This window comes from Leptothermofonsia sp. ETS-13 (genome assembly GCF_049200465.1).
In the GTDB taxonomy this organism is placed as follows: Bacteria; Cyanobacteriota; Cyanobacteriia; order Leptolyngbyales; family Leptolyngbyaceae; genus Leptothermofonsia.
Genome location: NZ_CP120836.1, coordinates 978,931 through 1,036,601, shown reverse-complemented (window position 1 = coordinate 1,036,601; position 57,671 = coordinate 978,931). Strand labels below are relative to the sequence as shown.

Genomic DNA, 57,671 nt, shown 5'->3' with positions numbered 1-57,671 from the left:
TGAGGAACCTAACAGTGTGGCAGAAGCAATGCTCCAGGTATGTAGATTGTCTGATGCGGAATGGCGTACTATGTCTGATGCTGCCTATTCGACTGCAACGCATTACACCTGGGATGATGCTACAGATCTATTTGAAGGTGCTTTGTATACCGCAATAGAACGCTCTCAGCGGGGTGATTGGAAACATTCCTTGGTTTCTGCTCAACCCTAACTTGAAGTCAAGCCGGGAACTATTTGTTCAGATAGCTTTTCTTATAGAAATAGAAATACCGGGACTGTGTGATCGCTAACCTCCTTTAAAATCAAACCCCATTCAAGTATTTGTTGAGTAATCCCCATGCCCCAGGCGAACGCATTTGCGAATGTTATCCTCCTGCTCTGGTTGCCCACAGTAATCTATATCTTTTCGCGGTTTCCTGCCCAACGGGCACTTATCATTAGTTTTTTGGGTGCCTGGCTATTTTTACCAATGGCAAGTATGAAATTTCCAGGCATTCCGGACTATGAAAAGATGTCGGCTACAAGCTATGGGATCCTGTTGTCAACGATTATTTTTGACGTTGGGCGCTTCAGTTCCTTCAAATACAGCTGGATTGATGTACCAATGACAATTTGGTGCATTTGTCCCTTCTTCTCCTCGATAACTAATGGGCTGGGGCCCTACGATGGGTTCTCAGCAACTTTTAGTCAGGTCGTTACCTGGGGAATACCTTATTTCTTAGGAAGAATTTATCTGAATAATCTGGCTGGCTTGAGAAGTCTGGCAATCTGGACCTTCATCGGGGGCTTACTTTATGTCCCTTTCTGTCTGTTTGAAAGTCGCATGATGACCAGTGTTCATGAATTGCTTTATGGCTTTAACCCCAGTGGTTTTCACATGTCGCTGCGCCTGGGCGGTTACAGACCCACGGTTTTTATGAATCATGGTTTGATGGTGGGCGTCTGGATGATGTCTGCCTCTTTGATGGGGGTTGTACTCTGGCGAACTGGCGTTATTAAAAAAATTTGGGATATCCCCGTTGGGTGGTGGGTTGGGCTTTTGCTAGTTGCCTTTGTCTTAACCCGATCTACTGGCGCCTATCTGTTATTTGGCCTTGCGCTGGTAATTCTTGTGGTAGCTAGGTATTTTCGCAATACATGGCCAATCTGGGGCATCGTGATTGGAATGTGTATCTATCTAAATTTAGGCGCGACAGGAGAATTTCCACGAGCCGAGGTCACAAGTACTCTGGCCCAAATTTTTCCCGCAGAACGTGTGCAGTCAGTCGATTTTAGATTTGAAAATGAGCAGATCCTTTCAGCAAGGGCACGGCTAAAGCCAGTATTTGGTTGGGGAGGTTTCGGCAGAAACCGGGTATTTGATGAGTATGGTTCTGATATTTCGGTCACTGATAGTTTGTGGATTATTGCTTTTGGTATCTTTGGGACAGTTGGATTAGTCAGTATTTTCACAGCCCTGCTACTACCCGTAGTGGCCTTCTGTGTACGCTACCCGACTCGACTTTGGACCCATCCTGCGGTGGCACCAGCGGCAGTTCTGGCGGTTGCCTTAGTGATGTATGCGCTGGACTGTGTCTTAAATGCGATGGTTAATCCCGTTTTTGCGTTGACCTGTGGTGGTCTGGCGGGAGTTGCGGTTGCCCGTGCGAGGGAAACTTCTACTTCTAGAGCAAAAACCCTGGCTGGCAAACTTACTTAAGCTGTGCAGTTTAGTGGGTTTATTGGAGCAAAAGTGGGGTTATTGGAGCGAAGCGATTAGCTCTAAGGTGTTTTAGAAATATCGAATACCTCTGTAGAGGGGTTCCAGAATGTCTCTACAGAGGCTCAACTATCAGGTTTAGCACAGCAGCACTGTAGTATGTTTAGGCTGAAGCTACGTTGGTTCGGCTGACATAGACTGGCGAGGCTTCTACACGAACTGGTTGTTGGTCATTCCAGAACTGTTCATTGGAGATGGATTGTGCCAGCAAGCGGCGGTAGAGGTCGCTTAATCGAGCCGCTACGCCCATCCAGCTAAAGTTTTGCTGGACTCGAATAGGTGCTTGCCGTCTCACTTTCCTTGCCCACAGTTCGTCTGAGAGGATGCGATCGATTGCTTGAGCAAAGCCATTTTCATCAAGTGGAGGTACCAGCAATCCGGTTTCCTCTGGCACAACTGTGAATTTCAGTCCTCCTACAGCTGATGCAACAACGGGTGTACCACAGGCCATTGCCTCAATCGCGACCAGCCCAAAAGGTTCGTAATGGCTAGGAATGACACAGACATCCGCAGCAGTGTAATAGAGTGGCAGTAAATCGTGGCCAACTTGACCGACAAAGAGCGTCTGATCGGCCAATCCTAACTCTTTGACAATCTTTTCTATCCGCTCGCGCTCCTGGCCATCGGCTTGATCGGGGTCGCTGCCGCCAACGATGACCAGTCGCAGGGAGGGATGGGGGGTAGCAGAGGGGAGGGAGCATCCATTGGATTGAAGCGTCTCCTGGTTGAGTTGCTCAGTTTTGGCCTTTAGCTGAGCGCATGCCCGTACAAGTGTTTCAATGCCTTTGCGTGGATCAAATCGGCCTACGTAAAGAACAATTTCTTCATTTAGTTTAAATCCTAATTTTGTCCTGGCTTCGACCTTCGGCATAGTGTGAAAGTTTTCGATGTCGGTACCACAGGGGATGACCTCAATCTGCCCCTGCTGCGAAACCAGGGTGCGAAGGGCTTCTTCTTCCTGCGGGCTAGTTGCTACAACACAATTTGCCTGCTCTAAGATTTGTTTCTCGATCGCCAGCCGGGTATCGGCGATCGCGGGGCGAACTTTTACAGTCTGATACTTAACCGCACCCAAGGAATGATAGGTATGAACCAGTTGAATATTGCTGTGTTCTTTCAATTGCAAGCCGACCCAGGCCGACATCCAGTAGTTGGTATGTACGAGCGGATAGTTTGCCCCTTCCTTGCTCTGAAACTTCTGGAAGGCTGCGACAAACTCTGGCATGTAGTTGAATAATTGATCTCGAGGAATAAATTTCTGGGGCCCGGCCACCAGGCGAATTGTACGACAGTGAGGCGAGTGCTGGACGATCACCGGGTCTTCTGGACGTGTCTTGCGGGTAAACATATCTACCTGCCAGCCCAATCTGGCAAGAGCCTCACCCACCCGGCGCACGTAGACATTTTGTCCACCAGCCTCTTCTTTGCCAATTTCGGCGGCTGGGTCGGCGTGATCAGAAATGAGCGCGATCGCCTGCCGATTAGGAACTGCCCGGCGGGGAGAGACATAAGGGGATTTTGCCGAAGGTGAAACAGATGCTACTGATTTTGTGCTGTTAAAGTTTGTCATTTCCTTACCTCATAAAAAAGGTGGATACCCATGAAAAAGGTGGATACCCATGGCTCCACCTGTTTACCAATCGCATTTAATAGATGAACCCACCAACTTGTGAGCCTGCCCATTTCGGTTAAACCGTTCTGCAAGGATTTGCTGGTAAACCGCTTCGTAGCCATCCACCATTCGCTTGACACTGAAGTTTTGGATGATGTGTTCCCGACAAACAAGGCGATCAATTTTGTCAACTTTCGCGATCGCATCTACACACTCTTCAACGCTGTGGCAAAGAAATCCAGTTTTACCATGAACGATAATTTCAGACGTAGAGCCCAATTCCATCGCAATTACCGGGGTTCCAGTTGCCATCGACTCGATCATCACCAAACCAAATGGCTCGCGCCAGGTAATTGGAAATAGAGTAGCTACTGCATTTCCCATCAACTCACTCTTTTGCTGATGGTTCGCCTCGCCCAGGTACACTATTTGCTTGCCATCGATATGAGGCTTAATTTCTTGTTCAAAATATTCCCGATCAACTACGTCAATTTTTCCAGCCAATTTCAAACGCCAACCTGCCCGCTTCGCGATTTCAATTGCCAGATGCGGTCCTTTCTCTGGCGACAACCGACCTAAAAAGGCCAGGTAAGGCGGGTCACTGGGCTGAGGATAAAATGGATAGCTAGAAGGATTGATTCCGTTGTAGACTGTCGCCACATAATTGAGCTTCAAATCTGGCTCGCGTTGAGCATCGGAAATGCTGACGAAAGCCTGTTTGTTTGCATGGGCGTACATGTTTTTGTTATCGTCAGTAAAGACGCCATGCAGGGTATGGACTGTGGGTGTTTTAACTAAAGCAGCAAAGGGTAGAGCGGAACAACCTACATGGGAATGAATAATGTCAAACTCTTCCGCCCGTTCGTAGGCTTTAGAAAGCTCCAGCATTTCATAAATACTGTACTCCTTCACCGTAGGGTCTAGTCGAATAGCACGAGGATAAACCGATTCAAGTCTGGCAAGAGTGATGGAGTCTCCTGATGCAAACAGCGTCACATCATGCCCCCGGCGTACAAGCTCGTCGGTAAGAAGCCCGACCACTAATTCAATACCACCGTATGCGGGAGGCGGAACACGCTCCCACAATGGGGCAATCTGAGCAATTCGCATAATAAACCTCCTAGATGCGAGACACCAGTAGAGTAATACCTCCTAGCCCAGAATACGCTCCTCGAAGCCCGTACAAAAACCTGTATAACTTGAGCAGCGTATTGTATCAGATGTTGAATCATAGTCAAGAATTTAAGGGAAAGCTTACACTTTAGCAAAGGTGGAAACTTCTCCCCTAAGAGGTAGGGTTAACCGAACCTGTTAATTTTGCTTTTATGAGTAGATTAAAGGATTGCTTTACAGTCCAGTAACTTTAGTATTAGAAAATACATCTCAAAAATTGCTTTTCTTTTCTTGCAACGGTCTTTGTAGGGAATTGTAGGGAATTTGAATCGATTGTAAGATGATGATGATTTATCAGTAAGCTCCCTGGGAAAGTCCTTCACATCTTGTATTCTGATAGTTAGAGAAATACGTAAATACCCATAAACTTTTATTTCTTTAGTCACCAATGCAAAAAGATGTGCTAGTAGATTTTTATCGTGCCTGGATGATCCAGGTTGTTCAGGTTGAAGCAGGTTTTCAAGGGATATGCCAGTCTCCGAGGGGAGAACGGATGAGTGATAACATCCTTTACTTGCACAAGCAGACGGCCTGGCAAGCCGCGATCGATTTGATTGATCACTACTATGCCTGTTATGAGATCAAACAATTTCTGCGCGAGGGCTATGAGTCAGGTTGGCTGGGTTTTGATGAATGGCAACAGTTGAATCAAGCGCTCGATAGCGATTTACCGTTAAAGTTGCGCAGGGTAAGTTAGCGATCGCCCTCAGGCAAAGATCTTTCCTAAACGGTTACAATCTCCCCAATACCCTGTCTGGAGAAATCTCTTTGCATGTGCCGTTTGATGGGCTATTTGGGGCCGCCTGTCCAGCTTGACCGCCTGCTGACCAAACCTGAACACTCGCTCACTGTTCAGAGCTACCAACCTCGTGAAATGACCTCTGGGCTGCTGAATGCGGATGGGTTTGGCGTCGGTTGGTACCATCCTCAGGCGACGACGGAACCTTTCACCTATAAAAATACCCTGCCCATCTGGAATGATGTGAACCTGCCCAGCCTCAGCCGCTTTATAGAATCGGGCTGTGTACTGGCTAATGTGCGGAGTGCCACATCGGGGCAACCGGTGGATTTGAGCAATTGTCAGCCTTTTCAGAATCGTCTCATCTTAGGCATCCATAATGGCTTTATTGCCAATTTTCGCCAGACGCTGTATCGCCCAATTCGCGATCGCTTGAGCGACATAGCCTACCAGGCGATCGGCGGTAGCACCGATTCGGAGCATATCTTTGCCCTGGTTATTCATGAACTGGAGGCTTCGCCCGAAATCCCTTTAGTTGAAGCTCTGCACCGTGCCCTGACCACTCTCCGTACCCTTGCGAACGAACAGGGGGTTAGCTTTTCTGCCAACCTCATTTTCAGCGATGGTAGCCAGCTTGTTGCCTCGCGGTTTGCGGAGCGATCGGCAGTTCCCTCCCTTTATTGGCTGCGGGACGATCCCCTTTTTCCCAAATCTGTCCTGATTGCCTCTGAACCTCTATTTGCTGGTAACTGGATTTCTTGCCCTGAACACAACCTTCTTACCGTTGATCATGACCTTAATACCGAGATCTACCCAATCTGAGCAAATAAGCGTCACTTCTAGTAGTCAGAAGTCAGGAGCCAGGAGCCAGGAGCCAGAAGGGGAAAGGCGAAAGGAATGGGGCAATCGCGAGCAGGGTTCCCGTCATAACCTGTCTATCTCACGCCAACAGTTACGAGCGTGGATGCAGCGGTGCCGCAAGTTGACCCTTGACCTGTTTGAGGGCATTGACTACGATACGTTCAGTCGCCAGGCCCATCCCGACTTCAGCCCGATTGGTTGGCATTTGGGGCACATAGCCTATACAGAATCGCTCTGGCTCTTAGAGCACTGCGCTGGACAACCCTGTCAGTTTCCCCAATATCGCCGCCTGTTTGCTGCCGATGGCCTGCCTAAATCCGAACGGGTCAACCTTCCCACATTGGCAGAAATTCAGCAGTACTTGAATACTATCAGGGAAGAGGTTTTTTGATTATTTAGAAATTGCTCTAATTGAGGAACAGGAGCGGCTATGGTGTTTTTTGTTGCAGCACGAAAGCCAGCATGCGGAGACGATCGCACTGGTGCTTGAGTTAATTCGGCAACAGGAGCCAGGAGCCAGGAGCCGGGAGCCAGGAGTCAGGAGTGGGGAAGGGGGAGTAGGGAGGGGGGAAATGGAAACTCAGAACTCAGAACTCAGAACTCGGAACTCAAAACTCAAGACCCTCCATTTCCTGGAATTACCTTCGGCTTCTGAAATGGTTTGCATCCCTGCGGGGGATTTTGTTTGTGGCAATGATTCGATTGATGCGCTGGATAATGAGCGTCCAGCCCATTCCGTTTACCTGGAGACTTACTGGATTGATCGCTATCCGGTCACTTGTGGGCAGTTTCGGCTTTTTATGGAAGCGGGGAGGGTATCAGGATTGCCGCTGGTGGTCACCAGAAGGATGGGCATGGCTTCAATTGGCTCAGATCGGGCAGCCGCTTTATTGGCATACTGAGCCTCAGTGGGATGACCATCCGGTTTGCGGTGTCAGTTGGTATGAGGCGGATGCCTACGCCCGCTTTGTTGGGAAACGGCTCCCTACGGAACTGGAATGGGAAAAGGCTGCTTGTTGGAATCCGGCGACTGAGCGAAGCCAAACCTATCCGTGGGGAGAGGGGGAAAGGGAAGAGGGAAAAGGGGATCCTTTGCAGGGATGGGCGATCGCGGATGAAGCCGCACCCTGCAATCACAACCACCAGGTGGGGCACACCACGCCAGTTACCCAATATATCGATGGCAAAAGCCCTTCTGGTTGTTATGACATGTTGGGTAATGTTTGGGAATGGACGGCTTCCACGTTTGATTGCTACAAGGGTTTTGCGTATTTTCCCTACCGGGGTTATTCTCAAGCTTACTTTGATGGAAAACATCGGGTTTTAAGAGGGGGCAGTTGGGCTACTCGCCCCTGGGTACTGCGCTGTTCCTTTCGGAACTGGTATCACCCTCATGTGCGAGAGATTCTGGCAGGGTTCCGGTGTGCAATTTCTTAGACTGCAATTTCTGGCAGCACCTAAGATAGAGTCGGAGAAGAAACAGCTTCTTCAGACTCCAGCATCGCCCTTGCATGTGTGAAAATTAAGTGCATCGCTGAGTACATGCTTAAAATGCGCCAATTTCCTTTTCTGCAATGACCCCGTGGATATTGAAAGATCGCGATCGCCTGTTGCATTGGCTGACTCCATACTTTTTCCTGCTGCCTGCTCTAGTTCTTCTGGGGTTGACGGTTTTCTATCCGGCGATTCAGGCATTTTTTCTTAGCTTTACCCGGTACGAATATGATTTGACCCAACCCCCTTTGTGGATCGGGTTCAAGAATTTTCAACGACTGCTGGCAGATCTGGTGTTCTGGCAGACCTTTCGGAATACGTTGCTGTATCTGGTCTGTGTGGTTCCGATTCTGGTGGCGCTACCATTGGGATTGGCTATTTTGGTAAATCAGAAGTTACGGGGCATCCACTGGTTTCGGGTAGCCTACTACATCCCGGTGGTCATTTCAATGGTGGTCGCGGGCATTGCCTGGAAATGGCTCTATGCCGAAAATGGATTACTGAACCAATTGTTGAAATTAACGGGTATCTCGCAGGAGGGCATTCCCTGGTTGACCAGCCCTCAATTGGCCATTTTTAGTGTTATGGCCGTAACGATATGGAAAGGGTTGGGATATTACATGGTGATTTACCTAGCGGGGCTACAGGCGATTCCATTGGATTTGTATGAGGCAGCGGCGATCGATGGTTCCGATGGGATCAAGAAACATTGGGACATTACCGTGCCCCTGATGCGCCCTTATCTACTGCTGGTTGCTGTAATTTCAGCTATTTCTGCAACCAAAGTTTTTGAAGAAGTCTATATTATGACCCAGGGCGGACCGCGGAATAGCTCCAAAACTCTCGTTTATTACGTCTATGAACAGGCATTTCAAAACCTGGAAATGAGTTATGCTTGCACGATTGGGCTGGTGATGTTTCTGATCATTCTGGGACTTTCAGTGCTGCGATTAACGCTAGAACGCGTCACTGTGAAACCAGAAGGACATGAGATTGAAATAGGGGGATGATGAAGACGATGAACCATATAGACAAAAACACCTGTCACCCGCTATATGTCTCAAGCTCCTAACTTGATTAGCCAATCTGTCTGTTTTGGCGGCACCGTTAACTTCTACAGCCATTTCTCCACAGCCTGCAATAGCGAAATGAAGTTCGCTGTATATTTGCCACCCCAGGCAAAGTCGCGTCTAGTACCCGTGCTGTATTTCCTTTCTGGGTTGACCTGTACAGAAGAAAATTTTATGACAAAGGCAGGAGCCCAACAGTTTGCGGCCAGGTATGGAGTTGCGTTGGTTGTTCCTGATACCAGTCCCCGTAACACGGCTACTTCTGGAGAGGATGAAGACCGGGATTTGGGCACTGGGGCAGGATTTTATGTCGATGCCACTCAAGAACCGTGGAGCCGACATTACCAGATGTACCGCTACGTCGTTCAGGAATTGCCCGCGCTGATTGCCGAACATTTTCCAATCCAACCGGAGCGACAGGGCATTTTTGGGCATTCTATGGGGGGGCATGGTGCACTAATCTGTGCGCTCAAGAATCCACATCAGTACCGCTCAGTTTCTGCCTTTGCTCCGATCGCCGCTCCCATGAAGTGCCCCTGGGGACAAAAGGCATTTACCCATTACCTGGGCTCCGACTTAGAATCCTGGCGAACCTATGACGCCAGCGAACTCATCCTGACTCACCCATTTCAGCGGCCTATTCTGATCGATCAGGGAACTGCGGATCAATTTCTTGAAACCCAATTGATGCCAGAAATTTTTGAGCAAGCCTGCGCTAAAGTGGGTCAATCACTCATCCTACGCATGCAGGAGGGGTATGACCATAGCTACTACTTCATCGCCACGTTTGTAGAAGACCACATTCGGCATCATGTGGAAATGCTTACCTGACCTGCAAGTAAGGAGTAGGGAATGGGAAGGGCGGGAGGGATACACTCTACGCCCCACTTCTCCTGATTAGGTTCTGACTAGGACTTATTGATCTGAAATTGATCTGAAAATGCTGTAACTCTGGGGCGTTCTTATGTTAGAAGCCTTGCAAAACTTTTTTAACGCCAGTGGATTTATTCCCCACGGGCACTGTTACCTTTGGAAGCCTGAACTGGTATGGCTGCATGTGACTGCGGATGCACTGATTGCGATCGCCTACTACTCAATTCCCCTCACCCTTCTGTATTTCGTGCAAAATCGCAAGGATTTACCTTTTGGCGGGATTTTTCTGCTATTTAGCGCCTTTATTGTCGCTTGCGGCACTACCCACCTGATGGAGATCTGGACCCTCTGGCATCCGGTCTATTGGCTGTCGGGGGCTGTAAAAGTTACAACAGCTTCGGTCTCACTTTATACAGCTATTTTGTTGGTGCCACTGGTCCCCAGGGCGCTCTCTCTCCCCAGCCCAGCCCAACTAGAAGTAGCAAACCGAAAGTTGGAACACGAAATTGCTGAGCGTAAACAAATTGAAAAAACATTGCGGGAAAGTGAAGCCCGTTACCGGGCTGTTGTGGAAGATCAGACCGAAATGATTTGCGGTTTTTTACCTGATGGCACCCTCACCTTTGTAAACCAGGCTTACTGCCGTTACTTCGGACGTACTCAGGAAGAACTGATTGGGCATAGCTACGTTCCCGTCATTGTTCCAGAAGATATGCAACAAGTCGAGAAGCAGCTGAAGTCGCTAAGCGCAGAAAACCCTGTCACCGTGATCACCAACCGAATTGTCCATCCCAGTGGTGAAATTCGCACGACCCAATGGAATAATCGAGCCATTCTTGATTTTCAGGGTAACTTTATTGAGTTTCAGGCAGTAGGGCGAGACATTACAGAGCTTCAGCAAACGCAACAGCTTCAAGCAGCATTGAACGAAAAAGAGGTTTTGCTAAAAGAAATTCACCACCGGGTTAAAAATAATCTGCAAATTATTTACAGTCTACTTCGCCTACAGAGCCGGAATATCAAGGATCAGCAGGCAGCCGAAGTTTTGATAGATAGTCAGAACCGGGTCAAGTCTATTTCGCTGATTCATGAGAAACTCTATCGTTCTGCTGATCTAGCGCAAATCGATCTGAAGCAGTACATTCCTAACCTGGTGGCCAGTCTGTTCAGTTCCTACAAAGCCAATTCAAATTCCATCAAACTGTATACGAATGTGGATGATGTTTCTCTCGATATTGATGCTGCGATTCCCTGTGGCTTAATTATTAATGAACTGATTACCAATTCTCTCAAATACGCTTTTCCCGATGGGAAGGAAGGTGAAATTCGACTTGAACTTTATTTAGAGAATGACAATGATGTGACGTTATCCATCAGTGATAACGGAGTTGGGATTCCCGAATGTTATCGTTTTGCTAAAACTGAAAAGTTAGGATTGAGTCTGGTTCGAGATCTGGTTGCTCAATTGAAAGGAACGATTGAGGTTAGTGCTTGCAAGGGCACTTTATTTAAGATCAGGTTTCCACGGAGTAAAGCTCAATGACTGGAACAACATCCCAGCTATCCCAGCTAAAAACTCAAATTTTGGTGGTTGAGGATGAAGTGGTGATCGCCAGAGATATTGAAGACTGTCTGGAAAACCTGGGTTATTCTGTGGCTGCGATCGCCCATTCGGGGGTAGAAGCGATCGCCAAAACCGCACAATTGCGCCCCAACTTAGTACTGATGGATATCCGGTTGGAAGGCGAAATGGATGGGATTCAGGCAGCCGAGCAGATCTGGGGAAACTACAAAATTCCGGTTGTCTATGTAACAGGCTTTTCTGATAGAAATACCCTAGAGAGAGCAAAGCTCACCCGTCCTTTTGGTTACATCCTGAAACCCGTCGAAGAGCGAGAACTTTACGTCGCCATCGAAACAGCTCTACAGCAATATCGAGCCACTCAGGAAATCCAGAACCGTGAGCAATGGTTGACAACTATCCTCAGAGACATTGGCGACGGTGTCATTGTGGTGGACAGACAAGGGCGAGTCAAATTTCTGAACCTGATTGCAACCGCGTTAACCGGCTGGACGCAGGAAGAAGCTGTAGGTAGGGATTTGATTGAGATTTTTCCCCTGATTCATGAGCAGACCCGCACCCAGATTGAGAACCCTGCGATCGCAACCCTCCAGAGTGGCAGGCTCCTCTATCTACCGGACCAAACCCTGCTGGTTTCCCGTACGGGAAACCTCCTGCCAGTTGCAGATAGCATTGCGCCCCTACGAAATAACAGCGGCGACATCACGGGTGCTGTCGTAGTTTTTCGTGATATTACCCAACGCCGCCTATCGGAAGAGCACGATCTGGCTTTGCAAAGAGCCAGACAGCTAGAGCAGCAAATGCAGGAACTGCAAAGGCTGGATCAACTCAGAGATGAGTTTATCAGTACCGTTTCCCACGAACTGCGAACTCCTCTCGCCAACATGAAAATGGCCATTCATATGCTGGAGATTTATTTGGATCAGCAGGGGGTGTTGCGATCGCACAATGACTCAGAAACTAACCGCATTACTCGCTACTTTGAAATTCTCCGTAGCCAATGCCATCAAGAACTAGATCTCGTCAACAACCTGTTGAACCTGCAACATCTCAATACCAACACCTACTCCCTGATACCCATCAGCATTCCGTTGCAAAACTGGGTTCCGGTTTTAGTAGAAAACTTTTCCCAGCGTTTTCAAATAAACCAGCAAGAACTGGTAATTGATATTCCTGCTGACCTGCCAACCCTGATCTCCGACGAGCCTAGTCTGTTTCGCATCCTGTCAGAACTATTGAATAATGCCTGCAAATATACCCCCGCAGGAGAGAGAATTGTGGTGTCAGTCAAGATAGTACAGGAAGCAGGAAATACCGAAGAAGCCAGAGAAACAAGAGAAGCCGAAATCACACAAAGCCCTCCTCACTCCTTATTTGAAATCATAGTCGCGAATACAGGCGTTGAAATTTCTGCCGAGGAACTTCCTCGCATTTTTGAAGAGTTTTACCGCGTCCCCCGCCTCGATGTCCGCAAGCAATCAGGAACCGGGCTTGGGTTGGCATTAGTGAAAAAATTAGTGCGTTATCTAGGCGGAACCATTCGGGTTGAAAGCGGCTCTGGAGAAACACGCTTTATCGTTCATCTGCCACCCCAGTTACCAGAACAAACCGAGTGTGCTGATAGCCGCGGTAGCCGCAATGAATGACATTGGATGAGAATGCGCTGTTAATTGTTGGCTACTACCCCCTCGGCCCCTAGCCCCTCTCCCACCGCACTCCCTCCTCGATGGAGAGTACCCTGCTGGGGAATGCAGGCTGATATTTCCTGTTGACAAGATAGAGGTGTCCTTGTTTGAGGTGATAACCCATGAATACCGAAACCGAAACCTACAACAAAGAGGAATACAGCCACGAGGCTTATGACAAGTACTACAAACGTGCTTGTGAGGTGTGCGTCCCGATCATCCTGAAAGTACCTGTCTACGTTGCTCCCATCGTTATCGAAAAAGAGCCTAAGTGCGTAGAAAAGAACGGATACTAAAAACCTATCCCAGCACCCTTAATGTAGGGTGGGCATTGTCTACCCTACTACTACAGGTTCTCTACCACCTATTAGAGCTCTACGCGGGTGCGTTAGGACATTGGAATTAGAGAGGGAGTGGGGGCTTGGCCCCCAGCCAGGGGTGGAACCCCTGCACCCCGTCTTAACCATAATGAATACCGCTATACTTTTTGTCGACTACCTATTACCTGCCTGCTGTATAGTGCTCCATAGCGACTCCAACAGTCGTTAGTAAAGCTAGTAAGCCCATTAGCTCATATGGAGTAAGCGTCAGCCTGTGAATCCTGCCACCTATTCTCAAACTCAGCCTCCATTAAAATTCCAAATTATTCCCGTAACCACTGCCGCCGAGCAGGAAATGTTTTTAGATGTTCCGGTGGTTGTTTATGCCAGTGATCCCAACTGGGTTGCCCCCCTTCGCAGCGATGTGGCTAAACAATTTGAGCCAACTAACCCATTCTTTCAATACGGGAAGTTACAGTCGTTCATTGCAGTAAAGCAAGAAGAAAGTGGGCAACAGCGCGGTTCTACCTCATCCAATAGAAACAGCAAAGGTAAACTTTCTCCACTTTTGGGTCGCATTGTTGCAGCCGTTAACCACCGCTTGATTGAGAAAGAAGGTCAGAAGGTGGGATTGTTTGGGTTCTTTGAGAGTGTTGAAGACTTTGCGGTTGCCCAGGCATTATTTAACGCTGCCTGCAAATGGTTGCGAGAGCAGGGAATGACCACGGTGCGCGGACCCATCGACCTCTCTACCCATAACAACTGTCTGTTTCTGGTTGATGGCTTTGACTTGCCGCCGATGGTGATGATGCCTTATAATCCGCCTTACTATCCCCAATTTATGGAGCGGGATGGTTGGCAGAAAGCAAAAGATGCCTACGCTTATGACTTTCCCCTCGACAAGCCCTTACCCCAAGAATTTGAGAAAGCCTATCGAATCGCCTGCAAATCGGGTGTAACCTTCCGCCCCATTCGGACTAAGGGAGAGGGGTTTGAACAGGATTGCATCAGCCTTTATCACTTGTTTACAATGGCGTTTGCAAATAATTGGAGTTCTACCCCCCGCACTCAGGAAGAATTTTTGGAAGAAGCCAGGTCTTTGCAGAGTTTGGTCGATCCCGATGTCTTTCCCATTGCCGAGTACAACGGAGAAATGGTGGGCTTTTGGATGGGCCTGCCGGACTATAATATTCCTCTCAAACGGGTCAATGGAAAGCTGGATTTATGGGGGATACTAAAGTTCCTCTGGTTTCGCCGCCAGATTGATCAGGGCAGAGTTATTGCCATCTGCTCTCTCCCAGAATATCGCCGCAAGATGGTGCCCCTGGCACTGATTTATCTGGGTATGATGGGCGGTATCAAGAAAGGCAAGCCCTACAAGCGGGCAGAGCTTTCCTGGGTTTATGAAGATAACTTCCCCTCCCGTAAGTTAATCGAAGCATCGGGTGGCAAGATTTATAAGACCTACCGGATCTATGAGAAAGCGCTTCAGGTTTAAGAGAGTTAATCCAGAAAGAATAAGTAGCTAGGCGCAATTAAATTAAGGATAATTTCGGGGGTGGAGTGGGTGAAACCCCCTGCTGGGGGCGCAGCCCCCACTACCCTCTTTACCAATTAATGATGACTACCTACTTAGTGGGAGTTAGATAGTTTTAAGTTTTGAGTTTTGAATTTTGAGTTGTGCAGCTTGGTCTTGGCACTGGGTTGTTAATGGAAGCTGTTTGGTGAAAGGCCCAAAAATGGCAGTTCATATAGCGATAACCACCAGGCTGAGGACGGGGTGCAGGTGGAACCTCTGGCTGGAGGCTTCGCCCCCACTTCCTCTTAAAACCAATGTCCTAAGCAACCTGGCGACAGCTATATCTACAAAAAACTGGCAATCATTCGTTCGTTACAAGTCTACCACCGGGGAATATGAAAGCATTAGTGACTGGAGCAAGCGGGTTTACAGGTTCTCATCTGGTTAGGCTGCTGGAGCAGCGGGGGAAGGAGGTGGTTGGGCTGGTGCGACAGTCCAGTAATCTCTCGCGGTTGGCAGGATGTAAAGTCGAGCTGGTTTATGGGGATATTTGCGATCGCACCGCCCTCAAAACAGCCATGATTGGCGTGGATACAGTCTTCCATACCGCTGCCTATGTAGAACTGGGGTTGGTCAACGAAGCCGAAATGGAACGGGTGAATGTACAAGGAACCCGCACGGTACTGGAGGTGGCACGGGCAGCAGGGGTTTCCAAAATGGTGTATTGCAGCACGATTGGCGTCCTGGGAGACACTCAGAGACGGGTAGTGGATGAAACCTTTCAGCGCCAGCAAAAGGATTTTTCCTCGGCTTACGATCGCACGAAATACAAAGCCCAAACTCTTATCGATCAGGCAGCAGCAGAGGGATTTCCTGTAGTTAGCGTTTTGCCTTCCGGCATCTTTGGGCCAGATGACCCTCACTTTGGCCCGGTTTTGAAGCAGTTTTTGAAAGGGAGGCTGAAGCTATGGGCTGGAGGAAACCGGATCACGGGCATTGTTCATGTGGATGACCTGGCTATGGCGATGATCCTGGCGGCAGAGAAGGGTAAGCCGGGAGAATGCTACATCATCTCAGCAGGAGAAATGACCACTCGCGAAATGTTTGAACTGCTGGGTCAGGAGTTGGGGATTCCCGCACCGGGAGAGGCTCCAGAATTTCTGGTACGTTTGCTGGGCAACATCCTTGACCCGATTGGTCGTTTATTTTCCTGGCAACCACCCCTCAGTCGCGAACGGGTACATTACATCTACGATCGCTGCGTTCGAGTAAATGCCAGCAAAGCCCGCCGGGAGTTAGGTTGGGAGCCGCGATCGGCGGAAACCGTCATTCAGGAGTTGGGAGGGAATCGTAGTTGTTAGTTGTTGGCTGTTAGTTGTTAGTCTTGTGAGGGGTGAGGTGAGGGGCAGCACTTCTCTGAAAGCCAGGGGCGAAAAAGAAGTAATGGGGTCGAAGGGTGGGAGGGTGGAGGGGCGAAGGAGTTCCATCTACCTCCTAAAACTCCCTCTCCCCATCACTTCATTACCCTCTCGCCCCCTCACCTACATTACACGGCATTGCTGAATCGGGGGATGAAATAGATGCCGTATGGTTGAAACTTCGTTTCAAATTCATACTGCTTTTCAGCAACGCCACATTACACAGCCACCAATCAGGTACCCGAAGTCCAGGAGTTGATGTACTCAACCTGCTCAGGGGTAAGGGAATCAATTTGAACGCCCATGGCTTGAAGCTTCAGACGAGCAATTTCCTTATCGACTTCTGTGGGGATGGAGTGAATACCTGGTTGCAGTTTGCCCTTGTTCTTCACAAGATACTCCGCGGCGAGAGCCTGGTTTGCAAAGCTCATGTCCATTACTGCGCTGGGGTGCCCCTCAGCTGCTGCCAGATTCACCAGGCGACCCTCACCCAAAACAATGATCGATTTGCCACTCTTGAGGCGGTATTGCTCGGTAAACCCGCGTACTTCTTTGATCTCCGTTGCCTCAGCGCCTAGAGCCTTCAGGTCAATCTCAATATCAAAGTGACCAGAGTTGCAAACAATGGCCCCATCTTTCATCACTGCAAAGTGTTCACCACGGATGACGTGTTTGTTCCCCGTCACAGTGACAAAAATGTCGCCTAGGGGAGCAGCCTCTGCCATGGGCATGACCCGGAAGCCATCCATCACCGCTTCGATCGCCTTTACCGGATCAATCTCGGTCACGATCACATTGGCACCCATACCGCGTGCCCGCAGAGCCGTTCCTTTACCGCACCAACCATAACCCGCTACCACCAGAGTCTTGCCAGCCAGCAGAATATTGGTGGCACGAATAATTCCATCCAGGGTGGACTGACCTGTTCCGTAGCGGTTGTCAAAGAAGTGCTTAGTTTCCGCATCGTTTACATTCATGGCGGGGAAGGTAAGTACCCCGGCCTTAAACATGGCTTGCAGGCGAACGATGCCAGTGGTGGTTTCTTCGGTAGTACCGATCAAATCCGCCAGTTGAGGCTGGCGCTCCTTGACTAGGGTTGCTACCACATCGCAACCATCATCAATGATAATGTTGGGGCGATGATCCAGGGCAATTTGCACATGCCGATGGTAAGTTTCGTTGTCCTCTCCTTTTTGGGCAAAGACTGGAATACCATAGTCGGCCACCAGACTGGCAGCAACATCATCCTGGGTCGAAAGTGGGTTGCTGGCAATCAGTAGAGAATCTGCCCCTCCATTTCTGAGGGCGATCGCCAGGTGAGCGGTTTCTGTAGTTACGTGGCAACAAGCCACCAACCGAATTCCTGCCAGGGGCTTTTCTGCCGCAAAGCGATCTTGAATCTGACGCAGGACCGGCATTTCCCGCCCAGCCCATTCAATCCGCTGCTTGCCCTTTGGAGCAAGGGACAGATCCTTCACTTCATATTTCAGTTCTTTTGGACGAACGGGAGTTACAGTCATGAACTTGATACCTCAAGAATGGTTATCTGAACTTAAAGACTACGAAGAGTCATACCGGAATCGAGTAGGAGAGCCACTAAAAAGCCCGCAAATGCCTATGGAGAAATGAATTGCAAATTTTGATCTTCTCCTCTATAAAGGCACAGAAACGAGAGCATCTAGACTAGGGTGTATCGGTTTAACGAATTAAGTCAAGAGATTAACTCATTTCAACTTCAGTATTTTTACTTAATCTCTAGAAAACTTAAAATAACCGATAAGTTTTTATAAAATTCTTGCTACTTGAAAAAAACTTGCTATTTGAAAAAACTACTTGTGAAAAAAATTAAATAGCGATCGCCCATTCCCAGTATTCAAACCAATTTACCATAGCAAACTTTGATGGGGAGCAGTTAGGAGTCGGGGCCAGGGGCCAGAGATCAGGTATTGGGGGACAACTCAAACCTCAAACCTCCTTAACTCACCTAACCCATCTACCCATTTTGACGAAGCATCTGCAGAAAGTAGGAGTATCATGGGGCGCAACAGGTGATTCTGGAAAACTGGATGTCTCCAGCAGAATCACTCGATTTATCTTTGGAGATAGCGAACCATGGCTTGCGGTAACTCCCCCAAATTCTTGATTGGCTCAATTTTGCTAGTAGCGAATCTGCATGGGTTGGGGTTACAGGCATTTGTTACAGCCAGTTCGGGGGCTTCCTTTCCATCCCCTGAGATTCTGGCTCAAGCTCCCGCTCCGAATCAAACCACTCCACTCTATTTACCAAAGGCTCCACCACCTCGAGTTTCGCCCCTACCCAACCAGCGACAGCAGATAGAGGAACGGTCAATCACCTCGGATTACCGCATCAGCAGCTTGCAACCAGATAGTCGCGGAGGGCTTTGGGTTGGTTCCTGGCAGGGACTGGCCCGTATTAATCCTAAAACAGGGCACATTCTTTCTCGAATTAGTCTGCCCAATGCTACTGTTGGCGCACTGGCTCAAGACCGGGTGGGTCGTATCTGGGTTGGTACCTATGAAGGGTTGGTTCGGGTAGACCCCCGCACGGGTGCAATCACGGCTCAGAATTTTTCCCTGCCCTCCAATCGCGTTTTGTCGCTGTTAATCGACAAACGAGGTTATCTCTGGGTTGGCACTGACAACGGCCTGGTTATGATTAGTCCAGATCAGGGGCTGATCATGACCACGGTGAAAAACCTGCCAGGTGTTAGTGCCAACGCTCTCAGCATTGATGGAAAAGGCAATCTCTGGGTTGGCACCCTTGATGGACTGGTACAAATTAACACAGCCAGTGCTATGGTAATGCGTCGAGTTACTGACTTGCCAGGAACGACCGTTCAGGCATTGACTTCGCGATCAGAAGCAATTCCTCAAGTTGCCCCGCCAGTTATTGCTCAGACACCCGCAGCAAAACCTGCTCCTCGTTCAACTTCGCAACGCACCCGTGGTGGCTCCTCCAATGCTGCCAGCCGCCGCAAGCCTGCCAAGCCTGTAAAACCAAAGCCGCTTCCTCCCATTATTAAAAGTTACCTTTGGGTTGGTACTCCGAGTGGGTTAATCGAAGTGGATGCTGGTACTGGGCAGATTTTGCAAACCATCGATGCCTTGAATGGACGCAGCGTTACGGCTCTCCGGTTCGACCGAACGGATCGGCTCTGGGTTGGAACAGTCAATGGTTTACTACGACTAAATCCAACCAGTGGGCAGGTGGATGGGCGAATCGCAACAAATTTGCCCTCCAGCCACATTGTTGCCCTTTTCCCAGACGTGGGTGGCAAACTGTGGGTAGGAACCAGTCAGGGCCTGGCATGGGTTAGTATGCAAACCTTCCAAACGGGCATTCACAATACCTTTAGCCGCCGTTGAGTCGGCTCTTCTGGAAGTAGGGAAGAACTCCTGGCTGGGGCACCGCCCCCACACCCCTTTAAGCCCAATGTCCTAACGCGTTTGTGTAGAGCTGTAGCAAGCCGGGAAAACCAGTGAGCTGGGGTGGGCAGGGAATGGGGGGGAGGGTGTAGGGTGGAGGTAGAAACTGCTCATCCGCTTAAGTCCAATGACGATTACAACTCATCAACTTACCCACTGGAAACAACAGGGCCGAATGATTGTGGCTCTAACGGCCTGGGACTTTGCGATCGCCCAAATTCTGGATCAGGCTGGAGTCGATTTGATCCTGGTGGGGGATTCTCTGGCCATGGTTGCATTGGGGCATCAAACAACCCTACCGGTCACGCTGGATGAAATGCTGCACCACGCCAGGGCCGTGCGGCGGGGGGTACAGCGAGCCCTGTTGGTCTGTGATTTACCGTTTTTGAGCTATCAGGAAAATTCTCAGCAGGCAATGCATTCCGCTGGGCGGGCGCTGAAGGAAGCTGGAATGCAGGCAGTGAAGCTGGAGGGGGGGCATCCAGCCGTGGTTGAAACGGTTGCTCAATTGGTGCAGGCAGGAATTCCCGTAATGGGGCATGTCGGGCTGACGCCCCAATCTGTACACCGCCTGGGCTATCGACAACAGGGCAATTCACCGGAAGCGGGAGAACGCATTTTGCAGCAGGCGATCGCCCTTGAACAGGCAGGCGCTTTCTCGATTGTGCTGGAACATATTCCCAGTGACTTGGCCTGTCAAATCACTCAGAAACTTTCCATTCCAACTATCGGCATTGGAGCAGGTCCCCATTGTGATGGGCAGGTGCTGGTAACGGCTGATTTGCTAGGGCTTTCTAATCGCCAGCCTCCCTTTGCCAAGGTGTACACAAACTTGCGTGAGACTATCGCCCAGGCTGTACAGATGTATGGAACAGAAGTGCGGGAGGGAAAATTCCCGGAAATGTAATGAGCCACAATGTACTAACGAATTTTGGCCTCAAACGATTGGCAAAAGTTTTGGATGCCTGCTTTGACCACATAAATTGCAACCGGAGTGGCCAATTTAAGCGGTAGGGTAGTGTGTTCTGTCAATGACAGGAGAATATCGCCTGTTAGCCCTTCTTTCAGTTTCTCTTTCATTGCGGTCTGACAAATTACATAGCGCCAACGCTTTGCCAATCCCTCAATCCAGCGATCGCTGGTATCTGGTTCCTGCCCTACCTGAATCCCTAAGTTAATGGCAGCATCTTCCAGATCTCCGTCACAGACTTCAATCTCATCCAAGGCAACCAGTGCATCAGGATAATTTACCAGAATTGCCCGAAACTGCTCAATTTCCTTTAAGGTGACGGTGATGGACATGACTGCCAAATCCATGTGAGTAAGGCAATCCTAACATTACTTTTGCGATCGCTTGTTACGCTGTAAGCAAGCTCCTTCGCCCATTCTCCCAGTCATAAGTAATCTTAGAAGAAATCACCGACAGCCAGTTTCAATAGTGGAATGGACGCTGCTCACCAGCCTTAATCTTTACACTCCACTCTGCCATGAAGCGTTAATCGCTTTCAGACGAGGGTTGCGCTAAAGGAGGCACTGGGTCATAGCCCCCCCGATTGAAAGGATGGCAGCGACAGATGCGACCAGCCGCTAACCAGCTCCCCTTCAACACCCCGAATCGATCGATCGCTTCCATGGCATATTGAGAACACGTTGGCTGAAAGCGACAACTAGGGGGCAACAGAGGTGAAATCAACATCCGATAACTTTGAATTAGCCCAATGAATAGAACTTTCATAGTTGCCCTGAATTACTCAAACCCTAAGGACTATAAATAAGTCGCTAGTGGACGATGGCATAAGTCCAGCAACTATTGGGTTTAGGAGTGGGGAGCATTAGGGAGCCAGAATGGTATCCGTATTCCCGCTGTGCTGTACCAGGCGCAATTAAATTAAGGATTATTTCGGGGATGAAGGGGGTGAAACCCCTACCTGGAGGCGCAGCCCCCACTCCCCCATTTACAATTAATGATGGCTACCTGCTCAGGGCTACCTGAGAAATACCCCTCTCCTAGTCTAATGTCTGGAGACCGTCCCTTTTGAGAAAAGAAATTGAGAGTTCCTCTTTAAAGAGGAACCTTCTTCATCCTATAATGGAGATTCTGGCTAAAATTATTGAGGAAATTCAGAGGAACTTGTAATGTCGCGTTATCGAGGTCCACGCCTCCGGGTTGTGCGTCGTCTAGGAGATCTTCCCGGACTGACCCGCAAAGCTCCCAGAAGGGCATACCCACCCGGTCAGCATGGTCAGGAACGAAAAAAACGTTCCGAGTATGCCGTCCGCTTGGAGGAAAAACAAAAACTCCGCTTCAATTATGGTCTGACTGAGCGGCAGTTGTTGCGCTATGTGCGCAAAGCTCGACGAGCTTCCGGTTCTACTGGTCAAGCTCTGCTGCAACTGCTAGAAATGCGTCTGGATAATACTGTTTTCCGGTTAGGTATGGCTCCCACAATCCCTGGTGCCCGTCAGCTGGTTAATCACGGGCACGTAACGGTCAACGGTCAAGTAGTTGATATTCCTAGCTATCAGTGCCGTCCAGGTGATGTGATCGGTGTCAGAGATCGCGATCGCTCCCGTCAGATGGTAGAAACCAACCTGCAATATCCCGGTCTGGCCAACCTGCCTAGCCATCTGGAGTTTGACAAAAACAAGCTGGAAGGCAAGGTGAATGGCATTGTAGAGCGCGAGTGGGTAGCGCTTCAAATCAATGAACTGTTGGTGGTTGAGTACTACTCCCGTCAGGCCTAGTGCTCAAAGGTTTTTTGCAACAAATTCTCCCGCGGCATTCATTCTTTAAACCCTCCTGGAACCGTCAGCCAGGAGGGTTTTTGTTAGATGGCATCGGACTTGACTGCAAAGGTCAGCACAGTTTCATCGACACCCTTGAGTTTGAGGGGACTATGTTTAACAATCTCATCTTCCTCTAAATAATCCGCTACTGCGGCAGAAACCAGAATGGAATCCGGATCTGCCGCTTCCTGGATTCGGGAGGCAATGTTGACGCTGGGACCAATCGCGGTATAGTCTGCCCGCTCCGCACTGCCAAACATCCCCACAACAGCCGTTCCCTGATGGATACCACAACGGAACTGCACCTGTTCAATCCCCTGCTCTTTCCATCGCTGGTTCAGGGTTTGGAGCGATCGCCGCATTTGCCGCGCAGAGGCCACTGCCCGTCGCACCTGCTCATTGGGCGTCAGCTCTTCTGGTGCCCCAAACACGGCCAGAATCGCATCTCCCATAAATTTATCGATAGTGCCGCCGTTATCAAAAATGGCACGGGTCATTTCTGCCAGATATTCGTTCAGAAGTTCGGCAACCTTACGCGATCGCAACGTATTGGAAAGCTGAGTGAAGCCCACGATATCACTAAACAACACCGTCACCATACGCGGTTCTGGACGCAGATCCAGGACCAGCTCGCCCTTTGCTGCCCGTTGCACCAAAGATGCGGGCAAAAATCGCTTCAGGACAGATTCAGTCAGGTAGGTATTGAGTTCGGCAACCCGACGTTCGTTTTCTTTCAATGCCAGCAAATTACGAACTTCTGCCAGCAGTTCGCGATCGCTAAAGGGCTTAGACAGGTAGGCGTCTGCTCCCTGCTCAACCCCTTCGATACGAGTATCTTCATCCGCCTTGGCTGTCAGCAAAATGACCGGAGTACCCTTCAGTTCCCCTTCCTCTCGAATCATTCGAATCATGTCCAGCCCCGACACCCGTGGCATCATCAAATCAGTAATGATGAGATGGGGGCGGAAAGTCTGGGCTGCTTTGAACCCTTCAGATCCATTGCGGGCTGTCCAGACCTGGTAACCCTGATCCCGCAGAATACCGGACACATAGGTCCGCAGATCAGGATTATCATCCACAATTAACACGCGTGACCGCTCAGAATCCACCATTGTTGGGGTAGCAGAATCATTTTCGCGGATACCCTCCTCCGGCGACTCCATTTCCACATCTGCCAGCTCAATCGCCGCCCGGCTCGGTTGAATTTCTGCCTGCACCTCAATTATCTGATCAGCAGGCAAATGGGCTGTTCCAGTCTGAAGCCAGACGGTAAATGTGGTTCCCTCGCCATAGTTTGACTCGACTGAAATTTGCCCCCCATGAAGTTCAACCAATTCCTTCACCAGAGCCAGTCCCAAACCACTCCCCTCATAGCTCCGGTTGGCAGACCCCTCCGCCTGTCTAAACCGCTCAAACAGATGTGGGATCTGGTCGGGACGAATGCCGATTCCTGTGTCAATCACTCTCAACAAACAATGATCTCCTGCGGGTTGCAGGGTCACGGTAATGCTGCCTCCTGCTGGAGTAAATTTCATCGCATTGGACAGCAGATTGTAGAGAACCTTGTCAAATTTTTCCAGATCCAGATATATCTGAGGGCAGTCTTCCAACTGGGTTTTTAGAGCAATCTCTTTTTTCTGGCAGTAGGAACGGAAGGAATCTACAGTTTGGCTGACAAACTCCACCAGGTCGCAGGGTCGGAAGCTGGGCTGCATCCGTCCGGCATCCAGGCGCTGCAAGTCAAGTAGCTGGTTGACCAGGCGCAGCAGACGGCGAGAGTTGCGCAGGGCGATCGCCGCCTGTTCGTAGGAGAGTCCCTGTTTCTGAGCCACAGCAGACTCTAGCGGACCAATGGTTAAGGTCAGCGGGGTGCGAAATTCGTGGGAAATGTTCTGGAAGAACTCGGTTTTCTGACGATCCAATTCCAGTAGCTGCTCTGCCTGCTGGCGGGTTTTTTGGTAAAGGCGTGCCTGGTGGACGGCGATCGCTGCCTGGGCTGCCACCGCCTGCGCCAGTTCAATTTCGGCAGGTTGCCAGCGTCGTGGCTGGTGGTTCTGTCGCAACGAAATACTGCCAATAATCTCCCCATCCAGGATCAGCGGTACGACCAGCAGCGCCCGCGCCGGATTGCGGATCGGCAACTCCGGCACATTCATCTCTGGATATTTTTCCAGGTCATTCAAAACTACGGGCTGCTGAGTCAGCATCAGTTGCCGCAGTACGGGATTGTTCTCAATCGGGACCGTGGATTGGGGCAAAGGACGGGGCACCATCTCTTCCTCATTCAGGAAAGAGTGGGTCGCAGAGATATGTCCATTGCTGGAATGGAGGAGATCCCCTCCTTTTTCATCAGGGCTAAGGGGTGAACCTGGATAAGCTGCGTCGTGCAGCCCAACGCAATGGACGAACTCGTCTTCTCGTGTCCAAAGAGACAGAGCGCACCCATCAACATGGAGTGCCTGCCCAAGTTGATGGGTGATCGCTGCGAAAATTTCCTGAGGTTCAAGGCTAGAGCGAATAGCAGATGTAATCGTGTTAATCAGGACTTCTCGTTTCGCCAGTGCCCGCACCTGTTCATAGGCGCGTGCCTGGGACAGGGCCAGGGCGGCCTGGTCAGCCACCATCATCATCAATTGCACTTCGTCATCCTGCCAGGTACGCAGTTCTCCACACTGGTGCAGGGCCAGAACAGCAACCAGTTCTTGCTGACAGGTGAGCGGCACAATCAGGCTGGAGCGGATGTTGGCTCTGGCATAGATCTGCTGACGATGTTGGGCGATCGCATCCTCTCCCTGAAGTCGCTCGTCTGTCTCCGCATCCTGAATAATCTGAACTCCGTGAGTTTCCCAAACCGTTTCTGCCAGAAGTGCTTTGAAGGCTTCGCGGGATTCTTCTTTGTGGAGTTGCCACAGGCAGGTTGAGGCGGCACCCGTAGCACTGACCGGGTCCGAAGTTGGACTGGCGCTAGCGGCTACGGCTTCCCGGTAACCGAGCCGCTCCTCATCGACGTAAACAAACCACTCATCATCCAGATGCCCATCGTGAAAAGGGCGCACGACACAACTGCTGGCTTCCAGCATCTGGCCCACAGTTTCACCGATGGTTTGAATGATCTGACGATAGCTGAGCGCACTCCGAATGGTATTGGTCACAGCGTTGAGGAGAGATTCCTGCCGTAGCGATCGCCTCAATTCCCGAGTTCGTGCCTTTAAGACATTGTGAGTGTCAACAGCCTGCCGCACCACCGCCTTAAGCTCATCATCATCCCACGGCTTCGTTACGTACTTAAACACTTTACCGGAGTTAATTGCTTCCACCAGGTCTTCCACATCGGTGTAACCAGTCAAAATAATCCGGATGATGTCAGGATATTGAGTGGCCGTCAGGCTCAAGAATTCGGTACCACTCATTAAGGGCATCCGCTGATCGGAAATGATCACCGCCACATCCCCTTCGTTAGCCAAAATGTCCAGGGCTGTGGGGCCATTTTCTGCCCGTAGCACCCTAAATTCTCGATGAAAGGTCCGGTACAACAAATCAAGGTTGTCTGGCTCGTCATCCACAACCAGGAGCTTTGGCTTATTGTTCTGTTGGACTTTCATGCACCGCTCTCCTGCTGCAAAGGCAGTTGGATGAACCATTGGTTGAGTTCACAGAACGTTCTTAGAGGAGATGCAACATTTTCCTGACAGAATATCAATGGGTATAACAATGCTGAGGAATCGGTTGCGTCGCGTCTGATGGTTACCGGGCTACTTAGTCTGCATTCCAGGGGGGAAGTCCTGGTGACCTGCGATACGCACTTGGTCCTCCAATTTTGAAGGTGAGTATCGAAGTTGCTGTGCATCAGTTTCAGTGACGACTTCAGTAACGACAAATTGCGAGAAAACGACTGAAAAGGCTAGCGGGTTAACTTAACCCCAAGCGGTCAATGAACCAGATGATGACAGGAGGAAAACCGCTAATCAGCGGAATAGTTGAACTCAAGACTGGCTTAAACCGCTTTCCTCTATCCATGTTGCCCCGGGTAGGGTTTTCTCTAACGCTCAGGCAGCAATCTTCCTTTGATGATTGTTTTTCGATGATTGTTGAGCGTAATAAGTAGATATATAGCTATAGCCACCAGGCTTAGGACGGGGTGCAGGGGAGGCCCCCTGGCTGGCGGCTTCGCCCCCACTCTCACCTTTACAAATTAATTATGACTACTTACCTTAGGAGCATGGATTAAATAACATCTGATTTTTCCACATCCTTAACCCTTCCCCCCTCCCCTCTCCGAGCCGAAGAGAGGAGCCGAGGGCGGGGTGAGGTTACAGAGATTATTTAGTTTTCGTTCCTTAGCAACTTAGCTAAATGTTGAGTGCAATGGGCAAAATTAGCAAATATCTCGATTTCCTTCAGGGAAGGGTGGAACAGCTAGCAGAGAATTGTAAATCGTAACAAACCCGTTTTAAATTTTTAAGCAATTCTACTTATCTAGAAGAAAATTAATAAAAGAAATTAGTCATAATCATCGATACTGATTAATGTAAAAGCAGACATCATATCGATCTTTTGCTCAAACTCCAAACCTTACAGACTTGATGTCTCTGAGGGGTGGGGTTTTTCAGTCAAATTGCCCCATTGATGGTACAACATTAGCCGTTTATCTGCTTTGGAGCTTTTTCCATCATGCGCTGCCCCTTCTGCCAATACACTGAAAACCGTGTTCTTGAGTCGCGCTCGGCGGAGGGAGGGCAAAGTGTGCGGCGGAGGCGGGAATGTCTCAGGTGTAAGCGCCGTTTTACAACTTACGAGCGAATTGAATTTGTTCCCATTACAGTGATTAAGCGGAATGGCGATCGCGAATCCTTTGACCGCTCCAAACTTTTGCGCGGCATCATCCGGGCCTGTGAAAAAACAGACATCTCTGCCCCACAACTGGAAGCAATGGTGGATGAAATTGAAGCCGAGCTGCAACAGCGAGCTGTGCGTGAGGTAAGCAGTTCTGAAATCGGTGAACTAGTGCTACAAAATCTGTGCGATTTAAGTGAAGTTGCTTACATTCGATTTGCCTCTGTTTATCGCAAATTTCAGGGTATCCGAGATTTTGTAGATGCCCTGAATCATCTTCAAAGTACTAGTAGCCGTTCCTCCAGCAAAGAAACTCTGGCTCAAGAAGAATCTCCAGTTGGCTCGGATAGGACCATTCTGCCCCATTCCCAGCCTGCTTCCCATGCTGAAGTGTAACCATTGAGAACTTGTGAGAACTTGCTAACACTTCTGTTTTCTTAAAGATTTGTTAATCCTTGCAAACAAAAACTTTGCTCTGCTAGCAGAGTCCCTGCCTTTTTGGTCAGCTCCTTCCTGGTTTGGAAGAAAATATCCTTATGGAAAAATATGCTGGGCAGTCCTCGTTAGGTTATCATGGTTCTTCTGAGCCCCCAATCTCATCGTTTGAAATCTCCTAGAATAGATAGGAGGGATGTAGGTGTAGTCAGCATTGCTTTAGCGTGCCTATACATCGACAGGAGGCAATTTTAGAAGGAGAGTAATTATTAGGACATGATTCGCATGGTCAATCAGGAAACGACAGACATTGACGTTGGCTTTACCCACGAAGATTTCGCAGCCCTGCTCGACAAGTACGACTACCACTTCAGTCCTGGCGATGTGGTTGCCGGAACGGTATTCAGTCTTGAGCCACGGGGTGCTCTGATTGACATTGGTGCGAAGACTGCTGCTTACATCCCGATCCAGGAAATGTCCATTAATCGGATTGACAGTCCAGAGGAAGTGCTGCAATCCAACGAGACGCGTGAGTTCTTTATCCTAGCAGACGAAAATGAAGATGGGCAGCTAACCCTCTCCATTCGTCGGATTGAGTACATGCGGGCTTGGGAGCGGGTTCGTCAGCTGCAAGCAGAAGATGCAACAGTACGATCAATGGTGTTCGCAACCAACCGGGGTGGCGCTCTGGTTCGGATTGAGGGGCTACGTGGCTTCATTCCGGGTTCTCACATCAGCACCCGCAAGCCTAAGGAAGATCTGGTGGGTGAAGAATTGCCCCTGAAGTTCCTGGAAGTTGACGAAGAACGAAATCGTCTTGTCCTCAGCCACCGGCGGGCTCTGGTTGAGCGGAAGATGAACAAGCTTGAAGTAGGCGAAGTGGTGATTGGAACCGTCCGTGGGATCAAGCCTTACGGCGCGTTTATCGATATTGGTGGGGTCAGCGGTCTGCTGCACATCTCTGAGATTTCTCACGACCACATTGATACCCCCCACAGCGTCTTCAACGTCAACGATGAGGTGAAGGTGATGATTATCGACCTGGATTCTGATCGCGGACGGATATCGCTGTCAACCAAGCAGTTGGAACCAGAACCCGGTGACATGGTCAAGAATCCGCAGGTTGTCTACGACAAGGCTGAGGAAATGGCGGCGAAATATCGTGAACAGGTGCTGGCACAGCAACAGGGTAAGTCAATGACCTTGGCAGAACCTGAACCTCCGCTGGAAGTGGATGTGGAGGATCTCCCTTCTGCCATTGATGAAGAGTAGTATTCGGTCTCCGCTTAAAACTGGTAAATTTTCTGAAAGAGGGGTCTTCCCTCTTTTTTATTGCAGTTTATTGCAGTTTGAGGCATGACTTTCCTGGTCACGATTCAGTGTGGAACTGTTTGTTTTAAGAATCTACAGGCAGTTCTATTTGATAAGGACGGAACGCTGGCCAATTCCCAGGACTTTTTGTGGAATCTGGGGCAAAAGCGGGCCCGCCTGATTGATGCCCAGATCCCTGGTGTTCAGGAGCCTCTGTTGATGGCCTTTGGGCTGGATGGGCCAGTCCTGAATCCATCTGGAATGATGGCGGTTGGTTCTCGCCTGGAAAACGAAATTGCTGCCGCTGCCTATATTGCAGAAACAGGACGGGATTGGATAGAGGCGAGATCGATCGCGCGATCAGCCTTTCAGGAAGCCGATCGCGTTTTCAGACGTAAAGCCGATCATACCCCCCTGTTTGACGAGGCCATCCAATTGCTACGATCGCTGGCAAAGACCCAGGTGAAAGTTGGGATTCTTTCAGCAGACACCACCGCAAACGTCCAGGACTTCATAGAACGGTACGAACTGGGGGCACTGGTGTCGTTAGGAATGGGAACGGATGCTGGACCGGGGAAACCCGATCCCACTCTGTTTTACCAGGCCTGTGTGGAATTGGGGGTGGAACCAAAGGCGGTGCTTGCGATCGGAGATTCTGCCGCTGATGGTGAGATGGCACGGGCCGCAGGTGCTGCTGGCTGGATTGGGGTCACCTGGGGATGGACACCGCCCATCTCTTTAAGGGGTGCGGATGCTTTAGCTGCTCGTTTTGATGATATTCAAGTTTTTGATGAAGCGGTTCAGGTGGGTGGTTAACCTTGAGAACGAAACGATAAACGCTCTGGCTGGGCTTATTCTCAATTTTCAACTTGTAAAGAATAAGTAAAGATGTTGAATCATGGATTCTGATGACTTATCAGGTTCGGTTAACATTCTTGCAGTTTGCCGGGTAGAATTACGTAAGTTCTTAAGATGCCCATGCCCTACCCTCTAATAGGAGTGTGAGTAGGAGTGGTTGATGTTCCCCTAGCAGTAAGGAGAGGGTATCCAGTTGTCTCGTCGCTATCTTTTTACCTCTGAATCCGTTACCGAAGGACATCCAGATAAAATCTGCGATCAAATCTCAGATACGATTCTGGATGCCCTATTGACCGAAGACCCTGCCAGCCGCGTGGCTGCAGAGGTTGTGGTCAACACAGGTCTAGTTTTGATTACCGGTGAGATTACCACCAAGGCTCAAGTCAACTACATTGACCTGGTCAGGCAGAAAGTTACCGAGATTGGCTACACCGGAGCCGATGGTGGCTTCTGTGCAACAAGCTGTGCGGTGTTGGTGGCTCTAGATGCCCAATCTCCGGATATTGCTCAGGGTGTTAACTCGGCTCACGAAACTCGAGCGCAGACTAGTAGTGAGGAGTTAGACCGGATTGGGGCAGGTGACCAGGGGATTATGTTTGGGTTTGCCTGTAATGAAACCCCAGAGTTGATGCCCCTTCCTATTAGTCTGGCTCACAGGATTTCCCGCAAGCTGGCAGCCGTGCGTAAGACTGGGCAACTCCCTTACCTCCGTCCGGACGGAAAAACTCAGGTGACAGTTTTATACGAGGACAACCGTCCCATTGGGATTGACACCATTTTGGTCTCCACCCAGCATACCCCAACCATTGGTGACATTACCGATGAGGCAGCGGTACAGGCAAAGATCAAAGAAGATCTATGGTCGGTGGTTGTATTGCCGGTCTTTGCTGATATTGACATTAAACCCAACAGCGATACTCGTTTCTTAGTCAACCCTACGGGTAAGTTTGTTGTGGGTGGTCCCCAGGGAGATGCGGGACTGACGGGTCGCAAGATTATTGTCGATACCTATGGCGGGTACTCTCGTCATGGTGGTGGCGCGTTTTCTGGAAAGGATCCCACAAAGGTCGATCGCAGTGCAGCCTATGCCTGCCGCTATGTGGCAAAAAACATTGTGGCGGCTGGATTAGCAGAAAAGTGCGAAGTGCAATTGAGTTATGCGATCGGGGTCGCCCGCCCGGTCAGTATCATGGTAGATACTTTTGGCACTGGCAAAATTCCTGACGAGCGCATCCTTGACCTGATTAACCAACACTTTGAGCTACGTCCTGCCGGGATCATTCAAACCTTCAATTTACGACAGCTTCCGGCAGAGCGGGGTGGTCGCTTTTATCAAGATGTGGCGGCTTATGGTCACTTTGGACGGACTGATCTTGAATTGCCCTGGGAACAGGTCGATAAGGCACCTGTTTTGCGAGAAGCTCTGGCAGAGTTTCTCTCGGTAAAACTCTAGAAAAAACTCTGTGCGCAGTGATGGAGAGGCTACTTTAAGCTGGTGGTCGTCGTCATAACGGTGCACTTATTGTGCATTTATTGATTAAAACCTTCTGGAATAATCAGGCTAACTCTGTTAGGCTCCAGAAGGTTTTTTGGTGTGGGGAAATTGTTCGCTTTCAAGCAAGCCAGATTTGCTTATGTCTAATGAACTACTGCACCAAGAATTATCCGCTTTACGCCAGAGTGAGGAAAAGTTTCGGAGCATTGTTGAAAATGCCAATGATCTGATCTTTTTGCTTTCTCCAGAAGGAATTTTTTCCTACGTCTCGCCAAACTTTACCGATATTTTGGGGTATGACCTGGCTGAAATTGAGGGGAGGTCCTTTGTCCCCTTGATTGACCCTGATGATTTGCCGATTTGCTACCAGGCTTTTGAAACTGCGATCGCAACTGGGCAAAAACAGTCAGGAATTGAGTACCGGGTTCGCCACAAGAATGGTAACTGGCGATGGCACACGCTGAACCTGGCGGTCAAAAAAGATAGCCACGGTGAGGTTGTTTCGATTATTGGGGTGGCAAGGGATATTAGTGGGCGCAAGCAGGTGGAGCAGCAACTTCATCGGCAAGCCCAGTTTTTGCAGAGCATCTGGGATGGGGTAGACTACGGAATTTTTGTCCTGGATGTTCTGGAGGGGGGGACGGAATTTCGCTACGCCAACTACAACTCAGCCATGGCGAGAATCAGCCCCATCCCGTTTAAGTCTCTGTTAGGCAAAACTGTCAGTGAAGCCCCGGGCGAAACCGACATTCCTTTTCGTCGGCGTTATCAGGAGTGTCTTCAAGTTGGGCAAACGGTTTCGTTTGAAGAGTGTTTGCGCCAGGAGGAGGGGGAGAGATGGTGGCACTTAAACGTTACGCCCCTACGCAACAGTGCCGCCCAGATTTATCAGCTGATTGTCACAGTGACAGATATCAGCGAGCGTAAGCAGGCAGAGGAGGCTTTGAGGCGATCGGAAGCGGAACTGAGGCAGCGATCAGTTGAACTGGAAGCGGCCCTGCGTAAGCTCCAAAATACCCAGGCGCAGTTAATTCAAACCGAGAAGATGTCCAGCTTGGGGCAACTCGTCGCCGGAGTTGCCCATGAAATTAATAATCCTGTCAATTTTATCTATGGCAACCTTGCCTACGCCAATGAGTATACGCAAGATTTGATTCGTCTACTTAATCTGTATCAAAAGCATTACCCAGAGCCAGAGCCAGAGATTCAAACTGTTGCGGCGGCTATTGATCTTGATTTTCTGATCGCAGACCTGCCCCGATTGCTTGCTTCTATGAAAATGGGGGCAGATCGGATCCAGAAAATTGTCACTTCTCTGCGTTCTTTTTCTCGCATGGATGAAGCAGAGTTCAAAGCTGTCGATATTCATGAGGGAATTGAGAGCACCCTGCTAATTTTGCAGAGCCGACTGAAGGCAAAACACGATCGCCCCGAAATCCGACTGATCAAAGAGTATGGCAACCTACCACTGGTGGCATGTTACGCCGGAGAAATGAATCAGGTGTTCATGAACATTCTTAGCAATGCCCTGGATGCGATGGAGGACCGGGATAGGCGGCGATCTGTTGAGGAAATGCAGCAAATGCCCAGTACCCTGCATATCTCAACGGAGGTGCTGGACAAAGAGTATGTCGTTATCCGAATTGCTGACAATGGGCCTGGAATGACAGAATCGGTACGGCAGCGGTTGTTTGACCCCTTTTTTACAACCAAACCGGTGGGTAAAGGGACAGGTATGGGCTTATCGATCAGCTACCAGATTGTGACTGAGCGGCACGGAGGTTCTTTGAAGTGCCTTTCAGTTCCTGGTCAGGGAGCGGAATTCGTGATTCAAATTCCCATTCGGCAACGGTTGGCTGAGTCAGAAACCCAATGAGATCCCCGCGATGCTTGACTTCAGATCTCCGACCTCTAATCGTTTTGCCCATAGCGTCGGGGCTTTTATAGAGAAGTCGGGATCTGGATTACCCGATTCTGGCTACAGAATCTGGGCGAGATGCGATATCCTTGTCTAGAAGCGAATTGCTACCTTTATAGCCTTACGCATTCTGGTTAGGACAGGGGCAGTGCTCCCACAGCCCCCACAGCAAGGGTGAAACCCCTGCCCCCCATCACAATCCAAACGCTTACTGCTTAAATCCTGATCTCCTGTGCAGTCGCTCAGCCCTCCATGACTCAAACAATTGACTTTCTCAGCCATCTCAATGCTTCCCAACGGCAAGCGGTTGAACATTACTGTGGTCCTCTGCTGGTGGTTGCCGGGGCAGGCTCTGGTAAAACAAGGGCACTAACCTACCGGATTGCCAATCTGGTGCTAACCCATCGGGTTGATCCAGAGAACATTCTGGCCGTGACGTTTACCAATAAAGCGGCCAGGGAAATGAAGGATCGGATCGAGAAACTGTTTGCCGATCGCGAAGCCCAACGGGAATATGGTAAGCCCCTGGATGCGCTTCCTCCCGATGAGCAAACCCGGCTTAAGTCGCGCATTTACAAAACAATTACTAAAGACCTGTGGATCGGGACATTTCACGCCCTTTGCACTCGCATTCTGCGATTTGATATTGAAAAGTATCAGGACCGCAATGGTCGGCAGTGGACGCGTACCTTTTCCATCTTTGATGAGTCCGATGCTCAGAGCCTGGTAAAAGACATTGTGGTCAACCAGCTCAATTTGGATGACAGGAAGTTTGATCCGCGATCGGTTCGGTTTGCCATTAGCAATGCCAAGAACCAGAGCTGGTCACCCCAGGATCTGGAACGGGAACAGCCCAACTATCGAGGGCGAGTGATTGCGAACGTTTATAGCATGTACCAGGATGCACTGGCCGCCAACAACGCCCTCGATTTTGACGACCTGATTTTGATGCCAGTCAAACTGTTTCGCCAAAACGAACAGGTACGGGCTTACTGGCACAATCGTTTTCGCCACATTCTGGTGGATGAGTATCAGGACACCAACCGCACCCAGTATGACCTGATTCGATTGCTGGTCACCAATCGGGAAGATTCCAGCCGATTTAATGACTGGCATTATCGTTCTGTCTTTGTCGTAGGAGATGCGGATCAATCGATCTACTCATTCCGAGCGGCGGACTTCACGATTCTGATGGATTTCCAGGATGATTTTGGCGATCGCCTGCCGGATGACGATACCCGCACGATGGTAAAACTGGAGGAAAATTACCGCTCCACCCAGAACATTCTGGAAGCTGCGAATCAACTGATTGAGAACAATACCGAGCGAATTGAAAAAATTCTGCGCCCGACCCGTGGTAGCGGTGAATCAATCTTTCTCTATCGGGCCGACGATGAAGTGGACGAGGCAGAGTTTGTGGTTCAAAAGATCCGCGAACTGGAGGCAAAACATCCGGAACTGAGCTGGAGTAAGTTTGCCATTCTCTACCGCACCAACGCCCAATCCCGTTCCTTTGAGGAAATCCTGGTTCACCATAAAGTGCCTTATAAGATAATCGGTGGGTTGCGGTTCTACGATCGCAAAGAAATTAAGGATGTGCTGGCCTATCTGCGGGCGATCGCCAACCCCTATGATACTGTCAGCCTGTTGCGGGTCATCAACACACCCCGGCGCGGCATTGGCAAGACCACGATTGATACTCTAGTCCGGGCTTCCCAGGAGTTAAATCAACCCCTCTGGGAGATTTTGCAGGATGAAACGTCGGTGAAAACCCTGGCGGGGCGCTCTGCTAAGGGCGTACTCAGCTTTGTCCAGATCATCCAGAAAGGGCGAGAGCAACTGGATACCCTACCGGCCAATGAAATCATCCAGGAAGTGCTGGAAGCCTCTGGCTATGTTGCTGACCTGAAGGCACAGGGCACCGATGAGGCCGAGGAGCGGCTGAAGAACGTTGAAGAGCTTTACAATGCTGTCAACCAGTTCCAGGAGGACAACGAAGAAGACCCCAGCCTGATTGCATTTCTGGCCAATGCTTCTCTGGCTTCCGATCTGGACAATCTGGATGAGGGCGAAAACAAAGTCTCTCTGATGACGCTACACTCTTCTAAAGGGCTGGAGTTTCCGGTCGTGTTTCTCGTTGGGTTAGAGCAAGGTTTGTTTCCTAATCACCGTTCAATCGATAATCCGGCAGCTCTGGAGGAAGAACGCCGCCTCTGCTACGTCGGTATTACCCGCGCCCAGGAACGGCTGTTTATTTCCTATGCCCGTGCTCGGCGGCTGTATGGCAACCGGGAGTTTGCAGAGCCATCTCTGTTTTTAAGCGAGTTACCGAAGGAAGAGATGGAGTCAAATAGCGCCTCTGCCTTTCCAAGCCGGTTTACGAAAACCATTGCCCAATCTCGCGAACAACGGGAGGAGGATGCGCAACTGCCCAATACCCATGAGGATGACTGGAGCGTGGGCGATCGCGTCATCCACAGGGCCTATGGCGAAGGCCAGGTGACACACATCTTTGGTGCAGGCAACAAAATCTGCCTGGCAGTCAAGTTTCCGGGAATGGGACAAAAAATTGTCGATCCCAAAATTACATCTGTCCAGCGGCTTGATTAAGCGCAGTTCAGGAGCAGGGCGCGGGGAAGTGGTGGATGGATGATTTAGCGTACTGGCATCGGCAACGGTCATTAAATCGATTAATTGTCCCGATACAGCAAGACAACCGGGATGGACATCTGCAAACTGCTTAGACGCATCGATCATGCAATCAATATAGGTATACCAGTGGTCATTATGGTTAGGACGGGGTGCAGGGGTGGAACTCCTGGCTGGGAGCGAAGCCCCCACTCCCTCTCTAATTCCAATGTCCTAACGCACCCGCGTAGAGCTATAGCAATCTATAGGTAGCAACCTCAGCATGCTGAATCTGGATATGAAATAGATGATGTATGCTCGAAACTTCGTTTCGATTCATGCTCCTTTTCAGCAACGCCGCAATCTCCACATCCGCCAATTTCCTATGGAGTTGCACAAACATGCGATATTCCTTTCATAATGTTGTATACAGTTTATTGTGGCTACTTATACACCGTTCACTGTCGCTTTAATGGCAGCACGATCGCAAATGTTGCCCCTTCCCCTAGTTGGCTCCGCAAAGTCACAGTTCCACCATGGGCAGTAGCGATCGCTTTTACAATTGCCAACCCCAATCCAGCGCCTTCCGAGCGGCGACGTTGATGGGTTAGTCTGGCAAATCGTTCAAAAATCCGCTTTTGATCGGCTGGTGGAATGCCTGTGCCTGTATCGCACACCCAAAAATGAACCTTGCCTTTCGCGATCGCCGATCCAAGCGTGATAGAGTCTGTTGGCTGAGTATGCTGAGTTGCATTTTGCACCAGATTCATGATTGCTTGAGTCAGTCGTTGGCGATCAGCCCTGATTTGTCCTTGAGCAACCTCTTCCAAGTACCAGTTACGCGGGGCAAGAGTTTTTACTTTAGCAAATAAATCTTGCATGAAGGGAGCTAGCTCAACAGTTTCAAGTTGCAAAAAATCTGGACGCTCTGATTTTGCCAGCACAATCAAATCATCCACAATACGGCTCATTCGGTCTAACTCATCGGTCACCAATGCCAGTGTTTCCCGTTGTTCTGTAGACAAGACTTCCATCACTTCTAAATTTCCCCGAATGATGGTAATTGGAGTCCGCAGTTCATGCCCGGCATCGTTAACAAACTCTCGCTGGGTAATAAATGCTGTCTCAACCCGATTCATCATCTCATTAAACTGAGCGGCTAACCGAGCCAGTTCATCCTTTCCCTGGACTGAAATCCGCCGGGTCAAATCTGATTCATTGATCGCTTCAACCGTTGTCGCTAAGGTTTGTAACGGTTGCAAGACTCGTCCCGATGCCAGCCAGGCTAATAACAATGCCAGTATCAGCGCGCCGCCTGCAACTTGCGCCGCGATCCAAGTTGCCTCTAACCCCTCTGCCCACTCACCAGCTGTCGTATGAACAATCACAAACACACCCAACAGTTGATTTTGATGCTCGACAGGTTGAACTAAGTAGAGAATATTACCAATATCAGGGTCGGCACTGGAGATTTCTCCTTGATCTGCCCAGGTTTGTTGTGCCCAGCGTTGCATTAATGAGGAATTTGTGCCTAATTCGGTGGGCCGCCCACTGGGGCTGGATCTATAGAATTGCCCATCGACAAATGCAATTAAATAAACCTCATCCTCAGGGACACGATGAGCCATATATGCATTAAAAAATTGTTTCAGTTCTGCTCCTGTACTAGGTGATTTAATGCTCGGCTTCTGACGACCATCCCAATGAATCGCCGACAAAATACCTGAATTTTTAGAGCGCCTTGCCTCGCTACCACCCTGATGGACATTATCATCATCAACAAAATCAGAACTATTTGCCAGCAAACGGCGAAAGTCTTCCATTTCCTCTGCCATATCCTGCCGAACACGGGCATCAATCTTGGCAAACAACAAATAACGAAAGATAGGAATAGATAGCCCAAATGTAAAAATCAAAATCAGAACATACCATGTCAGAATGCGAGTGCGAGTTTCTCCCCAAAAGGTATGCCAGTAAGCCCTTACTTGCCGACGCAGGGAGGCTGGCAAGGAAGAAATCAGGGTCGAAGATAAAGAAATTGGGCGATCGCTGGGACTGCTCACTGAAACTTCTCTCTTATCTTTCTTATCTTACAGTTCAAGCATCGCTTAGATTACCGCAGTCAACTCAATTCTATAGTGTTCACAAACTATTTGTGAACAAGGGGGGATTCCACCCCTGCACCCTGTCCTGAGTCTGGTGGCTATCGCTATAAATGACTTCTAAGGCAATGCAGCCACAAGCAGCCATGATGAGAATTTTTTCATGCAACTTTCATCTATGTTTCATTCTGAGAAACCAGAATTATTGGAATCGATGTTCCATACTTTTCATCTTTTGGGAGACTGCAATTAATATAGGTGATTGGTTATGGTAGGTGATTGGTTATGGACAACTGGTATTAAGTAGCTAGATTTGATTATTTGTAGGATGGGTTGGCGTAGTGTACCCCACGCAAATCCTGAGTTTAATACTTCAACCCAACTTAATTTGTAATTTAATTATTGTCCACTTACTTATTGTATTGTCCACTTACTTAGAAAACCTAAGCCTTTACTACAATTAGTTTCTTAAATTAATAATTTGTGTAGGCGAATTTGTGTAGGCGAACGCAATGACGATTCAAGACATTTTTAACTTTTTTGCAGGTCCTCCAATTTTATTTCTTAACCATGAGCTAGCTGTTTGCTACGTAGCTGCAACATTACTTCAGGAAGACTCCTACGGCACTGAGATGATTCAACGCCTGGAAACAGAATACCCAGGCTATCGAGTTTCGGATACAGTTCTCTATGACAGCCTTAAGTTCTTGATAGCAGAGGAAGCCATCACCAGTTACTTGAAGAAAGTTTCCGGTCGGGGGAGACCCCGGCGGATGTATCAGATTAAGCCTGAAGCAAAGGAAAAGTTACAGGATCTGGCACGCTTTTGGCATGAATACAATCGAAGATCTGTTTGCACAGATTTAGACCTTGCTACTCAACCGATGTACTAGTGTTGCAATAGTGTTGCAAACACTCAATGTGCGACATGGGGAAGTAGGGGCTCTCCCCCTCAAGACTTTTGTTTTGATCTACTATTAACCCGGCAATCATTGATCCTGCATTTTGTGGGCTGGAAGCCTTGAAAAACCTGAATTTGCTTTCGTGACTTGCATTGCCGGATTAATAGATAAAGAAGTTCCGTTCTTGCGGTGGTAATAGTTCTGTTGCTACTCCTGAAACCTTTGCATACACGGTGCGTGAATGGATAAATTGAATGAACCATCTTCTAAGTTGGATTCGGCTACTGCCAGTCCAGGTGAAATATTGCCTGTAGATGATAACCCAGACAACTTGTGCCTGCTTCCGGCCCTATTGCGGCGACAAGGATACCACATTCGTTGTGCGACAGGGGGAGGAATGGTACTGCGCTCAATTCAGTCTGCTTCCCCTGACCTGATTCTGCTGGACATTATGATGCCAGAGATGGATGGCTATGAAGTTTGCCGACAGTTGAAAGCTAATCCACAGTTGAAAGCTAATCCTCTTACAGCTGCAATTCCAGTGATTTTTCTGAGCGCAGCGGATGACCCTTCTTATAAAAGGCTAGCACTGGCTGTAGGGGGAGTGGATTATGTAACAAAGCCCTATCGAATTCAGGAAATTGTGAGTAAGGTTCAGGCGGTGTTGAACCAACCAGCACTAGGTAGTGAAATATCTGTGAAATATCTAAAGTTAAACCATCTAAAATTGATAGTCCCATTCCTTAAAGGCTAAAGAAAAATAGTTGTTTTCAGAAGATTTGGTATAGCTCTACGCGGGTGCGTTAGGACATTGGAATTAGAGAGGGAGTAGGGGCTTTGCCCCCAGCTAGGGGTTCTACCCCTGCACCCCGTCCTAACCATAATAACTACCGCTATAGATAAAACTTTTAGAACTTAGCCTTTTTTCCCTGAACTTTACGTAAGGGTACTACCCTAAAATTAATAGGCCTAAAATTAATAGGTGTATTTCCTAATGTAGTTAGAGTAAACGCCAGTACAACCCACGTTTATACATCCAGCTAAACTCTAAAGCAACTGATACCAATGTTTTATAAAGCTGTACATTATCAATTCCCGGCTGTCGCCGTCCCCCTTACCAAGGGGGACTACAGAGGGTTCTGATTCTACGCATCCTTATATTGAATTGGTATGAGCTAAAAGCAGTGGTTTGATGAAGAACTGATCTGAATAGGGGATTGATCGCTGCATCAATCGTTGAAGAGGGGTGAACCATGAAAGAACTTAAGGCCAAACGCTCTTACTCCGGCACTTCTGCTACATCCTCCCTTCCGCCAACCCATCTACCAGGGACTTCCCTCAAGCCTTACTGGCAGCATCTTTTTGGAGAAGCTCGCACTCGCATTTTGCTTTGGTATGTCTTAATTTTTGCGCTGGTCTTTTTAGCTGGAATTCCTGCCTTCCGGTATTGGTTGTTCCAACGGGTGGATGAGCGGGTTCGCCAGGGTATGGCAGAAGAAATGGAAACCTTCTACAGCCTGATCAACCGTGATTACAAGTTTTTGCAAAGCTTAGATGATTCTGATTCAGAAAATCTGGAGCGCCTCAAAGAAAATTTGAAGACTACCCATGCTGACATTATTCCTCCCAACTCCAAAGAGGATTTGACCGAATTTTTTAGACAATATCTCCTCTACCGTATCCCAAAGGACGATACTTTCTTAATCACGTTTGTTGATGGCAAGTTTTATAAATCCAGCCCCAGGGCCCGCCCTGAAGCACTTAGCAAAGATGGAGACTTAGTCCAGCAGTGGAAAGACCAAACCCGACCTTCTCAGGGCGAGGTAGAAGTTTCAGATCCCAGTGTGAGCAAAATTCTGTACATGGTAGAGCCAGTTCAGATTAATGGGCAAACACGAGGTGTGTTTGTGGTGGCTCATGCCACAGCGGGGGAGCGGGCAGAAATTCTGGAAGCATTGCTGGTGGTGGTGCAGGTGTTTGTTGTTTTATTCTTGATTGCACTGTTGCTTACCTGGTTTGCCGCTGGACGGGTGCTGGCTCCGCTCAGAACCATTACATCCACAGCGCAAACTATCAGTGAAACCGATTTATCCCGACGGTTGCCTGTTCGAGGTCGGGGAGAATTGGCAGAACTGGCAGCTACCTTTAATGGCATGATGAATCGTCTGGAGATTGCCTTTGACACTCAGCGAGAATTTATCAATGATGCGGGACACGAGCTGCGAACCCCAATCACGATTATTCGAGGACATTTAGAACTGATGGGCAATGACCCAGCTGAACAACAGGAAACGCTGGCACTGGTGGTGAGTGAACTAGAGCGGATGAGCCGCTTGGTAGATGACATGATTTTGCTAGCCAAGGCAGAACGGGCTGATTTTTTACATCTGGAAACAGTGGATGTAGCGGAGTTGACTCAGGAACTTTTTACCAAGGCAAAGGCTCTGGAAGATCGTGACTGGCAGTTAGACAACAGTGCACGGGGACGGATTGTAGTTGATCGGGAGCGGATAACAGAGGCAATCATGAATCTGGCACAAAATGCCACCCAACATACTCAACCGGAGGATACAATTGCAATCGGATCTGCAATCGCCAAAGGCAAGGTGCGCTTTTGGGTGCGGGATACAGGTGAGGGAATTCCACTACCTGATCAGAAGCGCATTTTTGAGCGGTTTGCCCGCGCTGCTAACAGTCGGCGGCGTTCAGAAGGAGCCGGACTGGGATTATCCATTGTAAAGGCGATCGCGGAAGCCCATAGCGGACAGGTGTTACTCCGCAGCAAGCTCGGCTCTGGCTCCATGTTCACCATTGTTTTACCCCTTGATCCCCCTCAGGAGATGGTTGCCCATGTCGCATATCCTCATCGCCGAAGATGAATCTCGCATCGCTGCCTTCATTGAGAAGGGGTTACGTTCGAATGGATTTGTGACCACAATCGCAGGCACAGGGCGGGAAGCCTTAAATCTGGCTCAAGATAGCGTATTTGACTTATTGATCCTGGATTTGGGGCTACCTGGGAAAGACGGCCTAGAAGTCCTGGAAGAATTGCGGGGACAGGGGCAAACCCTCCCAATCATTATTCTCACGGCTCGTGATGATATCCATGATAAAGTAGCCGGGTTAGAGGGGGGAGCCGATGATTATGTCACCAAGCCCTTCCGGTTTGAAGAATTGTTGGCACGAGTCCGAGCCCGTTTGCGGCAAGTATCATCCAGCCAAACCATTACCCAGGACGTTCTCAAAAGTGGTGCAATTACTCTAAATCTGCGAACCCGGCAAGTCACTCTGAATGGTGCCGTAGTTGATCTGTCAGCGCGGGAATTCACAATGGCTGAAACTTTCCTTCGCCATCCTGGTCAGGTGCTTAGCCGCGAACAGCTTCTAGATCGAGTTTGGGGGTATGATTATGATCCAGGCTCTAATATTGTAGACGTATATGTGGGCTATCTCCGCAAAAAGCTTGGTAACGCCTTAATTGAAACAGTACGCGGTTTTGGTTATCGTTTGCGCACATAAAAATACATAAAAATATGATACATGTCTCAGATTTTAATTGTTGAAGATGAGGAACGTCTTGCTGCCTTTATTGATAAAGGGCTAAGAAAGCATGGATACAGTACAACGATCGCTGGAGATGGAGAACAGGCGTTGCGAATTGCCCAGGAGGATTCCTTTGATCTGATGTTGCTAGATCTGGGGCTACCAGTTGTGGATGGATGGATGGTGTTGAAAGAACTTCGTCAGCAGGGCGAGAAGCGACCGATTATTGTGGTGACGGCGCGTAAAGATGAACAGGAAAAAGCCTTTGCTTTTGGAAACGGTGCAACGGATTTTGTGACAAAACCCTTTCGTTTCAGTGATTTGCTCGAATGCATTCAAACCCACCTGATGACTCAATGTCCCGACGATTGCGCAACCTCGACCGATTGACCGAAGACCCAATGGAGCAAATCTTTTCGGCTGCTCCCAATCCTCAACCATCTGGTGGACTGAGCCGCTGGCTAGGGCATTTAAGGGTGGGTCAGAAGATTACTTTAGGATATATTTTGGTGCTGGGTATCGCTGTGTTGGGAACTGCCGTCGGATTTGTTATTGCCGATGCGTATCAAAAGGAGGCTCAGGAGAAAGAAGAGGATGCGATCGAGGAACTTTATCAGGTTTATCGCCTAAAGAGTGCAGTTTTTCGAGTTCGCACGAAACAGCACAAGCTGATTCTATACATGGAACAACCTGTGCTGTGGCGAGAGAAATATCCCAAGTTACTGGACCATGTTGATGAAGCACGACAGGCCTGGGCAGAATTCCGAATAACCTTTAACAATCCCGATCGCAGATTGAAGGATACCCCGCAAGAAAGGGCGGCATTTGAGCAATTGATGCGAACAAAAAATGCCTTTGATAATTACCTGAAACAATCCGAAGTTCTGTTTAAAGACAGTAACCCCCAGAACCTGAGTCCAGCAGAAATTAATGTGGTTCAGGCGAGATTGTTCAATTTCATGCATAATTCTCAGGTGTTCACGCTAGATGGTTTTTTGAATGATATTGCCCATCTTGTGCAGGTGACTGCGGCAGAATATAATCAGGCAAAAATGGATTTGATACGGGCAGAAAAAATACGCGCACAGATTATTATTGCGAGTTTAGTGGTGTCAGTTGCGATTGCCATGGTGTTAGCCATCTATACTAACCGGACGATCGCTAGTCCAATTCAAGCTGTAACGCAAGTTGCTCAACAGGTGACTGAAGAATCTAATTTTGACCTGCAAGCTCCGGTTACCACTCAGGATGAAATTGGGATTTTGGCTGCCTCTCTCAATCGGCTGATTCAAGAAGTACAACAACTACTCAAAACTCAACGAGATACTAACGAACAACTGGAAGTATACAGTCAGATATTGGAAAGAAAAGTTAGAGAACGGACTCAAGAACTGAAAGAAAAAAATCAATCTTTGCAAAAAGCACTGGAAGATTTGCATCGTACTCAAGCACAACTTGTACAAAATCAATCCAATTCAGAAGTCTAAAAATCTCTGATCTTTTTGTAAGTAGCTAGGCGCAATTAAATTAAGGATAACTTCGGGGATAGAGAGGGTGAAAACTCCCTACCTGGTGTCTAGCTTTCGCTCCTCCTTTTACAATTAAAGATAGCTACCTCTTAGGGCTTGTTAAAAAATAGCTGTACTCCCCGGGTTGCGAAACTGGAGTCTCGCAATCCTACTCATGAAGCTCCGGTTTCCTAAAACAGACAAAAAAGCTGGAACTTCTGGGACAGCGTGACGAAGTTCCAACTTCGCCACGAGAAAGTATGAATGAAATTCATATGAAACCTGGATGAGAACGTTCTCATAAAGCTTAAAATCAGGAACTTCTTTGGAACGGGCTACGATTTAGCAATGATGCTCCTCATCATTGCTTTTCTATTGAAAACATTTGAAGCAAACGATACTGTTTATACTCCTATAACAATTTTCCAATTCAGTTTTTATCGTGTTTCTAACCAGTTTATGAGAATTTTCTCACACAATTTTCATGAAATTTTTGCGAGAAATTGCGAACCTGTGAAGTATAGAGGCAGTGAACGTTTAAGGATTGAGTGCATTGCATTGAGTGCATTGCAAATACACGATAGCTATTGTAGTTAGGACGGGGGCAGGGAGGAAATCCCTGACTGTGGTGGACAACTATACCCCTATTAAATCTAATGTCCTAACGCGTTTGTGTAGGCTATACAGCAATTTTTGGAGAAGTGCCTTATGCGCGTAACAGTGATTGGAACCGGATATGTTGGCCTGGTAACAGGTGCATGTCTGGCAAGGATTGGTCATCAGGTTATGTGTGTAGATAATAATGCTGAAAAAGTGGCCTTGATGCAGTCAGGGCGATCGCCCATTTTTGAACCGGGTCTGGCTGAAATCATGCAGGCTACCATGCGAACTGGCCACTTGGAGTTTACGACAAATTTGCGCATGGGTGTAACGCACGGCGAAATTTTATTTATTGCAGTGGGCACACCTGCACTGCCGACTGGGGAAAGTGACACCCGTTATGTAGAGGTAGTAGCGCGAGGAATTGGCACCCATTTGAATGGTGGATATAAGGTGATTGTGAATAAGTCTACAGTGCCGATCGGCTCTGGCGACTGGGTGCGACGGATTGTGATGGATGGCGTAGCAGAGCGCTGTCAGGATATTACCGGATTTGATGTGGTCAGTAATCCTGAGTTTTTGCGAGAAGGGTCAGCCGTGTTTGATACTTTTAACCCGGATCGGATTGTGCTGGGGGGGCATAGCGATCGCGCCATTGCCCTGATGCAACAGCTTTATCGGCCAATTGTAGAACGCAAATTTGCCAATGATCCCTCCCTGCCTCCTGTTCCAGTCATCGTGACGGATCTGACGTCCGCAGAAATGATTAAATATGCAGCGAATGCTTTTTTGGCAACCAAGATCAGTTTTATCAATGAGATTGCAAATATTTGCGATCGGGTTGGTGCTGATGTAACTCAGGTTGCCACTGGAATAGGGCTGGATTCTCGAATCGGCAGTAAGTTTTTGCAGGCTGGTATCGGCTGGGGGGGGTCTTGCTTCCCCAAGGATGTATCTGCCCTGATCCACACGGCACAGGACTATGGCTACGAAACTCAATTGCTGAAGGCGACTGTGAATATCAACCGGAGTCAACGGCTGATCATTATTGAAAAGCTTCAGCAAATACTCAAAATCTTAAAAGGCAAAACAATTGGGTTACTGGGCTTAACCTTTAAACCAGACACTGATGATTTACGGGATGCCCCTGCTCTGGACTTAATCGAAGCACTGACACGGCTCGGTGCAAAGGTGAAAGCCTACGATCCGATTATCACCTCGAATGCGGCCCATCCCACCCTGGCAAGCATTAGCCTGAGTGACAGCCCGGACTCCCTCGCAAGTGGATGCGATGCGATCGTCTTAGTAACTGACTGGCAACTGTTCTGCACACTAGACTATGCAACACTGGCTCAGCAGATGCACTCGCCAATCATAGTAGACGGTCGTAACCTCCTGGACCCTGATGTGTTGACAGAAGCAGGCTTTTACTACGTTGGCATTGGTCGTCCGCCATCAACCAGTGCAACTCTTTCCCACTGTTTAGCCTTGTCTACTCAGACACCTCCTCTTCCTGTGTCACAGCCTGTTTTAGCTCGTGCCTGATCAAGTCTGAACGCTTACTTTGTGTGTTCATTTCGCTTATTAAGGATAATTGCATGATGAGGCTGATGGTTTACTCCCATGATGGGTTCGGTCTCGGCAATATTCGTAGAATGCTGGCAATTTGCACGCATCTCCTACGTTCAATCCCTGACCTGTCAATTTTGATTGTGTCTGGCTCACCCATGCTACAAAGCTTTCGCCTACCCAGGGGCTTAGACTACATCAAGTTGCCCTGCCTGAACCGGGGTGCTTCCGGTGAACTGTCTGCTAAATATCTGGGAACAACTACCGACGAAACCGTGACATTGCGATCGCAACTCATCCTATCCGCGATCGCCAACTTTAAACCCAATGTGTTTCTGGTAGACAAAAAGCCCTACGGAATGCGAAACGAGTTGCAAACCTCACTGGACTATCTTCAGGCAAAGTTGCCAGAAACTGAACTGGTACTTCTTTTGCGAGACATTCTGGATCATCCTGATGTAACAATTGCAGATTGGCAGAAGCAGGGCTACTACGAGGCAATTCAGCGGTTTTATGACCGCATTCTGGTGGTAGGCAGTGCAGAGATCTTTGATGTCTGCCAGGAATACCAGTTTCCGCCAGCCGTGGCTGAGAAGGTGCAGTTCTGCGGTTACATCCGCAAAGAACCGGGCGAAAAAAATCCAGCTCTGATCCGGCAGGAATTACAGCTTCAACCCGAAGAATCATTGGTTTTGGTGACTCCGGGCGGTGGCGAAGATGGCTATCATTTGATTAATACCTACCTGTTGGGCCTATCCTGCTTACCGTCTGCCCCCCAGTTTCGTAGTCTGATTATTTGTGGTCCTGAGATGCCCCTGGAGCAGCAGAAGACACTCGCTGAAAAAGCATCCCGCTATCCCCAAGTGCAGATGGGTGAGTTTACCGATGATCTGATCAGCTACATGGCAGCGGCTGATGCGGTAGTGTCGATGAGTGGCTACAACACGGTTTGTGAAATCCTTTCATTAGGCAAACAAGCGATTGTCGTCCCTCGCATCAAGCCATCCCAGGAACAATGGCTGCGGGCAGAACGTCTGGCGGCGAGAGGGCTATTGGAGGCAATTCACCCGGACCACCTGACCCCAGAGGGGCTGATGCGATTGCTTCTGCATCTGCTTGATGCACCCAGGCAGGCAGTTCGCCTCCCCGCCATTGATTTATTCGCCCTACCCAGGATTGCTCAAACCCTACGCACCGTGCTGGTAAAGCAAGGATGCCTGTCGGTTCAAAGTCTAATTCAAAACCCACGGTCAGCTCTGAAAACCCTACCGAAGTTGGGCGATCGCAATCCCCCAATTAATCGCCGTCCGTTGTTTTCTGCCAGATTGCCATCTTTTTAAGCAAGGTTCGCCAATTCGATTGAGTTTGCAAAAGAAGTTGGAGTTCTTACATCAAGTACACAAATTCTATGGCAGTAAGCGTTTGGATTGTGATGGGGGGCAGGAAGGAAAACCCCTTGTAGTGGGGATAGTGTCCCCCCCTTCCCTGACCAGAATGCGTAAAGCAGTGTTCGCACATTCGAACCCTCATCGCCTTCACAGCAGATTATCTGCAATCCAATTTTGTGGAACTGGTATTAATGAGTTAAGAAGGAATTTGCCATGAAACGGCTCATGTTTTACTGCCAGCACATCTTAGGGATGGGGCATCTGGTACGCAGCATAGAAATTGTGCGCGGGTTAGTGAATGACTTTCAGGTGTGTTTCATTAATGGTGGCGAGATTATTCAGGGTTTTGAAGTGCCTGCGGGGGTTGAGATGGTCAATTTACCTGCGATCAAAACTGATTCTGAATTTCAATCGTTGCAAGTGGTGGATGATTCTTTGACCCTTGATGAAGTTCAGGAGATGCGTAAAACCCTGTTATTGAGTGTTTGCGATCGCTTTCAGCCCAATGTCCTCATGATTGAACTGTTTCCATTTGGGCGCGGTAAGTTCTCCTTTGAACTCATTCCATTGTTGGAAATGGCGCGATCGCTCAACCCACCTACAAAAGTCGTTTGTAGCCTGCGCGATATTGTCGTGACCAAACGGGATCAAATTAAGTATGAACAAAAAGTTTGCAAGCTGATGAATCAGTACTTTGATCTACTGTTGGTGCATGGTGATCCACAATTTCAACCGCTGGAGGCCACTTTTTCTCGGATTCACGATCTGCACTGTCCGGTTCACTACACGGGATACGTAGTGCAGCCTTTACCACAAACTACCGATGACGTTACCAGCGATCGCCCATTAATTTTGGTCAGCGTCGGAGGGGGCAGATTTGGGCATGAGCTGCTGGATTGTGTCACAAAAACAGCGCCTTTACTCGCTCAACGATTGCCGCACACCATTCAAATGTTTACTGGTCCCTTTATGCCCGATGACAAATTTGAGGCATTGCAAGCTGCTGCAAAAGACAGCCCCAATTTGCGCATTGACCGCTTCACTCCTAACTTACTCGCCTACATGCGGCAGGCAGATTTATCCATCAGCATGTCTGGCTACAACACCACAATGAATATTCTCACCACGGGCGTGAGAGCGATGCTGTTGCCATTTACAGGCAACGATGACCAGGAACAAACCATCCGAGCTACCAGGCTGGAACAGTTGGGGATTGTAGAAATGATTCGCCCGCAAGAGTTGCAGCCCGATCGCTTTGCTGAAAAGGTGATCAACAGTCTGCAAAAGCAACCTGGCTCGATTCAGTTTGACTTTAACGGCGTTGCAAAAACAGCCAACCTGTTAAGCGCTCTGGTCACTGAACAAAAGGTAGCCTAGTTCAATCTCCGACTTTCTTAAAGAAATCAGACTAAAACCTGAAAAGAGGGAAAAGCCATGAAGCCAAAAGTTTGCATCACGACAATCGAATATCCCCCTGATGTGGGTGGTGTTGGAGAATCGGTACATCGCATCGCCCACATGCTAATTGATAGTGGTTATGAGGTACATGTAGCGGTTTTTCGATCAAAGCAGCGCCTTGTTTCAGACGACAGCCGTAGACGCGCCAGTTGCAAAACCACGCTACAGGATGAGGTGTTTGTTCATCGAATCAAGTCAGCCGTGCGTCAACCAGAACCAGAAATTCAGGACTTTTTTGGAGATGTTTATTTTTACCTGAAACGTCTGTACCAGCAGCACCAGTTTAACTTGTTCCATGCCTTTTTCTTAAATGAAACGGGCTATGTAACGACGCTGCTGGCAAAGGAAAATGGTGTTCCAGTGATCAACAGTATTCGTGGGAGCGACCTGCATAAAAATATCTTCAGTCCTAAATTTCATGCTCAAACAGCCTGGACACTGGATAATTCTGACTGGGTAACCTTTGTCAGCCGGGATTTGCAGCGACGGGGTGCTGCAATCGCTCCCGGTATTTTGCTCAAATCCTCTGTTTTCTTAAACTCGATCGCCCCGATCAATTTTGAGCAGTTACCTACACCCGCATTAATGCATCAATTATCCGGGATAGTCATTGGCTCCAGTGGAAGGTTTCGAGACAAGAAAGGGATTGAATTTCTGCTGGATGCCTGTGCTGAGTTGAGTACAGAAATTGATCTGACGTTGCTGTTGATTGGTGATTTTGTTGAAAAGGAAAAAAGCTACTGGAAGCAAGAAATCCGGCAAAGTAAACTGGTTGCCCCCCCAGAGGCAAACAGTCGGTTGCAGATTACGGGCATTGTTAGCCGGGAAGAAGCACTGGCCTATCTACCCCATCTGGATATCTACGCGATTCCATCTCTCCATGATGGTTGCCCCAATGCCCTGTTAGAGGCTATGCTGGCAGGCTGCGCGATCGTTGGAACGAATGTGGACGCGATCGGTGAAATTCTGGCTGATGGTACCGCTGGATTGCTGGTTGAACCGGGTGACACTCCGCAATTAACCACCGCTCTTCGTCAGTTGGCAAACCAACCCGAACTGCGGCAACGCCTGGGCACGGGGGCAAGGAAAAAAGTATTGCAACAGCTATCACCCGCTATCGAACGGGAGAACTGGCTTCAGGTTTATCAACGAGTGTTGTGGCCTGAGCGATCGCCACAATTCAACCAAATGAGTGCTGTTTCAATGAACAAGTGACTATCGTCAGCGAAGTAGAGCGATCAGGAGAGTTTGATGCATTTCGTATCACACGATCTAATGGCACTGTGATTGAGATTCGCTCTCCTGAAGGCCCTCCACCATGGGCGGGTGGCTCGAACCGAAATCAACCTCAATCGCAACCCAATAGCTCGTTCAAGTAATTGGAGATTTCACGATGTCTCAACCCAACGTCACAATTGTTGTTTCCCCACGGGAGCGCTTTAGTTTTACGCAACAAAACCTGGAAAGCATTTATGCCCACACAGCGATTCCCTTCTCGCTGATTTATGTCGATGGGGGTTCTCCGGCAAACATTCAACGCTACTTGATGGCACAGGCACAAGTTAAGGGATTCAAATTGATCCGAACGGAACAGTACCTGGCACCCAATCAGGCGCGGAATCTGGCAATTCCCCATGTGAATACCCGGTATTTGCTATTCATTGACAACGATGTGGTGGTCAGTCCGGGTTGGCTGGATCACCTACTGCAATGTGCAGAAGAAACCGGGGCTGCGATCGTCTGTCCACTGACCTGTATCGGCAAGGAGTTGCACCAGACGATTCATCTGGCAGGCGGTGAAGCCCGCATTCTGGAAGAAGAAACTGAAAAAGGAATCAAGCGCAAAGTCCATGAAAAACATTACTTTGTCAACCGCCCGGTAGCAGATGTGCGCGATCAACTGCAACGACAACAGTGCGAGTTTGCGGAGTTTCACTGTATGCTGGTGCAGGCTGACGTGTTTCGCCAGGTTGGTTTGCTGGATGAGGGTTTACTCAGCACTCGCGAACATATCGACTTTTGCCTGAGTGTTACACAGGCAGGTGGAACCGTTTTTTGTGAACCCGCCTCAGTGGTGACGTATGTGCCGGAGTTACAGTTTAATCTGGCAGATCTTTCCTTCTTTCTGTTGCGCTGGAGTGATGCCTGGGAAATTGCCAGCCTGGAACATTTTTCTCACAAGTGGAACTTGTCCCAGAAAGATCGGTACTTCAAAAAACGGTATGAACGTTTAGGGCATCGGCGACACAAAGCATTTCTGAAACCCCTGCTACGTCGCCTTACGCTGGGACGGCATAGCCCAAAACTGGAACAGTGGGCCATAACGATTGAGCGATCGCTCAACCGTTGGATCAGCGATCGCCACGCTAAACACTTAATCAATAGCCAGATTCCCCATCAAGTGCTGAATTTTGAGCGCTCAGAGCCTGTTCCAGAGAAAGTTTTGAGTTTTGAGTGCTAATCATCCTCTACTCCCATTCCCGACTGCCTACTCTCCTTTCTTACTATGAAGCGTTTAGACTCCAAAAGTATTCGAGAATCGTTTCCAGGAATTGGGCGCATCTTGACGCGGTTTGCACCGCAGATTCGGCAGCAGAAATGGTTGCTAATGGCATCATTCGTGTCGCTGATGGCAGAGATTATCCTGCATTTACTGGAACCCTGGCCCCTCAAGTTTATTTTTGACTACATTTTGCTCAGGGATGTCAGTCTTAAATCTCATCCACTGCCATTTTTGAACAGCCTCAGCCCGGTTGTGCTGCTGACAAGTTTAGCGCTGGGATTAGTGGCGATCGCCGCTCTCCGTGCTGCGGCTGCCTATTTCAGCATTGTTGGGATGGCATTAGCTGCAACCAATATTCTGACTGAAGTGAGGGCTGATCTGTATAGCCATCTCCAGCGTCTCTCCCTCACCTTCCATAACAAAGCCAGAACCGGTGATCTGATTACTCGCGTCACCTCCGATGTTGAGCGCCTGCGAGAGGTTACCGTTGTGGCGGTGATGCCTTTGCTGGCGCATTCTCTGACGCTGGTAGGGATGATTGGAGTAATGTTCTGGATGAACTGGGAACTGGCGCTGATTGGGGTAGCGATCTTTCCCATTTTTCTGTTTTCTATGGTGCGTTTGACGCGCAAAATTCGCCACATCGTCAAGGTCCAACGCTTACGGGAAGGGGCGATCGCGGCAAATGCTGCCGAAGCCATTGGTGCTATCAAAGTCGTGCAAGCACTCTCCCTGCACGACATGCTGGAGCGCGATTTCTCCAACCACAATCAGCACAGCTTGAAAGCCAGCAACCAGGCGCAGCGGTTCTCCGCCGCACTGGAGCGGATGATGGAACTGCTGGTTGGGATTGCCACCGCGTTGGTGTTATGGCGGGGAGTCCATCTAGTCATGGACAAAATGCTAACCCCAGGAGATTTGCTGGTATTCATTAACTATTTGCGGATTGCCTTTAAGCCAATGCGCCAGCTCGCTAAATATACCGGACAAATTGCTAAAGCAACGGCATCGGGTGAGCGGATTTTAGATGTGCTAGATACGGTGCCTGATGTTCAGGATAGTCGGGGGGCAATCGCGGCTCCTCCCTTTAAAGGAAGGGTCAAGTTCGCGAACGTTAGCTTTGCCTATGAAGCGGGCAAACCAATTTTGCAGCATCTGAGCTTTGCCGTTGAACCTGGTCAGCATGTGGCGCTGGTAGGCCCCTCGGGGGGGGGCAAATCAACCCTAGTCAGTCTGTTGCTACGCCTGTATGACCCGGTAGAAGGCAGTATTTCAATTGATGGATTAGATTTACGTGCCTATCAGTTGCGATCGCTGCGTCAACAAATCAGCATCGTGTTGCAAGACAGCACTCTATTTGCCGCCAGCGTTAGAGATAACATCGCCTACGGACGCTTAGGCGCAACCCAGGCCGAAATTGAACAGGCTGCACGACTAGCCAACGCCCACAATTTCATTTTGAACCTGCCGCAGGGATACGACACGATTTTAGGCGAACGGGGTGCCACTCTGTCGGGGGGACAACGGCAACGGATTGCGATCGCCCGGGCGGCTATTCGCCATGCTCCCATCGTCATCCTCGACGAACCCACCGTTGGCTTAGATAACGAAAACGAACGAGCTGTTACCGAAGCTCTGGAACGGTTGACCCAGGGATGCACGACCTTCTGGATTTCTCACAACCTGAGAGCTACAGAATCCGCAGACCTTATCCTCTACATCGAAGCCGGACAAGTTTTGGAACGGGGCACCCATAGCGAACTCATCAGCCTGGGTGGTCGATATGCCGCCCTCTACGCCATTCAGTCGGCTCTGGATGAGAATCACTTGGCGGTTCAATGAATGGGATAAGGGATGATCCTGAACTACCCCTAAAAACCTATGTCACTTCTCACCAATTATGTCACTTCTCACCAATATTGATTGGGAAATAACTTCTCCCACTGGCACTCGTGTCATTCTTGTACGCCACGGACAAAGCACTTACAATGCCGAAAAGCGGCATCAGGGAAGTTGTGACGATTCGGTATTAACCCCAAAAGGACGGCGCACCGCTTATCAAACTGGATTGCTGTTACGAGAACTGAAAATTGCTGTGCTCTATGTCAGTCCCTTGCGGCGGGCTCAGGAAACAGCACAGGAAATGATGGCTGCGATCGCCACTAAAACCAACCAACTTCCTACAGTCACCATTGATTCCGCTCTAAAGGAAATTTCTCTCCCTCTGTGGGAAGGGTTGCCGTACCAAACTGTGCGGGAGCAGTTTGCAGAAGACTACCACTGTTGGAAAGAACAGCCGCACCAGTTTCAAATGATGGTTTATGGGGAAAGTAACCAGGTACCAACAGGTTCCTCAACCCTTGTCAATCTGACAAAACACGGCTATCCTGTCCTGGAATTGTATGAGCGCACTCAACGGTTCTGGCAGAAAATATTGCCCCAACATCGGGGAGAAACAATTGTTATAGTTTCCCATGCTGGAACAAATCGTGCCCTCCTGAACACCGCCCTTGGCATGAGCCCAAGCCGCTTCCACAGCCTGCAACAATCCAACTGTGGCATCAGTGTCCTGCATTTTTCTAGTAGCCCAGAACAGCTAGCCCGTCTAGAGAGATTAAACTCAACCGACCATCTGGGAGAGGCGTTACCTAAACTAAAGGAGGGCAAGCAAGGGCTGCGGTTGTTAGTTGTACCTTCTGACGGAACCAACCCTGGTCGTATTCAAACCCTGGCGCAACGACTGGAATCAGTTGTGATCGACTTTAGCATCAGTAACGATCTAGATTGCACTCAACTTACCACTAAACAACTCTTGCAACAGCATCCCCAAACGGTTCAGTTTCCTATCTTGCGGGACGACTTTCCCCAGGCATGGCAGCAAACCTTAGCATCTCGCCACCCTCAGGCACCTACTGTGGGGGTTAATGAGAATCGTCCTTTGACAGCACTGGTGGTTGCCCAAGAAGCGATCGCCCTAAAACTGCTGAGTCAATTACTTGACATTAAACCTCAACACTTGCATCTCCATCACGATACTCTCACCGTCATTCATTATCCACAAACATCAAATAATCCCATTTTGCAGTCGATGAATATTGGTCATTAGTTAATAGTCACTGATTTTTATATCGCAAACAATTATGAATTGGAGAATCTTCCGATGAATGTATTGATTACTGGAGTGGCTGGCTTTATTGGATATCACCTGGCCAGACGATTGTTAGAGGACGGTGTTCAAGTTTACGGAGTTGATAACTTGAATGCCTACTACGATGTCAATCTTAAGAAAGATCGATTAGCTCAGCTTTATCCAAAGGATAATTTCACTTTTTACCAATTGGATCTGAGCGATCGCATCCAGGTTGCCCAACTGTTCCAGGAAAAGACCTTTAATCAGGTCATTCATTTAGCGGCTCAGGCAGGGGTACGCTATTCTCTAGAAAATCCCTGGGCCTACATCGACAGCAACATTACCGGATTTGTCAATGTCCTGGAAGGGTGTCGCCAATCAGCTATTCAACATTTAATCTTTGCTTCGTCAAGTTCAGTGTATGGAGCAAACACTAAGATTCCTTTCGCAACGAGCGATAACGTAGACTACCCAATTTCGCTATACGCTGCCACCAAAAGGTCTAATGAATTGCTTGCCCATACCTACAGCCATCTGTATGGTATACCTACCACCGGACTGCGCTTTTTCACAGTCTACGGCCCTTGGGGACGACCAGACATGGCCTATTTCAAATTTGTGCAAGCGATCGCCAACAACAAACCCATCGATGTTTATAACAATGGCAATATGCAGCGTGACTTCACCTACATTGATGACATCATTGAAGGCATCGTGCGCGTCATGGAACAGCCTCCCCACGAGCTATATATCACTTCTAGTACAAACTTTTCACCGAATAGCAATGCTCGCTATCGCCTTTTCAACATTGGCAATCATAATCCAATTAAGCTACTCGACTTTATTCGAGTGATTGAACAGGCACTGGGGAAAAAAGCAACTTTAAATTTTCTACCGATGCAACCAGGAGACGTACCTGCAACCTGTGCTGATGTGGATGATTTGATTCAAGCAGTCGGGTTTAAACCGACTACAACCATTGAAAGGGGCATTCATCAGTTCGTGCAATGGTATCAACATTATTATCAAACACAACTGCTAACTCAGCCATTGATTTTCTGCTAATGTATTTTCAGTAAAAAAATTGATTTTGTGAGGAGTTGAAAACCTGTGAGTATTCAAATCAGCAGTTTGCTACTACCTTCTCTTACCAAGGCTCTATCCACCTGGGACTGGTGAGTATCAACCATGAAAATCTGGTTCTCTTCAGGACTGTATGTCCTGATTGGATTTACCTTGGTGATGAATCCAACCCTTGCTACAGAAAACTCACAACCCACTCCACCTGATGTAGCGCTTAACTCGCCAGATCCACCTTCTGCCGTACCGAAAACACCAAAATCTCCTTCCTCCCAAAATCCTGCCACTCCGACTAATCCGATTCTGGACTGGGATGGGTCTGCTGATCCAATGAATAGAGTCACCAGTGTGGCTGAGTTATCGGATGTGAAGCCGGGCGATTGGGCATACCAGACGCTTGCAGACCTGATTCAACGATATGGAGCGATCGCAGGCTACCCCAATAGAACCTTCCGTGGAAATCGCCCTCTCACCCGTTACGAGTTTGCCGCTGCCCTGCAAGCCGCAATTCCAAGGGTTGATCTCTCAACATTTGCCACAAAAAAAGACCTGGAAGATCTGCAACGATTACAGTCAGAGTTTGCGAAAGAGTTAGAGATTGTAAAGGGGCAAGCCACCCGTTTGGAGCGGCTGATTCGTCCTGTATCTGAAACAACCAAATTAACGGGAGAAGTCATTTTTGCTCCTATTGTGGTCGGCAGGGCAGAAAAAACTAACAGAAATCAACCTACGGATAGCGAATTCACGGTGAGCAGTCGTGCCAAGTTAAACCTTCTGACCAGTTTGGGCCGTAGAATTCTGCTGCGAACCACTCTGAATTTCAGCAATATTCCAGCAATTCAGCGGGCAGCCGGAACGGATATGGCACGGCTGAGCTTTCAGGGTAATACAGATAATCAGCTAGAACTGGATGAGTTGAGCTTGCGTGCTCGGCTCAGCAAACAAGTAACTCTGGTTACATTTGCAGCAGGAGGGGGGCTGAATAGGTTCACGGAAACGCTTAATCCATTTCTGAGCAGTAGTAGTCGGGGCAGTATTTCTCGGTTTGGGCAGCGCAATCCCATCTATCGTCAGGGAGGTGACGCGGGGTTAGGATTTAACTTTCGGCTGAGTAAACAAGTCAGTCTGGATCTTGGCTACCTGGCAGATCGCGTCAATAAACCTGGGGTTGGTCTGGGAAATGCTTCCTATGGCGCGATCGCCCAGCTCACCTTTGAATTTAGCAAAACATTTGGTCTGGGGCTTACCTATGTCCGCTCCTTCAACAGCCTGGATACCAATACGGGTAGCGATCGCGCCAATGACCCCTTCAACAATCGCAGCAATGCCATCACCGCCAATTCCTTTGGCCTGGAAACGACGATTGGGGTCAGCAGAAACCTGGCGCTATCCGGTTGGGTTGGTTTCTCTCGCGTTACCGCAACAGACTTACCCAACAACCCATCTGCCAATGTGTTGAATTGGGCAGTAACGTTAGCGTTTCCCGATTTGGGCCAGGAAGGGAATTTGCTAGGAGTTGTTATTGGTCAACCGCCCAAAGTGACCGTTAATGAGTTTCAAGTCAGAAGGAACCCTTTTCGAGATGAAGACACATCATTACATTTAGAAACGTTTTACCGGATTCGCCTGAGTAAAGGTATCAGCATCACTCCAGGATTACTGATTATCACCAACCCAGAGCATAATCAGGAAAATGAGCCGATTTTTATCGGAACTGTGCGAACCACATTTAGTTTCTAATCTTTAGTTTCTAATCCAGTAGCTGGGCCCAATTAAATCCTGGGCCTAATTAAATTAAGGATAATTTTTGGGGTGTAAGGGGTGAAACCCTCTGCCTGGGGCGCAGCCCTACTCCCCCTTCACAATTCATTGTGGATAACTACTGAACTAAATTGAAAACAGAAGTCAGGAGGTAGAAGACAGAAACCAGAAGCCACAGGTCAGAGGTTATTTTCAAAATAGCTAAGTAGCGAGGCACAATTAAATTAAGGATGATCTTGGGTGTAGAGGGAGTGAACCCCCGCCTGGGGGCGCAGTCCACTCCTCCTCTTACCAATTAAGTATGACTACC

45 protein-coding genes (1 of these 45 running past the window's edge) are annotated in these 57,671 nt (G+C 48.9%); 38 read left to right on the top strand and 7 right to left on the bottom strand.

What is annotated here, in order from left to right:
• On the top strand, positions 1–211 hold the 3' portion of the coding sequence (locus tag P4D80_RS04705; protein ID WP_421657739.1) for a glycosyltransferase family 4 protein. 914 nt of this gene lie to the left of the window's left edge; 211 of the gene's 1,125 nt are visible here — the last part of the coding sequence; its start codon lies beyond the left edge, outside the window; the stop codon is at positions 209–211.
• 126 nt (positions 212–337) lie between these two features.
• Entirely contained in the window at positions 338–1,699 is a 1,362-nt protein-coding gene (locus P4D80_RS04700; RefSeq protein ID WP_421657738.1) for an O-antigen ligase domain-containing protein, read from the top strand.
• 163 nt (positions 1,700–1,862) lie between these two features.
• On the opposite strand, the gene P4D80_RS04695 is transcribed toward P4D80_RS04700, so the two are convergent.
• Both P4D80_RS04695 and P4D80_RS04690 read right to left on the bottom strand, forming a co-directional pair.
• Positions 1,863–3,329: a glycosyltransferase family 4 protein gene (locus P4D80_RS04695; protein ID WP_421657737.1), complete on the bottom strand. Its 1,467-nt coding sequence runs from the start codon at positions 3,327–3,329 to the stop codon at positions 1,863–1,865.
• 63 nt (positions 3,330–3,392) lie between these two features.
• Positions 3,393–4,481, bottom strand: coding sequence for a glycosyltransferase family 4 protein (locus P4D80_RS04690; protein ID WP_421657735.1), 1,089 nt, complete (start codon positions 4,479–4,481; stop codon positions 3,393–3,395).
• Positions 4,482–4,932: 451 nt separating this feature from the next.
• Here P4D80_RS04690 and P4D80_RS04685 point away from each other — a divergent pair, with 451 nt between their 5' ends.
• The 12 genes from P4D80_RS04685 (at position 4,933) to P4D80_RS04630 (ending at position 16,048) form a co-directional block, all read left to right on the top strand.
• The gene (locus tag P4D80_RS04685; protein ID WP_421657734.1) at positions 4,933–5,241 is read left to right on the top strand and encodes a hypothetical protein; all 309 of its coding nucleotides are present in this window, start codon (positions 4,933–4,935) and stop codon (positions 5,239–5,241) included.
• 75 nt (positions 5,242–5,316) lie between these two features.
• Positions 5,317–6,105, top strand: a complete 789-nt coding sequence (egtC, locus tag P4D80_RS04680) for an ergothioneine biosynthesis protein EgtC (RefSeq protein WP_421657733.1) — start codon at positions 5,317–5,319, stop codon at positions 6,103–6,105.
• On the top strand, positions 6,074–6,535 hold the full coding sequence (locus P4D80_RS04675) for a DinB family protein (RefSeq protein WP_421657732.1): 462 nt from the start codon (positions 6,074–6,076) through the stop codon (positions 6,533–6,535). Before egtC ends, P4D80_RS04675 begins: the two co-directional genes overlap by 32 nt.
• A gap of 49 nt (positions 6,536–6,584) precedes the next feature.
• Positions 6,585–7,046 (top strand): SUMF1/EgtB/PvdO family nonheme iron enzyme, encoded by a 462-nt coding sequence (locus tag P4D80_RS04670; RefSeq protein ID WP_421657730.1) that lies wholly within the window; start codon positions 6,585–6,587, stop codon positions 7,044–7,046.
• Positions 7,009–7,581 (top strand): SUMF1/EgtB/PvdO family nonheme iron enzyme, encoded by a 573-nt coding sequence (locus tag P4D80_RS04665; protein ID WP_421657729.1) that lies wholly within the window; start codon positions 7,009–7,011, stop codon positions 7,579–7,581. The genes P4D80_RS04670 and P4D80_RS04665 overlap by 38 nt, the downstream gene beginning before the upstream one ends.
• Before the next feature lie 137 nt (positions 7,582–7,718).
• On the top strand, positions 7,719–8,648 hold the full coding sequence (locus P4D80_RS04660) for a carbohydrate ABC transporter permease (RefSeq protein ID WP_421657728.1): 930 nt from the start codon (positions 7,719–7,721) through the stop codon (positions 8,646–8,648).
• A gap of 45 nt (positions 8,649–8,693) precedes the next feature.
• Positions 8,694–9,539, top strand: coding sequence for an S-formylglutathione hydrolase (gene fghA / locus P4D80_RS04655; RefSeq protein WP_421657726.1), 846 nt, complete (start codon positions 8,694–8,696; stop codon positions 9,537–9,539).
• 133 nt (positions 9,540–9,672) lie between these two features.
• On the top strand, positions 9,673–11,124 hold the full coding sequence (locus P4D80_RS04650; RefSeq protein ID WP_421657725.1) for a sensor histidine kinase: 1,452 nt from the start codon (positions 9,673–9,675) through the stop codon (positions 11,122–11,124).
• Positions 11,121–12,809, top strand: coding sequence for an ATP-binding protein (locus P4D80_RS04645; RefSeq protein ID WP_421657724.1), 1,689 nt, complete (start codon positions 11,121–11,123; stop codon positions 12,807–12,809). Before P4D80_RS04650 ends, P4D80_RS04645 begins: the two co-directional genes overlap by 4 nt.
• Positions 12,810–12,970: 161 nt before the next feature.
• Positions 12,971–13,144: a hypothetical protein gene (locus tag P4D80_RS04640; protein WP_421657723.1), complete on the top strand. Its 174-nt coding sequence runs from the start codon at positions 12,971–12,973 to the stop codon at positions 13,142–13,144.
• 298 nt (positions 13,145–13,442) lie between these two features.
• Positions 13,443–14,666: a hypothetical protein gene (locus P4D80_RS04635; RefSeq protein ID WP_421657721.1), complete on the top strand. Its 1,224-nt coding sequence runs from the start codon at positions 13,443–13,445 to the stop codon at positions 14,664–14,666.
• Positions 14,667–15,082: 416 nt separating this feature from the next.
• Complete coding sequence (locus P4D80_RS04630) at positions 15,083–16,048, top strand: NAD-dependent epimerase/dehydratase family protein (protein WP_421657720.1); 966 nt, start codon at positions 15,083–15,085, stop codon at positions 16,046–16,048.
• A gap of 290 nt (positions 16,049–16,338) precedes the next feature.
• Here P4D80_RS04630 and ahcY read toward each other — a convergent pair whose 3' ends face one another.
• A complete protein-coding gene (gene ahcY / locus P4D80_RS04625) occupies positions 16,339–17,625 on the bottom strand; it encodes an adenosylhomocysteinase (RefSeq protein WP_421657719.1) in 1,287 nt (428 codons plus the stop codon).
• A 592-nt stretch (positions 17,626–18,217) separates the two neighbouring features.
• Between ahcY and P4D80_RS04620 the strand changes: the two genes are divergently transcribed.
• Together P4D80_RS04620 and panB are read left to right on the top strand one after the other, a co-directional pair.
• On the top strand, positions 18,218–19,492 hold the full coding sequence (locus P4D80_RS04620; RefSeq protein ID WP_421657718.1) for a ligand-binding sensor domain-containing protein: 1,275 nt from the start codon (positions 18,218–18,220) through the stop codon (positions 19,490–19,492).
• 187 nt (positions 19,493–19,679) lie between these two features.
• On the top strand, positions 19,680–20,459 hold the full coding sequence (gene panB, locus P4D80_RS04615; RefSeq protein WP_421657716.1) for a 3-methyl-2-oxobutanoate hydroxymethyltransferase: 780 nt from the start codon (positions 19,680–19,682) through the stop codon (positions 20,457–20,459).
• Between the two features lie 14 nt (positions 20,460–20,473).
• Here the strand turns inward: panB and P4D80_RS04610 are convergent, their stop codons facing one another.
• Both P4D80_RS04610 and yidD read right to left on the bottom strand, forming a co-directional pair.
• Positions 20,474–20,869: a hypothetical protein gene (locus P4D80_RS04610; RefSeq protein WP_421657715.1), complete on the bottom strand. Its 396-nt coding sequence runs from the start codon at positions 20,867–20,869 to the stop codon at positions 20,474–20,476.
• A gap of 178 nt (positions 20,870–21,047) precedes the next feature.
• On the bottom strand, positions 21,048–21,287 hold the full coding sequence (gene yidD / locus P4D80_RS04605; RefSeq protein WP_421657714.1) for a membrane protein insertion efficiency factor YidD: 240 nt from the start codon (positions 21,285–21,287) through the stop codon (positions 21,048–21,050).
• A gap of 401 nt (positions 21,288–21,688) precedes the next feature.
• Here yidD and rpsD point away from each other — a divergent pair, with 401 nt between their 5' ends.
• Positions 21,689–22,297, top strand: coding sequence for a 30S ribosomal protein S4 (rpsD, locus tag P4D80_RS04600; RefSeq protein ID WP_421657713.1), 609 nt, complete (start codon positions 21,689–21,691; stop codon positions 22,295–22,297).
• A gap of 83 nt (positions 22,298–22,380) precedes the next feature.
• On the opposite strand, the gene P4D80_RS04595 is transcribed toward rpsD, so the two are convergent.
• The gene (locus P4D80_RS04595) at positions 22,381–25,980 is read right to left on the bottom strand and encodes a response regulator (protein ID WP_421657712.1); all 3,600 of its coding nucleotides are present in this window, start codon (positions 25,978–25,980) and stop codon (positions 22,381–22,383) included.
• A gap of 1,030 nt (positions 25,981–27,010) precedes the next feature.
• Here P4D80_RS04595 and nrdR point away from each other — a divergent pair.
• The 6 genes from nrdR to pcrA all read left to right on the top strand — a co-directional run bounded on the left by nrdR (position 27,011) and on the right by pcrA (position 35,799).
• Positions 27,011–27,568: a transcriptional regulator NrdR gene (gene nrdR / locus P4D80_RS04590; RefSeq protein WP_421657710.1), complete on the top strand. Its 558-nt coding sequence runs from the start codon at positions 27,011–27,013 to the stop codon at positions 27,566–27,568.
• Positions 27,569–27,883: 315 nt separating this feature from the next.
• Positions 27,884–28,879, top strand: coding sequence for a 30S ribosomal protein S1 (locus tag P4D80_RS04585; protein WP_421657709.1), 996 nt, complete (start codon positions 27,884–27,886; stop codon positions 28,877–28,879).
• Between the two features lie 84 nt (positions 28,880–28,963).
• Complete coding sequence (locus tag P4D80_RS04580) at positions 28,964–29,734, top strand: HAD family hydrolase (RefSeq protein ID WP_421657707.1); 771 nt, start codon at positions 28,964–28,966, stop codon at positions 29,732–29,734.
• Between the two features lie 235 nt (positions 29,735–29,969).
• A complete protein-coding gene (metK, locus tag P4D80_RS04575) occupies positions 29,970–31,229 on the top strand; it encodes a methionine adenosyltransferase (protein WP_421657706.1) in 1,260 nt (419 codons plus the stop codon).
• 181 nt (positions 31,230–31,410) lie between these two features.
• Positions 31,411–33,147, top strand: coding sequence for a PAS domain-containing sensor histidine kinase (locus P4D80_RS04570; RefSeq protein WP_421657705.1), 1,737 nt, complete (start codon positions 31,411–31,413; stop codon positions 33,145–33,147).
• A gap of 294 nt (positions 33,148–33,441) precedes the next feature.
• The gene (pcrA, locus tag P4D80_RS04565; RefSeq protein ID WP_421657703.1) at positions 33,442–35,799 is read left to right on the top strand and encodes a DNA helicase PcrA; all 2,358 of its coding nucleotides are present in this window, start codon (positions 33,442–33,444) and stop codon (positions 35,797–35,799) included.
• A 476-nt stretch (positions 35,800–36,275) separates the two neighbouring features.
• Here pcrA and P4D80_RS04560 read toward each other — a convergent pair whose 3' ends face one another.
• Positions 36,276–37,880 (bottom strand): sensor histidine kinase, encoded by a 1,605-nt coding sequence (locus tag P4D80_RS04560; RefSeq protein WP_421657701.1) that lies wholly within the window; start codon positions 37,878–37,880, stop codon positions 36,276–36,278.
• A 551-nt stretch (positions 37,881–38,431) separates the two neighbouring features.
• Here P4D80_RS04560 and P4D80_RS04555 point away from each other — a divergent pair.
• The 15 genes from P4D80_RS04555 (at position 38,432) to P4D80_RS04485 (ending at position 57,340) form a co-directional block, all read left to right on the top strand.
• A complete protein-coding gene (locus P4D80_RS04555) occupies positions 38,432–38,812 on the top strand; it encodes a PadR family transcriptional regulator (protein ID WP_421657700.1) in 381 nt (126 codons plus the stop codon).
• A gap of 250 nt (positions 38,813–39,062) precedes the next feature.
• The gene (locus P4D80_RS04550) at positions 39,063–39,575 is read left to right on the top strand and encodes a response regulator (protein ID WP_421657699.1); all 513 of its coding nucleotides are present in this window, start codon (positions 39,063–39,065) and stop codon (positions 39,573–39,575) included.
• Positions 39,576–40,074: 499 nt separating this feature from the next.
• Complete coding sequence (locus P4D80_RS04545; RefSeq protein WP_421657698.1) at positions 40,075–41,700, top strand: sensor histidine kinase; 1,626 nt, start codon at positions 40,075–40,077, stop codon at positions 41,698–41,700.
• On the top strand, positions 41,672–42,340 hold the full coding sequence (locus P4D80_RS04540) for a response regulator transcription factor (protein WP_421657697.1): 669 nt from the start codon (positions 41,672–41,674) through the stop codon (positions 42,338–42,340). The genes P4D80_RS04545 and P4D80_RS04540 overlap by 29 nt, the downstream gene beginning before the upstream one ends.
• A 21-nt stretch (positions 42,341–42,361) precedes the next feature.
• Complete coding sequence (locus P4D80_RS04535) at positions 42,362–42,754, top strand: response regulator transcription factor (protein ID WP_421657696.1); 393 nt, start codon at positions 42,362–42,364, stop codon at positions 42,752–42,754.
• A complete protein-coding gene (locus tag P4D80_RS04530) occupies positions 42,721–43,851 on the top strand; it encodes a HAMP domain-containing protein (RefSeq protein ID WP_421657695.1) in 1,131 nt (376 codons plus the stop codon). Before P4D80_RS04535 ends, P4D80_RS04530 begins: the two co-directional genes overlap by 34 nt.
• Positions 43,852–44,580: 729 nt before the next feature.
• Positions 44,581–46,017, top strand: coding sequence for a UDP-glucose dehydrogenase family protein (locus tag P4D80_RS04525; protein WP_421657693.1), 1,437 nt, complete (start codon positions 44,581–44,583; stop codon positions 46,015–46,017).
• A gap of 53 nt (positions 46,018–46,070) precedes the next feature.
• Entirely contained in the window at positions 46,071–47,381 is a 1,311-nt protein-coding gene (locus tag P4D80_RS04520; RefSeq protein WP_421657692.1) for a glycosyltransferase family protein, read from the top strand.
• 261 nt (positions 47,382–47,642) lie between these two features.
• A complete protein-coding gene (locus P4D80_RS04515) occupies positions 47,643–48,806 on the top strand; it encodes a glycosyltransferase family protein (RefSeq protein WP_421657691.1) in 1,164 nt (387 codons plus the stop codon).
• A 57-nt stretch (positions 48,807–48,863) separates the two neighbouring features.
• Positions 48,864–50,102 carry a glycosyltransferase gene (locus tag P4D80_RS04510; RefSeq protein ID WP_421657690.1) on the top strand — a complete coding sequence of 413 codons (1,239 nt, stop codon included), beginning with the start codon at positions 48,864–48,866 and terminating at the stop codon, positions 50,100–50,102.
• A gap of 178 nt (positions 50,103–50,280) precedes the next feature.
• Entirely contained in the window at positions 50,281–51,348 is a 1,068-nt protein-coding gene (locus P4D80_RS04505) for a glycosyltransferase family 2 protein (RefSeq protein ID WP_421657689.1), read from the top strand.
• A gap of 45 nt (positions 51,349–51,393) precedes the next feature.
• Positions 51,394–53,232, top strand: coding sequence for an ABC transporter ATP-binding protein (locus tag P4D80_RS04500; RefSeq protein WP_421657688.1), 1,839 nt, complete (start codon positions 51,394–51,396; stop codon positions 53,230–53,232).
• Between the two features lie 58 nt (positions 53,233–53,290).
• Positions 53,291–54,496 (top strand): histidine phosphatase family protein, encoded by a 1,206-nt coding sequence (locus P4D80_RS04495; RefSeq protein ID WP_421657687.1) that lies wholly within the window; start codon positions 53,291–53,293, stop codon positions 54,494–54,496.
• A gap of 54 nt (positions 54,497–54,550) precedes the next feature.
• Positions 54,551–55,585: an NAD-dependent epimerase gene (locus tag P4D80_RS04490; protein ID WP_421657686.1), complete on the top strand. Its 1,035-nt coding sequence runs from the start codon at positions 54,551–54,553 to the stop codon at positions 55,583–55,585.
• A 123-nt stretch (positions 55,586–55,708) separates the two neighbouring features.
• Complete coding sequence (locus P4D80_RS04485) at positions 55,709–57,340, top strand: iron uptake porin (protein WP_421657685.1); 1,632 nt, start codon at positions 55,709–55,711, stop codon at positions 57,338–57,340.
• Positions 57,341–57,671: the final 331 nt, after the last annotated feature.

What these genes read in the sequence shown, in the direction of transcription:
- P4D80_RS04490 (WP_421657686.1), top strand. Translation starts at nt 54,551, where the DNA reads ATGAATGTATTGATTACTGGAGTGGCTGGCTTTATTGGATATCACCTG.
- panB (WP_421657716.1), top strand. Translation starts at nt 19,680, where the DNA reads ATGACGATTACAACTCATCAACTTACCCACTGGAAACAACAGGGCCGA.
- egtC (WP_421657733.1), top strand. Translation starts at nt 5,317, where the DNA reads ATGTGCCGTTTGATGGGCTATTTGGGGCCGCCTGTCCAGCTTGACCGC.
- P4D80_RS04610 (WP_421657715.1), bottom strand. Translation starts at nt 20,869, where the DNA reads ATGGATTTGGCAGTCATGTCCATCACCGTCACCTTAAAGGAAATTGAG.
- ahcY (WP_421657719.1), bottom strand. Translation starts at nt 17,625, where the DNA reads ATGACTGTAACTCCCGTTCGTCCAAAAGAACTGAAATATGAAGTGAAG.
- P4D80_RS04695 (WP_421657737.1), bottom strand. Translation starts at nt 3,329, where the DNA reads ATGACAAACTTTAACAGCACAAAATCAGTAGCATCTGTTTCACCTTCG.
- P4D80_RS04690 (WP_421657735.1), bottom strand. Translation starts at nt 4,481, where the DNA reads ATGCGAATTGCTCAGATTGCCCCATTGTGGGAGCGTGTTCCGCCTCCC.
- yidD (WP_421657714.1), bottom strand. Translation starts at nt 21,287, where the DNA reads ATGAAAGTTCTATTCATTGGGCTAATTCAAAGTTATCGGATGTTGATT.
- P4D80_RS04530 (WP_421657695.1), top strand. Translation starts at nt 42,721, where the DNA reads ATGTCCCGACGATTGCGCAACCTCGACCGATTGACCGAAGACCCAATG.
- P4D80_RS04485 (WP_421657685.1), top strand. Translation starts at nt 55,709, where the DNA reads ATGAAAATCTGGTTCTCTTCAGGACTGTATGTCCTGATTGGATTTACC.
- P4D80_RS04545 (WP_421657698.1), top strand. Translation starts at nt 40,075, where the DNA reads ATGAAAGAACTTAAGGCCAAACGCTCTTACTCCGGCACTTCTGCTACA.
- P4D80_RS04500 (WP_421657688.1), top strand. Translation starts at nt 51,394, where the DNA reads ATGAAGCGTTTAGACTCCAAAAGTATTCGAGAATCGTTTCCAGGAATT.
- P4D80_RS04540 (WP_421657697.1), top strand. Translation starts at nt 41,672, where the DNA reads ATGTCGCATATCCTCATCGCCGAAGATGAATCTCGCATCGCTGCCTTC.
- P4D80_RS04620 (WP_421657718.1), top strand. Translation starts at nt 18,218, where the DNA reads ATGGCTTGCGGTAACTCCCCCAAATTCTTGATTGGCTCAATTTTGCTA.
- nrdR (WP_421657710.1), top strand. Translation starts at nt 27,011, where the DNA reads ATGCGCTGCCCCTTCTGCCAATACACTGAAAACCGTGTTCTTGAGTCG.
- fghA (WP_421657726.1), top strand. Translation starts at nt 8,694, where the DNA reads ATGTCTCAAGCTCCTAACTTGATTAGCCAATCTGTCTGTTTTGGCGGC.
- P4D80_RS04505 (WP_421657689.1), top strand. Translation starts at nt 50,281, where the DNA reads ATGTCTCAACCCAACGTCACAATTGTTGTTTCCCCACGGGAGCGCTTT.
- P4D80_RS04645 (WP_421657724.1), top strand. Translation starts at nt 11,121, where the DNA reads ATGACTGGAACAACATCCCAGCTATCCCAGCTAAAAACTCAAATTTTG.
- pcrA (WP_421657703.1), top strand. Translation starts at nt 33,442, where the DNA reads ATGACTCAAACAATTGACTTTCTCAGCCATCTCAATGCTTCCCAACGG.
- P4D80_RS04660 (WP_421657728.1), top strand. Translation starts at nt 7,719, where the DNA reads ATGACCCCGTGGATATTGAAAGATCGCGATCGCCTGTTGCATTGGCTG.
- P4D80_RS04535 (WP_421657696.1), top strand. Translation starts at nt 42,362, where the DNA reads ATGTCTCAGATTTTAATTGTTGAAGATGAGGAACGTCTTGCTGCCTTT.
- rpsD (WP_421657713.1), top strand. Translation starts at nt 21,689, where the DNA reads ATGTCGCGTTATCGAGGTCCACGCCTCCGGGTTGTGCGTCGTCTAGGA.
- P4D80_RS04555 (WP_421657700.1), top strand. Translation starts at nt 38,432, where the DNA reads ATGACGATTCAAGACATTTTTAACTTTTTTGCAGGTCCTCCAATTTTA.
- P4D80_RS04510 (WP_421657690.1), top strand. Translation starts at nt 48,864, where the DNA reads ATGAAGCCAAAAGTTTGCATCACGACAATCGAATATCCCCCTGATGTG.
- P4D80_RS04630 (WP_421657720.1), top strand. Translation starts at nt 15,083, where the DNA reads ATGAAAGCATTAGTGACTGGAGCAAGCGGGTTTACAGGTTCTCATCTG.
- P4D80_RS04650 (WP_421657725.1), top strand. Translation starts at nt 9,673, where the DNA reads ATGTTAGAAGCCTTGCAAAACTTTTTTAACGCCAGTGGATTTATTCCC.
- P4D80_RS04685 (WP_421657734.1), top strand. Translation starts at nt 4,933, where the DNA reads ATGCAAAAAGATGTGCTAGTAGATTTTTATCGTGCCTGGATGATCCAG.
- P4D80_RS04595 (WP_421657712.1), bottom strand. Translation starts at nt 25,980, where the DNA reads ATGGTTCATCCAACTGCCTTTGCAGCAGGAGAGCGGTGCATGAAAGTC.
- P4D80_RS04570 (WP_421657705.1), top strand. Translation starts at nt 31,411, where the DNA reads ATGTCTAATGAACTACTGCACCAAGAATTATCCGCTTTACGCCAGAGT.
- P4D80_RS04495 (WP_421657687.1), top strand. Translation starts at nt 53,291, where the DNA reads ATGTCACTTCTCACCAATATTGATTGGGAAATAACTTCTCCCACTGGC.
- P4D80_RS04520 (WP_421657692.1), top strand. Translation starts at nt 46,071, where the DNA reads ATGATGAGGCTGATGGTTTACTCCCATGATGGGTTCGGTCTCGGCAAT.
- P4D80_RS04580 (WP_421657707.1), top strand. Translation starts at nt 28,964, where the DNA reads ATGACTTTCCTGGTCACGATTCAGTGTGGAACTGTTTGTTTTAAGAAT.
- P4D80_RS04525 (WP_421657693.1), top strand. Translation starts at nt 44,581, where the DNA reads ATGCGCGTAACAGTGATTGGAACCGGATATGTTGGCCTGGTAACAGGT.
- P4D80_RS04700 (WP_421657738.1), top strand. Translation starts at nt 338, where the DNA reads ATGCCCCAGGCGAACGCATTTGCGAATGTTATCCTCCTGCTCTGGTTG.
- P4D80_RS04550 (WP_421657699.1), top strand. Translation starts at nt 39,063, where the DNA reads ATGGATAAATTGAATGAACCATCTTCTAAGTTGGATTCGGCTACTGCC.
- P4D80_RS04515 (WP_421657691.1), top strand. Translation starts at nt 47,643, where the DNA reads ATGAAACGGCTCATGTTTTACTGCCAGCACATCTTAGGGATGGGGCAT.
- P4D80_RS04640 (WP_421657723.1), top strand. Translation starts at nt 12,971, where the DNA reads ATGAATACCGAAACCGAAACCTACAACAAAGAGGAATACAGCCACGAG.
- P4D80_RS04675 (WP_421657732.1), top strand. Translation starts at nt 6,074, where the DNA reads ATGACCTTAATACCGAGATCTACCCAATCTGAGCAAATAAGCGTCACT.
- P4D80_RS04585 (WP_421657709.1), top strand. Translation starts at nt 27,884, where the DNA reads ATGATTCGCATGGTCAATCAGGAAACGACAGACATTGACGTTGGCTTT.